General features: G+C 61.2%; 53 protein-coding genes, 1 tRNA gene, 5 pseudogenes and 1 riboswitch (2 of these 60 only partly in view). Of the genes and pseudogenes, 35 read left to right on the plus strand and 24 right to left on the minus strand.

What is annotated here, in order from left to right; all coding sequences use genetic code 11:
- The 6 genes and pseudogenes from N4R57_04860 to N4R57_04885 form a co-directional block, all read right to left on the minus strand.
- A protein-coding gene (locus tag N4R57_04860; protein UYV38412.1) for an ABC transporter permease crosses the window boundary here: on the minus strand, positions 1-800 show its 5' portion. Its footprint begins 121 nt before the window's first position; 800 of the gene's 921 nt are visible here — the first part of the coding sequence; the start codon lies at positions 798-800; its stop codon lies beyond the left edge, outside the window.
- A 76-nt stretch (positions 801-876) separates the two neighbouring features.
- Positions 877-1,962 (minus strand): ABC transporter permease, encoded by a 1,086-nt coding sequence (locus tag N4R57_04865; protein UYV38413.1) that lies wholly within the window; start codon positions 1,960-1,962, stop codon positions 877-879.
- A gap of 54 nt (positions 1,963-2,016) precedes the next feature.
- A complete protein-coding gene (locus N4R57_04870) occupies positions 2,017-3,534 on the minus strand; it encodes an ABC transporter ATP-binding protein (GenBank protein UYV38414.1) in 1,518 nt (505 codons plus the stop codon).
- Positions 3,535-3,922: 388 nt separating this feature from the next.
- A pseudogene (locus N4R57_04875) lies at positions 3,923-4,054 on the minus strand (polyketide cyclase).
- A 127-nt stretch (positions 4,055-4,181) separates the two neighbouring features.
- Complete coding sequence (locus tag N4R57_04880) at positions 4,182-4,625, minus strand: SRPBCC domain-containing protein (GenBank protein ID UYV38415.1); 444 nt, start codon at positions 4,623-4,625, stop codon at positions 4,182-4,184.
- 23 nt (positions 4,626-4,648) lie between these two features.
- Positions 4,649-4,984 (minus strand): metalloregulator ArsR/SmtB family transcription factor, encoded by a 336-nt coding sequence (locus N4R57_04885; protein ID UYV38416.1) that lies wholly within the window; start codon positions 4,982-4,984, stop codon positions 4,649-4,651.
- 143 nt (positions 4,985-5,127) lie between these two features.
- Here N4R57_04885 and dnaE point away from each other — a divergent pair, with 143 nt between their 5' ends.
- On the plus strand, positions 5,128-8,643 hold the full coding sequence (gene dnaE / locus N4R57_04890; GenBank protein UYV38417.1) for a DNA polymerase III subunit alpha: 3,516 nt from the start codon (positions 5,128-5,130) through the stop codon (positions 8,641-8,643).
- Positions 8,644-8,654: 11 nt separating this feature from the next.
- Here dnaE and N4R57_04895 read toward each other — a convergent pair whose 3' ends face one another.
- Positions 8,655-9,473: a protein-disulfide reductase DsbD family protein gene (locus N4R57_04895; GenBank protein UYV38418.1), complete on the minus strand. Its 819-nt coding sequence runs from the start codon at positions 9,471-9,473 to the stop codon at positions 8,655-8,657.
- A 126-nt stretch (positions 9,474-9,599) separates the two neighbouring features.
- Here N4R57_04895 and N4R57_04900 point away from each other — a divergent pair, with 126 nt between their 5' ends.
- Complete coding sequence (locus tag N4R57_04900) at positions 9,600-10,196, plus strand: YqgE/AlgH family protein (GenBank protein ID UYV38419.1); 597 nt, start codon at positions 9,600-9,602, stop codon at positions 10,194-10,196.
- A 108-nt stretch (positions 10,197-10,304) separates the two neighbouring features.
- Here the strand turns inward: N4R57_04900 and N4R57_04905 are convergent, their stop codons facing one another.
- Positions 10,305-11,243: an L-threonylcarbamoyladenylate synthase gene (locus N4R57_04905; protein UYV38420.1), complete on the minus strand. Its 939-nt coding sequence runs from the start codon at positions 11,241-11,243 to the stop codon at positions 10,305-10,307.
- A gap of 128 nt (positions 11,244-11,371) precedes the next feature.
- Between N4R57_04905 and N4R57_04910 the strand changes: the two genes are divergently transcribed.
- Complete coding sequence (locus tag N4R57_04910; GenBank protein UYV38421.1) at positions 11,372-13,090, plus strand: acyl-CoA dehydrogenase; 1,719 nt, start codon at positions 11,372-11,374, stop codon at positions 13,088-13,090.
- A pseudogene (locus N4R57_04915) lies at positions 13,090-14,126 on the plus strand (MBL fold metallo-hydrolase). The gene N4R57_04910 and the pseudogene N4R57_04915 overlap by 1 nt, the downstream one beginning before the upstream one ends.
- 18 nt (positions 14,127-14,144) lie before the next feature.
- Here the strand turns inward: N4R57_04915 and N4R57_04920 are convergent.
- Positions 14,145-14,399 (minus strand): DUF6356 family protein, encoded by a 255-nt coding sequence (locus N4R57_04920; protein UYV38422.1) that lies wholly within the window; start codon positions 14,397-14,399, stop codon positions 14,145-14,147.
- Positions 14,400-14,515: 116 nt separating this feature from the next.
- Here N4R57_04920 and N4R57_04925 point away from each other — a divergent pair, with 116 nt between their 5' ends.
- The 4 genes from N4R57_04925 (at position 14,516) to N4R57_04940 (ending at position 16,392) form a co-directional block, all read left to right on the plus strand.
- On the plus strand, positions 14,516-14,977 hold the full coding sequence (locus N4R57_04925) for an Lrp/AsnC family transcriptional regulator (protein UYV38423.1): 462 nt from the start codon (positions 14,516-14,518) through the stop codon (positions 14,975-14,977).
- 27 nt (positions 14,978-15,004) lie between these two features.
- Positions 15,005-15,460 (plus strand): DUF6173 family protein, encoded by a 456-nt coding sequence (locus N4R57_04930; GenBank protein ID UYV38424.1) that lies wholly within the window; start codon positions 15,005-15,007, stop codon positions 15,458-15,460.
- A gap of 112 nt (positions 15,461-15,572) precedes the next feature.
- The gene (locus N4R57_04935; protein ID UYV38425.1) at positions 15,573-15,707 is read left to right on the plus strand and encodes an aa3-type cytochrome c oxidase subunit IV; all 135 of its coding nucleotides are present in this window, start codon (positions 15,573-15,575) and stop codon (positions 15,705-15,707) included.
- Between the two features lie 46 nt (positions 15,708-15,753).
- A complete protein-coding gene (locus tag N4R57_04940) occupies positions 15,754-16,392 on the plus strand; it encodes a hypothetical protein (GenBank protein ID UYV38426.1) in 639 nt (212 codons plus the stop codon).
- A gap of 130 nt (positions 16,393-16,522) precedes the next feature.
- Here the strand turns inward: N4R57_04940 and N4R57_04945 are convergent, their stop codons facing one another.
- Together N4R57_04945 and N4R57_04950 are read right to left on the minus strand one after the other, a co-directional pair.
- Positions 16,523-16,849 carry an AzlD domain-containing protein gene (locus N4R57_04945; GenBank protein UYV38427.1) on the minus strand — a complete coding sequence of 109 codons (327 nt, stop codon included), beginning with the start codon at positions 16,847-16,849 and terminating at the stop codon, positions 16,523-16,525.
- A complete protein-coding gene (locus N4R57_04950; GenBank protein UYV38428.1) occupies positions 16,842-17,558 on the minus strand; it encodes an AzlC family ABC transporter permease in 717 nt (238 codons plus the stop codon). Before N4R57_04950 ends, N4R57_04945 begins: the two co-directional genes overlap by 8 nt.
- Before the next feature lie 57 nt (positions 17,559-17,615).
- On the opposite strand from N4R57_04950, the gene N4R57_04955 reads away from it, so the two are divergent.
- The 4 genes from N4R57_04955 to N4R57_04970 are packed head-to-tail and all read left to right on the plus strand — an operon-like array spanning position 17,616 to position 21,718.
- Positions 17,616-18,497 carry a formate dehydrogenase accessory sulfurtransferase FdhD gene (locus N4R57_04955; GenBank protein ID UYV38429.1) on the plus strand — a complete coding sequence of 294 codons (882 nt, stop codon included), beginning with the start codon at positions 17,616-17,618 and terminating at the stop codon, positions 18,495-18,497.
- Positions 18,494-19,111 carry a molybdenum cofactor guanylyltransferase MobA gene (mobA, locus tag N4R57_04960; GenBank protein ID UYV38430.1) on the plus strand — a complete coding sequence of 206 codons (618 nt, stop codon included), beginning with the start codon at positions 18,494-18,496 and terminating at the stop codon, positions 19,109-19,111. Before N4R57_04955 ends, mobA begins: the two co-directional genes overlap by 4 nt.
- Complete coding sequence (gene mobB / locus N4R57_04965; GenBank protein UYV38431.1) at positions 19,108-19,617, plus strand: molybdopterin-guanine dinucleotide biosynthesis protein B; 510 nt, start codon at positions 19,108-19,110, stop codon at positions 19,615-19,617. Before mobA ends, mobB begins: the two co-directional genes overlap by 4 nt.
- Positions 19,610-21,718 carry a molybdopterin-binding protein gene (locus tag N4R57_04970; GenBank protein ID UYV38432.1) on the plus strand — a complete coding sequence of 703 codons (2,109 nt, stop codon included), beginning with the start codon at positions 19,610-19,612 and terminating at the stop codon, positions 21,716-21,718. The genes mobB and N4R57_04970 overlap by 8 nt, the downstream gene beginning before the upstream one ends.
- Before the next feature lie 46 nt (positions 21,719-21,764).
- Here the strand turns inward: N4R57_04970 and N4R57_04975 are convergent, their stop codons facing one another.
- Entirely contained in the window at positions 21,765-22,790 is a 1,026-nt protein-coding gene (locus N4R57_04975; GenBank protein UYV38433.1) for a hypothetical protein, read from the minus strand.
- A gap of 21 nt (positions 22,791-22,811) precedes the next feature.
- Positions 22,812-23,280 (minus strand): annotated as a pseudogene (greA, locus tag N4R57_04980) (transcription elongation factor GreA).
- Positions 23,281-23,482: 202 nt separating this feature from the next.
- Here greA and N4R57_04985 point away from each other — a divergent pair.
- The 6 genes from N4R57_04985 to N4R57_05010 all read left to right on the plus strand — a co-directional run bounded on the left by N4R57_04985 (position 23,483) and on the right by N4R57_05010 (position 31,070).
- Positions 23,483-25,111: an arylsulfatase gene (locus N4R57_04985; protein UYV38434.1), complete on the plus strand. Its 1,629-nt coding sequence runs from the start codon at positions 23,483-23,485 to the stop codon at positions 25,109-25,111.
- Positions 25,112-25,319: 208 nt separating this feature from the next.
- The gene (locus N4R57_04990) at positions 25,320-26,969 is read left to right on the plus strand and encodes an electron transfer flavoprotein-ubiquinone oxidoreductase (GenBank protein ID UYV38435.1); all 1,650 of its coding nucleotides are present in this window, start codon (positions 25,320-25,322) and stop codon (positions 26,967-26,969) included.
- Between the two features lie 205 nt (positions 26,970-27,174).
- Positions 27,175-28,887, plus strand: a complete 1,713-nt coding sequence (locus tag N4R57_04995; protein UYV38436.1) for a tetratricopeptide repeat protein — start codon at positions 27,175-27,177, stop codon at positions 28,885-28,887.
- Entirely contained in the window at positions 28,880-29,704 is an 825-nt protein-coding gene (locus N4R57_05000; GenBank protein ID UYV38437.1) for a 4-(cytidine 5'-diphospho)-2-C-methyl-D-erythritol kinase, read from the plus strand. Before N4R57_04995 ends, N4R57_05000 begins: the two co-directional genes overlap by 8 nt.
- Before the next feature lie 107 nt (positions 29,705-29,811).
- Positions 29,812-30,147: a hypothetical protein gene (locus tag N4R57_05005; GenBank protein UYV38438.1), complete on the plus strand. Its 336-nt coding sequence runs from the start codon at positions 29,812-29,814 to the stop codon at positions 30,145-30,147.
- A 461-nt stretch (positions 30,148-30,608) separates the two neighbouring features.
- Positions 30,609-31,070 (plus strand): MmcB family DNA repair protein, encoded by a 462-nt coding sequence (locus N4R57_05010; protein ID UYV38439.1) that lies wholly within the window; start codon positions 30,609-30,611, stop codon positions 31,068-31,070.
- Between the two features lie 72 nt (positions 31,071-31,142).
- Here N4R57_05010 and N4R57_05015 read toward each other — a convergent pair whose 3' ends face one another.
- Together N4R57_05015 and N4R57_05020 are read right to left on the minus strand one after the other, a co-directional pair.
- Positions 31,143-31,748: a glutathione S-transferase family protein gene (locus tag N4R57_05015; GenBank protein UYV38440.1), complete on the minus strand. Its 606-nt coding sequence runs from the start codon at positions 31,746-31,748 to the stop codon at positions 31,143-31,145.
- A gap of 128 nt (positions 31,749-31,876) precedes the next feature.
- Positions 31,877-32,062, minus strand: a complete 186-nt coding sequence (locus tag N4R57_05020) for a DUF6324 family protein (GenBank protein UYV38441.1) — start codon at positions 32,060-32,062, stop codon at positions 31,877-31,879.
- Positions 32,063-32,159: 97 nt separating this feature from the next.
- Here N4R57_05020 and N4R57_05025 point away from each other — a divergent pair, with 97 nt between their 5' ends.
- From N4R57_05025 to N4R57_05035, 3 genes are all read left to right on the plus strand, one after another.
- Entirely contained in the window at positions 32,160-32,642 is a 483-nt protein-coding gene (locus tag N4R57_05025) for a GNAT family N-acetyltransferase (protein ID UYV39508.1), read from the plus strand.
- Positions 32,643-32,697: 55 nt separating this feature from the next.
- Positions 32,698-32,774, plus strand: a tRNA-His gene (locus tag N4R57_05030).
- Positions 32,775-32,920: 146 nt separating this feature from the next.
- Positions 32,921-33,328, plus strand: coding sequence for a hypothetical protein (locus N4R57_05035; protein UYV38442.1), 408 nt, complete (start codon positions 32,921-32,923; stop codon positions 33,326-33,328).
- Here N4R57_05035 and N4R57_05040 read toward each other — a convergent pair.
- Complete coding sequence (locus N4R57_05040) at positions 33,325-33,639, minus strand: DUF6476 family protein (GenBank protein UYV38443.1); 315 nt, start codon at positions 33,637-33,639, stop codon at positions 33,325-33,327. The genes N4R57_05035 and N4R57_05040 overlap by 4 nt on opposite strands.
- Between N4R57_05040 and N4R57_05045 the strand changes: the two genes are divergently transcribed.
- From N4R57_05045 to N4R57_05065, 5 genes and pseudogenes are all read left to right on the plus strand, one after another.
- On the plus strand, positions 33,639-34,667 hold the full coding sequence (locus N4R57_05045) for an RluA family pseudouridine synthase (protein ID UYV38444.1): 1,029 nt from the start codon (positions 33,639-33,641) through the stop codon (positions 34,665-34,667). The two genes, N4R57_05040 and N4R57_05045, sit on opposite strands and share 1 nt — an antisense overlap.
- A 255-nt stretch (positions 34,668-34,922) precedes the next feature.
- The gene (gene rpoH / locus N4R57_05050) at positions 34,923-35,819 is read left to right on the plus strand and encodes an RNA polymerase sigma factor RpoH (protein UYV38445.1); all 897 of its coding nucleotides are present in this window, start codon (positions 34,923-34,925) and stop codon (positions 35,817-35,819) included.
- Positions 35,820-36,041: 222 nt separating this feature from the next.
- Positions 36,042-36,734 (plus strand): phosphatidylserine decarboxylase, encoded by a 693-nt coding sequence (locus N4R57_05055; GenBank protein ID UYV38446.1) that lies wholly within the window; start codon positions 36,042-36,044, stop codon positions 36,732-36,734.
- Positions 36,727-37,488, plus strand: a complete 762-nt coding sequence (locus N4R57_05060) for a CDP-alcohol phosphatidyltransferase family protein (protein ID UYV38447.1) — start codon at positions 36,727-36,729, stop codon at positions 37,486-37,488. Before N4R57_05055 ends, N4R57_05060 begins: the two co-directional genes overlap by 8 nt.
- A pseudogene (locus N4R57_05065) lies at positions 37,489-38,105 on the plus strand (class I SAM-dependent methyltransferase).
- Between the two features lie 36 nt (positions 38,106-38,141).
- Here the strand turns inward: N4R57_05065 and N4R57_05070 are convergent.
- Both N4R57_05070 and purD read right to left on the minus strand, forming a co-directional pair.
- Positions 38,142-39,318 (minus strand): annotated as a pseudogene (locus N4R57_05070) (membrane dipeptidase).
- Between the two features lie 290 nt (positions 39,319-39,608).
- Positions 39,609-40,871 carry a phosphoribosylamine--glycine ligase gene (purD, locus tag N4R57_05075; GenBank protein UYV38448.1) on the minus strand — a complete coding sequence of 421 codons (1,263 nt, stop codon included), beginning with the start codon at positions 40,869-40,871 and terminating at the stop codon, positions 39,609-39,611.
- 80 nt (positions 40,872-40,951) lie between these two features.
- Between purD and N4R57_05080 the strand changes: the two genes are divergently transcribed.
- Entirely contained in the window at positions 40,952-41,677 is a 726-nt protein-coding gene (locus N4R57_05080; protein ID UYV38449.1) for an HAD-IA family hydrolase, read from the plus strand.
- 62 nt (positions 41,678-41,739) lie between these two features.
- A complete protein-coding gene (xseA, locus tag N4R57_05085; GenBank protein ID UYV38450.1) occupies positions 41,740-43,266 on the plus strand; it encodes an exodeoxyribonuclease VII large subunit in 1,527 nt (508 codons plus the stop codon).
- Here the strand turns inward: xseA and N4R57_05090 are convergent.
- Positions 43,263-43,658: a hypothetical protein gene (locus N4R57_05090; protein UYV38451.1), complete on the minus strand. Its 396-nt coding sequence runs from the start codon at positions 43,656-43,658 to the stop codon at positions 43,263-43,265. The genes xseA and N4R57_05090 overlap by 4 nt on opposite strands.
- Positions 43,659-43,667: 9 nt before the next feature.
- On the minus strand, positions 43,668-44,699 hold the full coding sequence (locus N4R57_05095) for an alkane 1-monooxygenase (GenBank protein ID UYV39509.1): 1,032 nt from the start codon (positions 44,697-44,699) through the stop codon (positions 43,668-43,670).
- A gap of 190 nt (positions 44,700-44,889) precedes the next feature.
- On the opposite strand from N4R57_05095, the gene N4R57_05100 reads away from it, so the two are divergent.
- A complete protein-coding gene (locus N4R57_05100; protein ID UYV38452.1) occupies positions 44,890-46,575 on the plus strand; it encodes an NAD(P)H-dependent oxidoreductase subunit E in 1,686 nt (561 codons plus the stop codon).
- A gap of 29 nt (positions 46,576-46,604) precedes the next feature.
- On the opposite strand, the gene N4R57_05105 is transcribed toward N4R57_05100, so the two are convergent.
- A complete protein-coding gene (locus tag N4R57_05105; GenBank protein ID UYV38453.1) occupies positions 46,605-46,844 on the minus strand; it encodes a hypothetical protein in 240 nt (79 codons plus the stop codon).
- A 180-nt stretch (positions 46,845-47,024) separates the two neighbouring features.
- On the opposite strand from N4R57_05105, the gene N4R57_05110 reads away from it, so the two are divergent.
- Positions 47,025-47,711, plus strand: coding sequence for a lysoplasmalogenase (locus tag N4R57_05110; GenBank protein ID UYV38454.1), 687 nt, complete (start codon positions 47,025-47,027; stop codon positions 47,709-47,711).
- A gap of 7 nt (positions 47,712-47,718) precedes the next feature.
- On the opposite strand, the gene N4R57_05115 is transcribed toward N4R57_05110, so the two are convergent.
- Positions 47,719-48,606, minus strand: a complete 888-nt coding sequence (locus tag N4R57_05115) for a lytic transglycosylase domain-containing protein (GenBank protein ID UYV38455.1) — start codon at positions 48,604-48,606, stop codon at positions 47,719-47,721.
- A 96-nt stretch (positions 48,607-48,702) separates the two neighbouring features.
- Between N4R57_05115 and ftsY the strand changes: the two genes are divergently transcribed.
- From ftsY to N4R57_05135, 4 genes are read left to right on the plus strand one after another with little or no spacing between them, the layout of a single operon-like run.
- Positions 48,703-50,241, plus strand: a complete 1,539-nt coding sequence (gene ftsY / locus N4R57_05120) for a signal recognition particle-docking protein FtsY (protein ID UYV38456.1) — start codon at positions 48,703-48,705, stop codon at positions 50,239-50,241.
- Positions 50,238-51,122: a hypothetical protein gene (locus N4R57_05125; GenBank protein ID UYV38457.1), complete on the plus strand. Its 885-nt coding sequence runs from the start codon at positions 50,238-50,240 to the stop codon at positions 51,120-51,122. The genes ftsY and N4R57_05125 overlap by 4 nt, the downstream gene beginning before the upstream one ends.
- 6 nt (positions 51,123-51,128) lie before the next feature.
- Positions 51,129-52,031: a DMT family transporter gene (locus tag N4R57_05130; protein ID UYV38458.1), complete on the plus strand. Its 903-nt coding sequence runs from the start codon at positions 51,129-51,131 to the stop codon at positions 52,029-52,031.
- Between the two features lie 8 nt (positions 52,032-52,039).
- Entirely contained in the window at positions 52,040-52,669 is a 630-nt protein-coding gene (locus N4R57_05135) for a septation protein IspZ (GenBank protein UYV38459.1), read from the plus strand.
- Between the two features lie 161 nt (positions 52,670-52,830).
- On the opposite strand, the gene N4R57_05140 is transcribed toward N4R57_05135, so the two are convergent.
- Together N4R57_05140 and N4R57_05145 are read right to left on the minus strand one after the other, a co-directional pair.
- On the minus strand, positions 52,831-53,571 hold the full coding sequence (locus tag N4R57_05140) for a glutathione S-transferase N-terminal domain-containing protein (GenBank protein ID UYV38460.1): 741 nt from the start codon (positions 53,569-53,571) through the stop codon (positions 52,831-52,833).
- Between the two features lie 29 nt (positions 53,572-53,600).
- Positions 53,601-54,512 carry a DUF726 domain-containing protein gene (locus N4R57_05145; protein ID UYV38461.1) on the minus strand — a complete coding sequence of 304 codons (912 nt, stop codon included), beginning with the start codon at positions 54,510-54,512 and terminating at the stop codon, positions 53,601-53,603.
- Positions 54,513-54,651: 139 nt separating this feature from the next.
- Positions 54,652-54,730: riboswitch (SAM riboswitch) on the plus strand.
- Between the two features lie 69 nt (positions 54,731-54,799).
- Here N4R57_05145 and metZ point away from each other — a divergent pair.
- On the plus strand, positions 54,800-55,980 hold the 5' portion of the coding sequence (gene metZ, locus N4R57_05150) for an O-succinylhomoserine sulfhydrylase (protein UYV38462.1). It continues 1 nt past the right edge of the window; the window shows 1,181 of its 1,182 coding nt (coding positions 1-1,181); its start codon is at positions 54,800-54,802; the stop codon is cut by the window's right edge — 2 of its three bases fall inside, at positions 55,979-55,980.

Below are 55,980 nucleotides of genomic sequence, written 5' to 3' on the forward strand. Positions count from 1 at the left end.
ATGGCAAGCCCCGCCGCCTGTAAATTCAGCTGTAGCACGGTGACACCGCCAAAAAGATAGGCACCAAGCAGCACACGCCAAGGCTTCCAGCTGGCAAACACCACCAGCGCCAGCGCGATCCAACCGGCACCTGTTGTCATCCCTTCGGTCCATTGCGGTACGCGGATCAGGCTGATGTAAGCCCCGCCCAACCCGGCACAGGCACCACCAAACATGATCGCCGCCACCCGGATGCGCACCACTTTGTAGCCAAGCGCATGCGCTGCATCGTGGTTCTCGCCCACGGCTCTCAGAACCAGCCCAACGCGGCTGTATTTAAGCACCGCCCAAACCGCCGCCACCAGTGCGATGCCGAAATAAACCATGAGGTCATGGCTAAAGAATACGGTCCCGAAAAAGGGAATGTCGCTCAGGAGCGGGATGTCCAATGCCTCCGTCTGGGGCGGTCTGATCCCGACATAGCCTTGGCCCATCAAAGCACTTAACCCCAAACCAAACAGCGTAAGCGCGAGCCCGCTTGCCACCTGATTGGCCAGCGCAAACTGCGTGAGCAGCGCAAACAAAAGCGACAAAAGCGCGCCGCCTGCTGCCGCCGCAACAAAGCCAACAGCAGGCGATCCGCTCTCAACAGTTACGGCAAAGCCACAGATCGCGCCGGTGATCATCATCCCCTCAACCCCAAGGTTCAAAACCCCGGCGCGCTCTACCACCAACTCTCCCACCGCCGCCAACAGGATCGGCGTCGCCGCCACCATGAGAGAGGCAAGCAAAAGGGCAGGGCTAATTGCTGAAAGGTCCATTATGCGCCTCCTGTGGTGCGGCCAAATCCGAAAACCTCTGCGGATACCGATAAAATCACCAAACGCTCTACCCACTTCATGACGCCACCTCGCGCGATATCCACCGAATGCGGTAATTCGTCAGCAAATCTACGGCCAGCAAGAAGAACAACAGCATCCCTTGGAACAGTTGGATCGCCGCCGCCGGCAAGCCAAGGGTGCCTTGCGCGATCTCGCCCCCGATATAGGTCAGCGCCATGAGCAAGCCAGCCAGCAGAATGCCCACCGGATGCAACCGCCCGAGAAAGGCCACGATAATGGCGGTGAAGCCATAGCCAGTGTTGAAATCAATGCTGATCTGGCCCGACGGGCCCGACACTTCAAACATTCCTGCCAAGCCGGCAAGAAGCCCCGACATCCCAAGACAGAACAGGATCAACCGGTTCGGCTTCACCCCGGCAAACCGCGCCGCACGTGGCGCTTCGCCGGTCAGGCGAATGGAAAACCCCAACATGTGCCGATTGAGCAGGATATAGGCGAAAATGACGGCGATGAAGGCGCTCAGCACACCCCAATGCATGCCGGTTCCCGTGATAATGTCATCGTTAAACGCCGCCGGATAATCTTTGAGATTGCGCGAGCCGGGAAACCCATGCCCTTCGGGGTTCTTCAGCAATCCCAACGACATCGAGGCCAAAAGCTGCTCGGCGACATAAACCAACATGAGCGAAACAAGAATTTCGTTGGTGCCGAATTTTACTTTCAAAAGCGCCGGTATCATCGCCCAAAGCCAGCCACCAAACGCGCCGCCAATGATCATCAGCGGAAAGACATACCACGCCTCAAGCGGATAAAACGCCAGCCCGACACCTGCTCCGAAAATCGCCCCCAGAATGTACTGCCCTTCGGCGCCGATATTCCAGATCCCGGCGCGAAAGCCCAAAGACAAGCCGATCGCAATCAGGATCAGCGGTCCACCTTTGACCAGCAACTGAGGTCGATAATAGAACGCATGTTCCCCAAACAACGAATTCCCAGAAAATCGTGCGTATCGCTTCAACCGGCCCTTGCCCAGCGCGGCAAACAGCAAACCGCCCGCGATCATTGTTGCCACCACCGCCAATAGGGGCGTCAAATAGGCGAATACCTTGGACGGCTGCGGTCGCTTTTCTAGCTTCATCATAGGCGCCATTCCCCGCGGTTTTCATCTTGCCCTAAATACTCAAATTCCAACGGGTTATACATGCGCCACCTCCATGCCATGCGCCCCACCCATCATCAGCCCGATCTCTTCAACATCAAGCTCGGAGGTAAGCCGCTTGCCGGTTAGCCGCCCTTCGTTAAGTGCCGCGAAATGGTCTGACACTTCCATCAATTCATCCAGATCCTGACTGATCACAATCACCCCGGCCCCCCCGGCAGCCAGATCAAGCAATGCCTGTCGGATCGCAGCGGCGGCACTGGCGTCAACGCCCCATGTCGGCTGGTTCACCACCAGAACATAAGGCTTTTGCAGCACCTCCCGTCCGATCACGAATTTCTGCAAATTCCCACCGGAGAGCGAGCGCGCCGCATTCTCTGGTCCCGGTGTGCGGACATCAAATTTCTCGATGATCTCCTCGGCAAAGGTCTTGGCCTGTCGCCATTTCAAAAACCCGCGTTCGGCCAGATCGCGACGCACCGCCCCGGTTAAAAGCGCATTCTCGGTCAGGCTCATATCCGGGGCCGCCGCGTGCCCCATGCGTTCTTCTGGAGCGCACAGCAACCCGGCCTCGCGCCGCTTGTTCGGCCCCAACATCCCCACCGGACGACCGCCCAGTTTGATCGCATCACTTACCACCGACATTTCGCCTGACAAAGCCAGCAACAATTCGTCCTGCCCATTGCCCGCCACGCCGCCAATCCCAAGGATCTCACCGCGCCGCAGGTCGAAATGAATGTTCTTAAGCGCGGTGCCGAATTGCCCCGGCGATGGCATCGACAGGCCGGTCACCTCAAGCGCCACATCGCCCATCTTGGCCCCGGCCGATTTTGGCGTTTGCAATTCGCTGCCCACCATCATTTCGGCCATTTCCCGCGCCGTGGTGTCACGCGGCACACAGGAGCCCACGTTCTTGCCCAATCGCAGGATCGTCGCCGCATCGCAAAGGGCGCGAATTTCTTCCAGCTTGTGCGAGATATAAAGGATCGACGTTCCTTCGGATCGCAGTTTGCGCAGGGTTTCAAACAGAATTTCAACTTCTTGCGGTGTCAGGACGCTGGTGGGTTCATCCATAATCAACAGCTTGGGATCCTGCAGCAAACAGCGGATGATCTCGACCCGCTGACGTTCGCCTGCGGACAAATCCCCAACGGTGCGAAACGGGTCAAGTGGCAAGCCGTATTCTTCACTCACCGCGCGGATGCGTGCAGCAAGGTCGCGCAGCGGCGGCGGGTTCTCCATCCCAAGCGCGATGTTCTCGGCCACGTTCAGCGCATCAAACAGCGAGAAATGCTGAAACACCATCGCCACCCCCGCCAACCGCGCCGCGCGCGGTTCGGGCGGGGCGAAAGCTGCGTCGTTCATCGTCATCGCGCCGCTGTCAGGCTTAACCAAGCCATAGATCATCTTGACCAGCGTGGATTTACCCGCACCGTTTTCGCCCAAAAGCGCGTGGATTTCGCCGACGCCAATATCAAACGAGACCGTGTCATTGGCCACAACACCCGGATAGGCCTTGGTCAGCCCCTCGATCTTAAGAAGTGTCCCCGTCACGCAGTTTTCCTTTCCGGTGCCTTTGACACCGCAGGTCGTGTTTTTTTGTCGTTATGGGCGGATGCCCCAGCCGCAAGCGGATCCCCGTTATTATTCGCGCAACTGTCTGGTCTATGAAAGCGGGGAAGGCCCCGCTCTGGCAAGAGTGGAATCTTTGCCCAGTGCAGAAAGTCTTTCAATGAAAAAACGATAATCAAGCAAATATTCATGAATCTCCATACAACGCCCGTGGATTGCCGGTTTCACAGGCGGCTCTGCGCCGTGTGGGCTAGAATATTAATCCAATTGGAAAAAGGGCGGATGATGTGGCGTCTTGCGGGGGAAAGCGGAGCATTGGCGCGGCCGGACCACATGCTTTTGGCTTGAGTAACTCTAAGGCAAGAGGAGCCTAGAGCGTTCGCGCAAGGTCTTCCAACTGCTGCGCAGCGGTGGCCCAGCCATCATGAGAACCCATCTCTTCGTGACGTTTGCGCGCCTCAGGCGAAAGATGTTTGGCCGGCGCGGTATACCACGTGCCGCCTTCCTTTCAGTCCAGCAACGCCAGACGGTGGCGGGGGAGGCCGCGATCTGGCGCTCTAGCAAAAGGTCGAGGTCGGGGTTCATAGTGGTGTCCTTTCCATTTCGATCAATGTCGACGCAAAGACCAATCAGGGCCTGACCGTTTGCTCTTGAGCATAATGCGCAAGGTTCTCAAGGGCCGCGCGCCAACCCGTTCGGTAACCCTCAAACATCTCGCCACCGGTTAGGCTGCAGATCTGAAGCGTCACGACCAGCGTTACCCGCCCGTCGGTTGGCACGATCTCTTGAGTGACCAGCGCACAGGACAACACCTGCCCATCCGCCGAAAGTGTCTCGCTAAAAACCAGCCGCTCAGGCGCGCAAACCTCGTGGAAATTGGTCGTCGTGGTAAACTTCGGGTGGCTTTTGGGGCCGCACTTCGCAATTTCCAAGCCGCCGGGCCGAAGATCAAACCTGTCGATCTTCAACACCTCTGTTTCGCTGGGTGCCCCCCAGATTTCGCGCGCGTCTGGACTTGTCATGACCGCAAACAGCGTCTCTGGCGTGCAGGCAATCTCGCGCTCGAAAGACATGGTTTTAAAAACGCATCCTTCCCTCATCGCTCTTGACCTTCCATCTCTTCGGCCAGCGCGGCAAGGCGGTCAATCCGCCCTTCCCACAACTGGCGTTGTTGAGCGAGCCAATCTTCAGCCTGTTGCAGCGGGATCGCTTCGATATGGCAGGTGCGCACGCGGCCTCTTTTTACGGATCGCACGAGGCCGGATTTCTCCAGCACCTTCAAGTGTTTGAGGAATGTCGGCAGGGCGATTTCATGTGGCTCAGCCAGCTCGCTCACCGTCGCGGGGCCTTGGGTTAGCCGGGCCACCACGGCGCGGCGCGTGCTGTCGGCCATGGCGTGGTAGATCGAATCGAGAGCTGTTTGGTTATCCATATGGCTAAGTTATTGAGGGCGCCTGAAGCCGTCAAGATAGTTTTCCATGTGGCTAATTATTTATGGATGGTTTTTGGGAAATTTATACGCCCCGGACCGCTTGCCGCTTTCCTGCCGCGGCACCCCGCGATAGGGTCACCTTCATGAGCAGCCCAGCCCGATTCATTCACCTTCGCACCCATACCGAATATTCCCTTCTCGAAGGCGCAATCCGTCTCAAGAAGCTGCCTTCGCTTTGCGAAAAACTGGCCATGCCCGCCGTGGCTGTGACCGACACCAACAACATGTTTGCCGCGCTCGAATTTTCGGTCAGCGCGCAGGGGGCAGGGGTGCAGCCCATCGTCGGCTGTCAGGTCGATCTCAGCTATATTGCCGCCGGCCCCGGTGAAAACCCGCCGCCGCCTGCGCCAATCGTCCTGCTGGCCCAGACCGAGGCGGGCTACGGCAATCTGATGAAGCTCAACTCGTGTCTTTATCTGCGTAGCGACGGCCAATTGCCGCATGTCACGCTCGAGGATCTGGGCAAGCATCACGAGGGGCTGATCTGTTTAACTGGCGGGCCGGATGGCCCCATCGGGCGGTTGTTGCAAAACGCTCAACGCCCCGCCGCGCAGGCTCTTATGGACCGTTTCGCCGCGATCTTTGGAGATCGCCTTTATGTCGAACTTCAACGCCACCCGCGCGAAGACGGCACCCCGACCGATGCCGAACGCCTGACAGAACGGGGCCATGTCGAAATGGCCTATGCGATGGGCCTTCCTTTGGTGGCAACCAACGATGTCTATTTCCCCGGCGAAGAGATGTATGAGGCGCATGATGCGCTGATCTGTATCTCCGAAGGGGCCTATGTCGACCAACAGGACAACCGCCGCCGCCTGACGCCGCAGCATTATTTCAAAAGCCCACAGGAAATGGCGGTGCTTTTTGCTGACCTGCCGGAAGCGATTGAAAACACGGTTGAAATCGCTCGCCGCTGTGCCTTCGCCACCTACAGACGCGATCCCATCCTGCCGAAATTCGCCGACAATGAAGTTGCTGAACTGCGTCGTCAGGCCGAAGAAGGGCTCGCCGCGCGCCTCGCTGTGATCCCGCACGCAGTCAGCGTCGAGGACTATAAGGCGCGGCTCGAATTTGAGCTGGGAATCATCGAAGGCATGGGCTTTCCCGGCTACTTCTTAATCGTTGCGGACTTTATCCATTGGGCCAAGGAAAATGACATTCCCGTTGGTCCGGGCCGTGGGTCGGGCGCGGGCTCGCTCGTGGCCTATGCGCTTACGATCACCGACCTTGATCCGCTGCGATATTCGCTGCTGTTTGAGCGGTTCCTAAACCCCGAACGGGTCTCAATGCCCGACTTCGACATCGACTTCTGCATGGACCGCCGCGAAGAGGTGATCCGCTATGTTCAGGAGAAATACGGCGACGACAAAGTGGGGCAGATCATCACCTTTGGTGCGCTGCTTTCCAAGGCGGCGGTGCGCGACGTCGGGCGCGTCTTGCAAATGCCCTACGGGCAGGTCGACCGCCTGTCGAAAATGATCCCGGTCGAGGGGGTCAAACCCGTCTCGATCGAACAGGCACTGGCGCAGGAAGACCGCCTGCGCGAAGAAGCCCGCGCCGAAGAGGTGGTGGACCGCTTGCTGAAATACGGCATGCAGGTCGAAGGCCTGCTGCGTAACGCATCAACCCACGCCGCCGGTGTGGTGATCGGTGACCGCCCGTTGGATGAGCTGGTGCCGCTCTACCGCGACCCGCGCTCTGACATGCCCGCGACCCAGTTCAACATGAAATGGGTCGAACAAGCGGGGCTTGTGAAATTCGACTTTCTCGGCCTCAAAACGTTGACCGTGATCCAAAACGCCGTTGACCTGATCCTTGGCGAAGGCCGCCCGATCCACATCGCCGCCGACGGGACCGAACTTTACACCCCCGCCGAAGGCACCGAAAACGAAATCAACGCGATCCCGCTGGATGACGAGCGGTCCTACAAGCTCTACGCCGCCGCCAAAACCGTGGCCGTGTTTCAGGTTGAAAGCTCGGGCATGATGGATGCGCTCAAGCGCATGAAGCCGACCTGCATCGAGGATATCGTGGCCCTTGTCGCGCTCTATCGGCCCGGCCCGATGGAGAACATCCCGACCTATTGCGAGGTCAAGAACGGCCTCAAGGAACGCGAAAGCGTTCACCCGCTAATCGACGATATTCTTGAGGAAACTCAAGGTATTATCGTTTACCAAGAACAGGTGATGCAGATCGCACAGGTCATGGCGGGCTACAGCCTCGGCGGCGCCGACCTGTTGCGCCGTGCCATGGGTAAGAAGATCGCCGAGGAGATGGCCAAAGAGCGGCCCAAATTCGAAAAAGGCGCTATGGAGAATGGCGTCGATAAGAAGAAAGCCTCCGAAGTTTTCGACCTTCTTGAGAAGTTCGCCAACTACGGCTTCAACAAATCCCACGCCGCCGCTTATGCGGTGGTCAGCTATCAAACCGCGTGGCTCAAGGCCAATCACGCGGTCGAATTCATGGCCGGTGTGATGAATTGCGACATCCACCTCACGGACAAGCTCGGGGTCTATTTCGAAGAGGTTCGCAAAGGGCTTGATCTGAATTGGCTGCCGCCTTGCGTGAACCGCTCCGAAGCCACCTTCACCGTGCGCGATCAGGTGCTGCACTATGCGCTGGGTGCGCTCAAAAACGTCGGGGTCGAGGCGATGCGCCTTGTCACCGAAGGGCGCAAGGTTGACGGCATCGATAAACCTTTTGCCACACTCTATGACCTCGCCCGCCGGGTCGATCTGAAACGGGTGGGCAAGCGCCCGCTCGAAATGCTGGCCCGCGCCGGGGCGTTTGATCAGCTGGACAGCAACCGGCGCCGGGTGTTTGACTCGCTCGAAGGGCTGATGAACTACTCCGCTGCCGTGCATGAACAGCGCGCCTCAAATCAGGTGTCGCTGTTTGGCGAAGCCGGTGACGATCTGCCCGAGCCGCGCCTCTCGCCGGTGGCCGACTGGCTCCCCGCCGAACGTCTGGGCGAAGAGTTCAAGGCGGTCGGCTTCTATCTATCCGGCCATCCGCTTGATGACTATATGCTGCCGCTCAAGCGCAAGGATGTTTCTACGCTGGACGAGGTCACAGCCAAGGCCGAGTCCGGCCCGATGATCGCCAAGCTGGCCGGGGTCGTGGCGGGGCGGCAAGAACGCAAATCCGCACGCGGCAACCGCTTTGCCTTTGTGCAGCTGTCGGACACGACGGGCGCTTACGAAGTGACGCTCTTTTCCGAAACGCTTGAGAAATCACGCGAATTTTTGGAAACCGGCGCCAAGGTCGTGGTCACCGTCGAGGCCACGCTTGAAAGCGATCAGCTCAAACTGTTGGGCCGTTCGGTGGCCCCGATTGATAGCGTGGTGGCCGATGTCGGCGGCGTCGGCCTCAAGATTTTCCTTGAGGATGCCGAGGCGGTGACATCCGTGGCCCATGTGCTGGCGGATGCGCAGGAAAAGGTGAAAACCGGCGGGCGCGGCCCGATCCTGTTCTGCCTGATGGATCACGAGCTTCCCGGCGAGGTTGAGATCGACGCAGGCGCGGAGTTTCCGGTTACTCCGCAAATCAAAGGGGCAATCAAAAGCCTCCCCGGAGTGCTCGAAGTCAAAGAGATCTAGGTCGCAGACGGCTAGCCGCTGCACCCTTGGATATCGACTGCATGATTGCGGCCAAGAATGGTAAAGCGCAGGGCCGAACGATTGAGCGCGAAAGCCCCGCCTGACGCATGAACAAGCGCAAAGGAAAGCGCAAGGCGTCCGCCGCTGCGCGCCACATCCGGCTCAGATGCCCAGACCATCGGGTCACCGGTTTCCACCACCGCGACCTCACGCCCGCCCGCTGCGGGCAAAGTAAACTCAGCCGTAACAGCAAGCCCGTCTTTTGTTGGCGACACAACGCAGGTGCTGGCTTTCAACCCGGCTTCCTTGCCGGAAAAGGGGCGATCGGCCAAAGCAGCAGCGATCACCGGGTCGGGCTTAGATGCGCCGCTCTTAAGAACCTCGTTCAGGGAGACATGCACAGGCACGCAGACATCGCGACACACCCCAAGATCAATCGTGCCGCTCAGGCGCACGGGCTTGCCATCGCGCCTAGGGGTGATCGTGATTGGCAAAACGACGGTGTTTTTATAGCCGACCGACCGCGCGCCGCTTTGGTGAAATACCCCCGGCGTGGGCCAGTTCACGGTCACGTTGCGCAAGTTGGCAGAGCCGCTCCAGTCAAACAGCGGCGGTATCCCGGCATCGCCCGGCGCGCGCCAATAGGTCTTCCAGCCTTGCGCCAGCTTGATCTCGATCCCGGCCATGTGACGCCCATCCGCCATTTGCCAACCGGGAAGGATACGCGTCTGCACCATCTCGCTATAAGGGTCGCCGCCGCTCTGCGCCGTGGCGGCAAAGGGCAGGGCAGTGAGCAGTGCCGCAAGGGCAAGGGAAAATCGGTTTCGCATAGCGCAAGAGATGCCCGCTCGCGCGTGAAATGCCAACTCACTTTCCGGCGAGGTTCCGCCACTCCGCGCCGAAAGTCGCATGCGCACCACCTTGAAACCACGCCCGGCACAGCGCATGCTCATAGTATGAATGATGCCACCCTGCCTGACACGATCCCAACTGACGCGATCGACCTGACCGGCAAAATGCTGATCGCTATGCCGGGCATGGGGGATCCCCGATTCGAAAAAAGCGTGGTCTTCATTTGCGCCCACTCGCCTGATGGTGCGATGGGCATTATTATCAACAAACCCACTGGTGATCTGCGGCTTAAAGATCTTGTCGAACAACTCGACATCGGCGACGGCACTTGCCTGCGCGACCATCCTGTCCACTTCGGCGGCCCGGTCGAACCGGGGCGCGGTTTTGTTCTTCATTCGGGGGAGTATGTCTCCAACATCTCGACTCTGCGCGTTTCCGATGAATTCGGTATGACGGCAACGCTTGATGTGCTCGAAGAACTGGCCGCTGGCGCTGGCCCGGCCTTCGCAATCATGGCGCTGGGCTATTCGGGATGGGGGCCGGGACAATTGGAAGATGAAATTCTCTCCAATGGCTGGCTCACCTGCGAGGCAGAGCAATCATTGGTTTTCGAAGAAGCCGACCTGCGCAAATGGGAGGCGGCGCTGAAAACGCTTGGCGTTGACCCTTTGACCCTGTCGGCAGCAGCCGGTCACGCCTGAACCGGAGTCCGTCACTCTAAAAGTCAGTGTCGGAGTTTGGGCATTTGGCGAAAGTTGAAAGTGCTGGGGCAGAGGCTGGCAATGTCTCACCAAGGCTGCTGTCGCAAACTAACTCTCGCGTGGGGCGGCGGCGCGGCGCAACCGATCATTGATGGCGCGCCCCAAGCCGGTGTCAGGCACGGGCGAAACGGCGATTGGGGTTTTGCCGTCATCCATCGCGTGTAGCATCGCAAAGAGGTTGGCTGCCGCTTCAATCAAATTCCCGGTTTTGGAGAGGTTACATGTCGCGCCCGTAACAGGGCCGAAGCCAAGCAGCGATTCTCCGGGCCGTATATCTTTCGCCTCAAGGCGAACTGCGGCTCCCGGCGCATAATGCGAGGCCAATTGTCCGGGCGCGGCGATACCACCCTGATGATCGGCAAGCGGATGGCCAAGAACCCTCTCGATTTCTTCTGCCGCCACGCCGCCCGGGCGCAGCAAAGTGGGCGCGCCGGTTAGCCCGACAATGGTGCTTTCCAATCCAACGCCACAGGCCCCGCCATCGACAATGGCATCAATCCGTCCTGAAAGACCGGCTGCCACATGCTCCGCCGTTGTCGGGCTGATCCGTCCCGACGGGTTGGCCGAGGGCGCCGCCACCGGCCCGCCAAAAGCGCGCAACAGGGCGTGTGCCACCGGGTGGGTCGGCACGCGAATGGCAAGGCTTGGCAACCCCGCTGTCACCAGCGGCGACACTGAGCTGGCGTCCTTGATCGGCAACACCAGCGTCAATGCGCCGGGCCAGAAATGCCGCGACAACGTCTCGGCAACTTCATTCCAGACGACAAACTCTTGCGCCGCCGCCGCGTCCGCCACATGCACAATGAGCGGATTGAAACTCGGCCGGCCCTTGGCGTCATAAATCCGCGCCACGGCTTTCCCATTCCGCGCATCCGCCCCAAGGCCATAGACAGTTTCCGTTGGAAAAGCGACGAGCCCGCCTGCAGCCAGACTTGCTGCGGCGGCATTGATCCCTTCTGGTGTGGTGGACAAGGTTTTGGTTTGCATCGTTGAACTGGCTCGATTGACGCGGCGTTTAGATAGATCAGACAGGAAATCTTGCTTTACGCTGGGATGCGGACCTGCATACAAGCGGACCCAACCAAAGCCAAGCGGTCAATCCTCGGGAGGAACCTATGCCATATCGTGCGCCAATAGCGGATTTTGCCTATCTCATGGATCATGTCGTGGGATATTCTCAGGTCACTGCAACCGAGCGTTTCGCCGAGGCGGGCGAAGACGTCGCTCAGGCCATCCTGAGCGAGGCCGGGCGGCTGTCTGACGAGGTTCTCGCCCCGTTGCAGCGGAACGGCGATCTCCACCCCGCGCGGCTGGAAAACGGTGTCGTGCGCACCAGCCCCGGCTTTGCCGATGGCTACGCTGCCATAACCGAAGGCGGTTGGGTGTCGATCTCGGGTGATCCCGAATATGGCGGCATGGGCCTGCCGATGACCCTGACCACCGCCGTTAACGACATGATGAGCGGCGCCTGCCTGTCGCTGCAACTCAACCCGCTGATGACCCAAGGCCAGATCGAGGCGCTGGAACATCACGCCTCGGACGCGCTCAAGGCGACCTACCTGCCCAAGCTCATGTCCGGCCAGTGGAGCAGCACCATGAACCTGACCGAGCCGCAGGCCGGTTCGGATGTGGGCGCCCTGCGGTCCAAGGCGGAACCCAACGGCGATGGCACCTATGCGGTGTCGGGACAAAAGATCTATATCACTTGGGGCGATAACGACTTTACCGAGAATGTCTGCCACCTCGTGCTCGCGCGTCTGCCCGATGGCGTGCCGGGCACCAAGGGGATCAGCCTGTTTCTTGTGCCCAAGTTCATTCCTGATGCCGATGGCAACCCGGGCAAGGCCAATTCCCTGCGCGTGGTGAGCCTTGAGCACAAGCTCGGCATTCACGGCAGCCCGACCGCCGTGATGGAATTTGACGGCGCAACGGGCTGGCTCGTCGGGCCAGAGCACGGCGGCATGGCGGCGATGTTTACCATGATGAACAACGCGCGGCTGGGCGTCGGCGTCCAAGGCGTTGGCGTCGCCGAGGGCGCGTTTCAGCACGCATTGGCCTATGCACAAGAACGCAAACAGGGCCGCACCCCGGTTGAAGGTGGAAGCGGCACAATTATCGACCACGCCGATGTGCGCCGGATGCTGGCCACGATGAAGGCCGAAACCTTTGCCGCGCGCGCGATTGCGCTCTCTTGTGCGGTGGCGATCGACATGACCAACGCCACCGGCGACAAGGACTGGAAGGCGCGCGCCGCATTCCTGACCCCGATTGCCAAGGCATTCGGCACCGAAACCGGCATGCGCGTTGCCGAAACGGGGGTGCAGGTGCATGGCGGCATGGGCTTCATCGAAGAAACCGGCGCGGCACAATATTCGCGCGACGTGCGCGTAACGGCGATCTATGAGGGCACCAACGGCATTCAGTCGATGGACCTTGTTGGCCGCAAGCTGATGGACAGAGGCGAGGCCGCAGCCGCACTTCTGGATGAGCTGGAAACCCATGCCGAATCCGTGCGGGTGAAACAACCGCGCATGGCCGAGTCGGTGTGGAACGCCACTGAAACTCTGCGCGAAGCTACCGAATGGATGGTGGCGCAAAAGGACATGAACGAACGCTTTGCCGGATCGGTCCCGTTCCTTATGGCATTTGGTCGCGTTCTGGGCGCACATTTCCACCTCAAAGCCGCCTGCGCCGAAGAAGGCGACGGCCCGCGCACCCGTCTGGCGCGGTTTTACATCCAGCGGCTCTTGCCCGAGCACGCCGCCAGCCTTGCCCATGCAACGGCAGGGGCGGGTGATCTCTATGCCGTAACGCCTGACGATCTGGTCGCGTGATGGATGGACAAGCCGGCACTCTGAGCTACCCTTGGGAGGCACCACCACCCGAGGGCGAAGCGATTGAGGTTGCACCGCGCGTGCTGTGGATCCGTCTGCCTCTGCCTATGACGCTTGACCACGTGAACATCTACGCGCTGGACGACGGGGATCACTGGACCATCGTGGACACGGGCGTCTATTCGCGCCGCGCCGTCGACCTGTGGCAACGCCTTCAGAACGGACCGCTCAAGGGCAAACCGATTGGCCGCGTGCTGCTGACACATCACCACCCGGATCATATTGGCATGGCCGGCGCGCTGGTCGAGCAGGGCGCCGAGCTTGTGATGTCGCGCACCGCTTATCTTATGGCGCGGATGCTTATTCTGGACGTTGAGGAGCGCCCGAGCAAAGCCGCAGAAATCTATTGGCGCAGCTCGGGGATGAGCGCCGAACACCTGCAAAAACGCCTGAGCGAGCGGCCCTATAACTTTGCCGATATGTGCGCCCCCTTCCGGTGGGCTTTACCCGCCTGCAGCAGGGCGATGTGTTTCACGCCGCCGGGCGCGACTGGGATGTTCACATCGGTAACGGCCACGCACCCGAACACCTGACGTTCTGGAGCAAGGACGACAATCTCGTTATCGCCGGGGATCAGATCATATCGTCGATCAGCCCAAACATCGGCGTCTATCCGACCGAGCCCGAAGCCGACCCACTGGGAGAGTGGCTTGAAAGCTGCGCCCGCCTAGCGCCGCTGGCGCGCGCTGACCACTTGGTGCTGTCCGGGCACAAGCTGCCCTTTACCGGCCTGCCGCACCGGATGCATCAATTGGCTGAAAATCACCACTCCGCGCTTGATCGGCTGGTGAAACATCTCGCCACGCCACGCGTGGCGGCTGATTGCTTTGCGCCGCTTTTCAAGCGCAAGGTGGATGATGCGATTTTCGGACTGGCGCTGGTCGAAACCATTGCGCATCTCAATCACCTGCTGACAACCGGCCGCGCCACGCGCAGCAAGCACGCCGATGGGGCGTGGCTCTGGCAGGCGGCTTAACGACGGGCTTCGTGCGGCTTACGTCTCAGGCCCACGATGCTCGATCCGGGCATAAAGCCGTCGGGTGATCCGGCTTGCCGTGGTCTCACAAGCAAACGGCAGGATCGCGTGGACCATCGCCGCAAGTGCCGCCAGCCCAAGCCAGAACGCAAACCCAAGGGCAAAACGCATATGCCCGAAATAGCTCTCGTTCACTGAATGCGGATGATCGAGGAAAAGCCGTGCCAAAGGCGGGTTGCTGGGCGTGCGGGTGTTGCTCTGTGCGTCGGCCATGTGGGGGCTCCTGTTCGTGTTCAAGGTCGGGTTGGTAGCAGGCTATCAATGAACACCTGCGAAAATGTCTCAATTTGCACTGTAGTGCCGGGAATTTTTGGGATACCATCCCAAGTATGAGTGATAAACTTGACGAAATAGACCGCCGCATTCTGTCGCACCTGCAACGCGATGCTTCGCTGAGCGTGGATGACATCTCAGAGCGTGTCGGCCTGTCGCGCAATGCGTGTTGGCGGCGTATCCGTGTGATGGAGCAAGCCGGGGTGATCCGGGGGCGGGTGGTGCTGGCTGATCCGGTCGCGCTTGGTTGCCCGCTTGAGGTCATGGTGCTGGTGCGCACCTCGTCGCATGATGCGGGGTGGATGGAGCGGTTTCAGAAAACAGTGCGCGCCATGCCCGAGGTCGTCGGCGCTTATCGCATGACCGGTGACCTTGATTACCTGTTGCGGGTGCGGGTCGCCGACGTCCCCGCTTATGATGCGTTTTACAAACGCGTGATTGCGCAAATTCCGCTCTCGGATATCTCGGCCAGTTTCGTTATGGAAGAGATCAAGGAAACCACGGCGCTGCCTCTGTGATCGGCCCGTCAGAATTGGAAACCGCGCATGGATGACAAGATCGAAACCACCGCCGAAGCCCACGAAGACAGCGTGCTCCCCCGCCGTCACGAAGTTCACGCCGACCCCAATGTCACCCCCTGCACCGATGTGCCGCGCGAAGTGACACAAAAGCCGGTGGAGCAAAAAAGCCCGGCCGAATGGGCCTATGAGCGGCTGATCCTCTATATCCAGAATTTCGAGGAACAACTCGACAACGAACACGAGGTTGCTATGGGCTTCGCCGGCGGCAATGCCGGGGTGATCAGAATCGAGGGCATGGGGTTTTTCGACCCCGACATCGTCACCTTCTATGGCTCGGACGACAGCGGGATCAAAACCCAGCTGATCGAGCACGTCAGCCAGCTTTCGGTGATTCTGCGTGCCCTGCCGAAACAGGTCGAAACCGCCGCGCCAAACCGGATCGGGTTTCGCTTGGCGCAAGATCTCGATCAAGGAAGTTGAACCGCAACAACCGCCGTCCGAAATGTCGCTATGCAAATCGACAAGGGCAGGGTGACAGCCCGAAACAAATACAGTAATAACTGGTCGAAATCTAAGATTCTGGAGCACAGCAATGGCTGATCACAAACACGGCGAAATGGACATCCGGGTTCAAAAAGAAACCTTTGACGGGTTTGTAACCTTTGCCACCCGGTCAACAATCGCGATTATCGTTGCATTGATTGTCCTTGCGTTGATCGGGGCCTGAACCGGCCCTTTTCTGCGAAACTTCGGTGATTTCCTTGGGGACGGTTATGAGTAAGCTTTTAGGTGCCATTCTGGCCGTTCTAACCCTTGCCGGCTGCGCTGCTGATCCGGTTTGGGCCCCCGAAGAAGCGATCCGCGCGGTGCGTTATCACCACTCTGGCCCGCCCCGCCTGACGCTCTTCACCATGATCAGCAATACCTCCGGCGCCGGTGGGCATACATCGTTGATGATCAACGGCTCTGAGCGGGTCATTTTTGACCCGTCAGGCAGCTTCCATCACGACTCGATCCCCGAACGCAACGATGTGCTGTTTGGCGTCACGCCGCAGGTGGCCGATGTGTACACCCGCTATCATGCGCGTGAAACTTGGCATGTTGTGGTTCAGGAAATCGACGTCACCCCAGAGGTCGCTGAGCTGGCGTTGAAACTAGCCAAGGCCAACGGCCCGGTGATGAACGCCTATTGCGCACATTCAACCTCGGGCATTCTGCGGCAATTGCCGGGGTTCACGCAGATCAAACAGGGCATGTATCCGCTTAAACTGGCCGAACAGTTCCGCCAGATCGCGGGCGTGCGCGAACGTGTGCTGCATGAATATGACAGCGACGACAATTCCAAAGTTCTTGAGAATTGGGACCCTGAGCGTTTTGCCAAGGCGCAGGCCGCCAAGAAAAAAACGCAGTAAGTCAAAGCCGTAAGCCAAAGCAGTAAACCACAAAGCGATAGGTCGGATCTGCAACTCTTCCTGAGTGGGTCAGCCGGTTCGGCCGCTAAACCTGCGCCATTCGGCTAGAACGCGTCGCCAAGCCCTCGGGCTATCCCAGCAAGTATATCAACCCGTATAGCACAACCGCGCCCGCGCTGATCGCCCCGATCACGCTGCGTGTCATCACACCAACCACCAGCGTCGCCGCCGCCGCAGCAAGGCGCGCAGGGTCCGGTTCCCCACCTGTCGCGGCTGGCCACAAAATCAGCGGCGTGACCAGCGCCGGAAGCACCGCCACCGCTGTATATCGCAAATGCCGCAGCACAAACGGGGGCAATTCGCGGTTGCCGATCCAGCCAAGGAAGACAAAGCGCAGGGCGAAACTGCCCACGCCCAAGGCGATGATCACCAGCCACAGGTCCGACAGATCAGCCATCACCGCGCCTCCGTTCCATTACCACTTCGACCTGCGCACCGGCCATCATTCCGCCCAGAGCGGCAAAAATCAGACCAAGGTTAAACGGCACCCAAGTCATCGCAAGCGCCAGCAACACAGCCACAACCGCCGCCGCCACATGCGCCACCGTGCGCAACATCGGCGTGATCAAAGCCAGAAACGTGATCGGCACCGCAAAATCCAATGCAAATTCCGGCGGGATCGACTTGCCGACCCAGGCGCCCAAAACCGATGCCGCCATCCACAGCGGAATCACCGGCGAGCAGGCCCCAAAGAAATACGACAGCTTATGTGCCAATCGCCAATCCGGGTGCCTCTCATAGGCAGCAACCGAACAGGCATAGCTTTGATCGACAGTCAGATAGGCGACCAAGGCCCGCTTCCACAACGGCGCCGCGCCCAGATGCGGGGTCAGGGCAGCAGAGTACATCGCCATACGCAGGTTCACCGTCAACGCAGACAGGATCACGATAAAGGTCGGCGCATGCTCCTGCATCAGCTGCAGGGCGGTGAACTGCGCCGCGCCGGCGATCACCACAATCGAAAACGCAGTGGTTTCCAGCACGCTCAGGCCCGCCTCGCTCGCCACAACGCCGAACAGCAGGGCGAATGGAACCACCACCATCATAAAAGGCGCCCCGTCGCGGACCCCTTCCCAATAGGCGAATTTTTCGGTGGTGGCGCGCATGTCTTGGTCCTAGATTGTTCGCAAGACCGGCCTATCGCCGCCATGGGGAAGTTGCAATTGGCAAAGCTTGAAATCACGTCGCAATATCTCATCGCGCCCGATCCCGCGAACCGTCGGCTGACGCGCGGGGTCACGGGAACCGACCATCTCGGCCAACCCATCGAGGCCCGGGTAATCGAAGAACGCCCCTTGACGATTTTCCTCAACCGGCAGGAAATTGTCACCGCCATGACGATAGGTGACTACCCCGAATACCTCGCCCTAGGGTTCTTGCGCAATCAAGGGATGCTGGCGGCGGATGAGGAGGTGACCTCGGTCGATTATGATGACGAGCTTGAAACCGTCGTCGTTCGCACCGCCTCTGAAACCACCTACGAAGACAAGCTCCAGCGCAAGACCCGCACGTCGGGGTGTGCCGTTGGCACCGTGTTTGGCGACATGATGGAGGGGCTGGACAAGGTGACCCTGCCGCCCACGCCGCTCAAAACCTCCGACCTCTATGCGCTTTCGTCGGCGATCAATCGCACCCCGTCGCTCTACCTCGAAGCGGGGGCGATCCATGGCACCGTGCTCTGTCAGGGCGCGCGCCCCTTGGTTTATATGGAGGACGTGGGCCGCCACAACGCGGTCGACAAAATCGCCGGGTGGCTGTTTTCCGAAGGGCAGGGGGCCGGTGACAAGCTGCTTTACACCACCGGGCGGCTGACCTCGGAAATGGTGATCAAAACGGCGCTCATGGGCATTCCCATCCTCGCCTCACGCTCTGGGTTTACCGCTTGGGGCGTGGAAATCGCTCGCCAGGTCGGCCTCACCCTGATCGGGCGACTGCGCGGCCAGCGGTTTGTCTGTCTCAGCGGAGAAGAACGCTTGCTGCGCGATGCCGACCTTTCGAAGGTGCCGGATGAGCCGAAAAAAGCCCGCCGCAAGGGCGCATCATGAGCGCGCCTATCGGCATAATCCTCGCCGGTGGGTTGGCCCGCCGCATGGGCGGTGGTGACAAAGCACTTTTGCCCCTGACCTCGCAACAGGGGCAGGGGACGTTGCTGTCGCATGTGATCGCACGCCTTGCGCCGCAAACCACCTCGCTTGCGCTCAATGCCAATGGTGATCCTTCTCGCTTTGACAGCCTCGGGTTGCCCGTCTTGCCCGACACGATTAATGGCTTCCCCGGCCCTCTCGCGGGCGTGCTGGCGGGCATGGATTGGGCCGCAGAACAAGGCGCCGACGCAATCGTCACCGCCGCCGCTGACACACCGTTCTTCCCGCACGATCTGGTGGACAGGCTGACACAGGCCGCCGCTGGAATGACCAACCCTCTTACCCTCGCCAAGACGGATAATGGCCGCCACCCCACCTTCGGCCTCTGGCCCGTGGCCCTGCGCCATGATCTGCGGGATGCCTTGAATGGTGGCTTGCGCAAGGTGGTGCAATGGACCGACGGGCATGGCGCCGCCTCTGCCCATTTTCCCGGCACCGATCCCGATCCGTTCTTTAACATCAACACGCCCGAAGACCTCGCCATGGCGCAATCCATAGCCAAGGCCGCGCCATGAAAATCTATGGCGTTACCGGCTGGAAAAACTCCGGCAAAACCGGCCTGATGGAGCGTTTGGTGAGCGAATTCACCGCCCGCGGCCTGACCGTTTCGACCCTCAAACACGCCCACCATGCGTTCGACGTTGACCAAGCCGGCACCGACAGCTTCCGCCACCGTGCCGCCGGGGCCGGACAAGTGCTGCTCGCCTCCGGTCGCCGCTGGGCCTTGATGAGCGAGCTTGGCGACGCGCCAGAGCCGCCCCTGACAGAGTTACTGGCCAAGCTGAACCCCTGCGATCTGGTCCTGATCGAAGGCTATAAACGCGCCGACCACCCCAAGATCGAAGCACACCGCGCCGCGACCAAACAGCCCCTCATCGCGCCCGATGACCCCACGATCCGCGCCGTGGCCAGCGATAGCGACCTGACCCTTGATCGCCCGGTGTTTGATCTGAACAATACCAAGGTGATTGCCGATTTCATCTGGGCTGAGGTGGCAAACAAGGTTGCGCAAAATGGCTAAGTTCGACACCTTTATCATGGTCGATTGGTCCGGCGGAAATGACCGTGGCCCCACGCCTAAGAAAGACGCAATCTGGAGCTGTGTCGCCGGCGAAGCGCCGCTCTATCATCGCAATCGGCAGACCGCCGAAGATTGGCTAACCACCCGTATCGGCGAAGAAATAGACGCCAATCGCCGCGTCCTCGCCGGGTTTGATTTCCCGTTTGGCTATCCCACTGGCCTCACTCGGTCCCTAACCGCCACCGACGACCCGCTTGCCCTTTGGGCGTGGTTCGCGGATCAGATCACGGATGCGCCAAAGTCCAACAACCGCTTTGATATCGCAGGCCGCATAAACCGCCTGTTCGACGGCATTGGCCCCTTTTGGGGCAATGGTCTCAAGCGCGACATCCCCGATCTGCCCCGCAAGGGGCGGGCACGCAATTGTTTGGCCTTGCCCGAATGGCGCGAGGCCGAACGCCGCGCCAAGGGCGCGTTTTCTTGCTGGCAGATGTCTGGCGCCGGGTCGGTTGGCGGGCAGGTGATGATGGGCCTGCCCGTGCTCCACCGCCTGCGCGCCCGCTTCAACGGTGCCGCATGGCCGTTTGAACCGCTCGGCAATGCCCCTCTGGCGCTTGTCGAAATCTGGCCCTCCCTGATTGGCGACGCAGTCAAAGTCGCGCAACGCGCTGACGAAATCACGGATGCGGCACAGGTGCGCCTGCTCGCCGGGGCGGTCGCGGCTCTGCCGCACGACACTCTGGCACAGATGCTCGCCGACACCCCTCCCGAGGCTGCGCAGGAGGGCTGGATTTTTGGCCTCGGTCACGAGGATACGCTGCGCCGCGCGGCGCGAACCATTTCTGATCTTGCCCCGCCGCCGCTTCGTGACGATTGCTTTGCCTTGCCCGCTGGCGTGAATTGGACGCCGGTCGACGATGCGCTCGCCTTGCTGCGTGACCGGCTTACCCCTGTCACCGGGTTCGAAACTCTGCCGCTCAGCGAAGCACTCGGGCGCACGCTCGCCGAGCCTGTCACCGCCCGTCGCTCCAATCCGCCGCTGCCCAACACCGCCGTTGATGGCTATGGCTTTGCTCATGAAAGCCTGCCGCCCGGTGATCCGGTTTTGCCGCTGGTCGCCGGTCGCGCCGCTGCGGGCCTGCGCTTCAATGGCTCCGTCCCGCCCGGCCATGCGATCCGCATCCTGACCGGCGCGGCCTTGCCCGATGGTGTTGACACCGTTGTCTTGCAAGAAGACGTGCAACTCGGCGCCGGAGAGGTGGCCTTTCGCGGCGGCGTCAAACCCGGCGCGAACACCCGCCGCGCCGGGGAAGATGTCGAAAAAGGCGCGGTGATCCTGCCTGCTGGACGTCGCCTTACGCCTGCTGATCTCGCTCTTGCCGCTGCTGTTGGCCACGCGGCGCTGCCCATCCGCAAACCGCTTAGAGTTGCGGTGATTTCGACCGGAGACGAACTGGCCGAGCCGGGCGACTCCGTCAGCGCCGGTCAGATTTTCGACGCCAATCGCCCGATGCTGCTCGCCTTGCTGCAACGCGCGGGCCATGTCGCGATTGATATGGGGCGTGTCCAAGACAGCCGCAGCGCCATGCGCGCACGCTTTGACGCCGCCGCGGCTGGGGCCGACGCGATCCTCACCTCTGGTGGCGCATCGGCGGGGGATGAAGACCACGTTTCGGCCTTGTTAACCGAAGCCGGTGCCATGGCGCTCTGGCGGATCGCGGTCAAACCGGGCCGCCCGTTGGGGCTTGGCCTCTGGCAGGGGGCGCCGGTGTTCTGCCTGCCCGGTAACCCGGTGGCAGCAATGGTCTGCACCTGTGTTTTCGGGCTGCCTGCGCTGGGTCTGCTTGCAGGACGCGGCTGGCAGGCCCCGCGCGGCTATAGCGTTCCGGCGGCCTTTACCAAACGCAAGAAACCGGGGCGGCGCGAATACCTGCGCGCCCGGATGCGCGATGGCCGCGCCGAGGTGTTCAAATCCGAAGGGTCGGGCCGGATCAGCGGCCTAAGCTGGGCCGAAGGGCTTGTAGAACTGCCCGATCACGCGCTCGATGTCGCGGAAGGCGACCCCGTCACCTTCATCCCTTGGGATGGTTTTATAAGCTAACAGGGGCGCTCTTTCCCAAGGTCGACCCTCCGAAACTTATGCGAAATCAGTCAAACGTGCCCGCGACCCGCCCCAACAGCATAAAGGCGCGCGCCGTGCGGGTGTTGGCAAGATCGGTGATTTCCTCGTCGCTCGCGCCTTCTTCGAACTCCGTGAATATCTGGTCAAACTTGCGCAGAAAATGATGCGCCGCATCGCGGAAAATCGAATCCTGCCGCATCCGTCCCGCCGCCAGCGCCAAAGACGACCGGTCGCGCACCCCTCCGAGCGAAGCCACAGGGCGCCCACGCTCTCCGGCGGCGAATTTGCGCCAGATTTCGGGGCGTGCCATGTCGGGGCGCAGATCGTCCATGTATATGCCGTCCTGACTGAGCAGAGTCAGCACGTCCTGACTGGCGCGCACCAGTTGGCTCGCCTGATGATCTTTGAGCGCCTTGCGCAAGGCGCTGAACCCTTCGGCGTCTTCTGCGGTTTCGGGAAAGTTCATCGCCCGAACGAAATCGCCCCGCGACAGGGGCGGCGTCATGTCTTCGGCCCGCGTGCCAAGGGGCAGGGCGGTTTGCTCGTCGGCGACGGCCGCAGGGGGCTCGGTGGCCGCGGCCCGCACCGCACCGCTATCGCGCGTCGAATGGAACATGGCCAAGGCGGTTTCGGTTTTCTTTTGCGCCGCAGCGATCTCGTCCAGCTTCTTGGCGACCGACGTGTCGACCACCGCACCGCGCCCTTGGCTTTGTGCAACATAGGCCTGCCGGATCGCGTCGATGGCCCCCTGCAAGCGGCGGCTTTCCTCGCGCATGACCTTGGATGCCCGCGCTGCCGTTGCCGCGACCCAGATCATCGCCACTGGCAGGAACACCGCCAGCATCGTCATGATAAAGCGCAACGTATCAGGGCCGCTGCCGCCGCTTTCGGGCGTGACCTCAGGCGTGAGAGCGACAAAGAACATCGCCGAGCCGACCAGCCATAATCCCGACAAGGCAATCGCGATAATCTCGATGGCCGAAATCATCGGCTGGCTTGGCCGGTCATAAATGCCCAGAGGGGTCGGGCGGCTGTCCTGTTGGTCACTCATCGCCGGTCTCGTTTCACCGTCTCAGACGTATTTGATCGTAAGCACTTCATAGCTGCGCACACCGCCGGGGGTGCGCACTTCGACGCTGTCGCCTTCATCTTTGCCGATCAACGCACGCGCAATCGGGGATTTGATGTTCAGCAATCCCTTTTCGACATTGGCTTCATGCTCTCCGACAATCTGCCATGTCTTTTCTTCATCGGTGTCCTCATCCGCCAACGTCACGGTCGCGCCGAATTTGATCGGGCCCTTCAACTTGGTCGGATCAATCACTTCGGTCAGCCCAACAATGGCCTCAAGCTCTTGAATGCGCCCCTCGATGAACCCCTGCTTTTCGCGCGCCGAATGGTATTCGGCGTTTTCCTTGGTCCCCCAACTCGCGCGCCTCGGCAATCGCCTGAATAACGGCGGGGCGCTCAACGGACTTGAGCTTCTTCAATTCGGTTTCAAGCGCGGAATGCCCCGCGCGGGTCATCAATATCTTTTCCATGTCACTGCTTTCGTCGTGTCTTGTCAGCCGCTTGGCGTTTTACATATGGGCCGCGGCGGTTGAATTCACCATGTCCACAAGGCGCGGTGCATTGCAATAGAGTAAAGACCATACGCCTTCAATGGGCGGAATTCTCTCACACCGATGCTCGCCTAACAATCCGGGGGCTGGCCTTCTCTGATTCTGCTGGTAGCATCACAACATGCCCAATACGCCGAACGCAAAGCGCCCGAATGCCATCCTTATCCTCGCCGACGATATGGGGTTTTCCGATATCGGCTGCATGGGGTCCGAGATCAACACCCCCAATATCGACGCTATGGCGCGGGGCGGGCAAACCTATACGTCGATGTACAATTGCGCACGCTGTTGCCCGACCCGCGCCAGCCTGCTGACCGGGCTTTATCCGCACAAGGCGGGCATCGGGCACATGACGGCGGATTACGGCTCGGCGGCGTATCAGGGGTATCTGCGCAACGATGCGGTCACCATTGCCGAGGTGCTGCGCCTTGCGGGCTATCGCACCTTGATGAGCGGCAAATGGCACGTCGGCGGCCCCTATGACCCGCGCGAGGCAGATGTCTGGACACCGGGCGACGTCGGACAGCCAACACCGCGCCAGCGTGGGTTTGACCGTTTCTTTGGTACAATCGACGGCGCAGGAAGCTATTTCTTCCCCCATTACATCGGCGAGGATGACAGCCGCATTGATGTCACAAGCGACGATTTCTACATGACCGATGCGATCTCGGACAAAGCCGTTGATATGGTGGGCGAGGCGGTGGGCGAGGGGAAACCCTTCTTCCTCTATCTCGCCTATACCGCGCCGCATTGGCCGCTTCAGGCCCACGCCGAAGACATCGCCCGCTATCAAGGAACATACCTCAAAGGGTGGGACGCGCTGCGCATCTCCCGCCACGAAGCCATGCTCGGGCGCGGTATGCTGCAAGGTAATTGGGAGATTTCGCCCCGCGACCCTGATGCTCGCCCATGGGAGCATACCGAAAACAAGGATTGGGAAGACGCCCGCATGGCGACCTATGCGGCGATGGTTGAAAGCATGGACCGCGGCATCGGTCGCGTCATGACCAAGCTCCGCGCGCTCGGGGTCGAAAAAGACACGCTGGTTCTGTTCCTCTCCGACAACGGCGGGTGCGCGGAATTCATGGAGGAAGACGGCTGGGCCGCAAGCTATCCCGACCGCGGGTTTGACGGCGAAAGCATCACTGCGGGCAATATCGCGGGGCTTGAACCCGGTCCCGGCACCACATTCCAAAGCTATGATGTCGCTTGGTCGAACGTCTCGAATGCGCCCTTCAGGATGCACAAGACTTGGGTGCACGAGGGCGGCATATCTACGCCGCTTTTTGCCCATTGGCCCAACGGCATCAAAGCTGGCGGCATCGTGCATCAGGCGCGACATGTGGTCGACATCATGCCAACGATTCTCGATGCAACAGGCGCCAGCTATCCGCAGGATTTCGACGGCCACGGCATTCAGAAGCTCGACGGGGAAAGCCTTGGGCCGTTGTTCCGCAATCATGACGCCGAACGCGAAGCGCCGATTTTCTGGGAGCACGAAGGCAATTGCGCCGCCCGCATTGGCGATTGGAAGCTGGTGCGCGAATTTGGTCAGGACTGGGAACTCTACAACATGCGCGATGACCGCACCGAGCTTCACGACCTTCGCTTGAAAAACGCGCCCAAGGCCGCGGAACTGCTCAAGGAATACGAAAATTGGGCCGATAAGGTGGGCGTTGTCGATTGGGGCGTGATCCGTGACCACCCCGACATGGATTGGGTCAAACCCGAACGCCCCGAGCTTGACTGATCCCCGCACAGCGCCATCCTGTCTGATGTGCGAACCGGGTGAAAACGGGCCGAAACAACAGGACGCGGCCCAAAAAACCGGATTTTACCTGCTGCCAGATGCCGCGTTTTACGTGATTAACGTGGTGTTGCGATTGACCTAGGCAAGCGGGGCCATGTAATCAGGCGCGAAATAAAGTTACGCCACGCCGTTAGATAGGGAAAAACACATGTCTGAGACCGCGCGCGAAGCCATGGAATACGATGTTGTGATTGTCGGAGCGGGGCCTGCTGGCCTCTCCGCGGCAATCCGGCTCAAACAGCTTGACGCAGATTTGCAGGTTGTTGTGCTGGAAAAAGGCTCGGAAGTGGGCGCTCATATCCTGTCCGGCGCGGTGCTTGACCCTTGCGGTCTCGACGCGCTGATCCCCGACTGGAAGGAAAAAGGCGCGCCGCTCAATACCCCGGTCGAGCACGACAATTTCTATATGCTGGGCGAGGCGGGCGAAATCCGCGTGCCGAACTGGCCGATGCCGCCGCTGATGAACAACCACGGCAATTACATCGTCTCGATGGGCAATGTTTGCCGCTGGATGGCCGAACAGGCCGAAGAGCTGGGCGTCGAGATTTTCCCCGGCATGGCTTGCTCCGAACTGGTCTATGATGACAACGGCGGCGTCAAAGGCGTGGTTGCGGGGGTATTTGGCCTTGAACCCGACGGCTCGATCGGTCCCAACACCGAGCCGGGCATGGAATTGCACGGCAAATACGTCTTCCTCTCCGAAGGTGTGCGTGGCTCGCTCTCCAAGGAAGTGATCGCCAAATACGACCTCTCCGCCGGAAAAGAGCCGCAGAAATACGGCCTTGGCATGAAAGAGATCTGGGAAGTCGACCCCGCCAAGCACAAGGAAGGCACCGTCACCCATACGATGGGCTGGCCTCTCGGCAACCGCGCAGGCGGCGGGAGCTTTGTCTATCACCTTGAAAACAATCAGGTCTACGTCGGGTTTGTGGTCCATTTGAACTACAAGAACCCCTATCTGTTCCCCTACATGGAATTCCAGCGGTTCAAGCACCACCCGATGATTGCGGACCTGCTCGAAGGCGGCAAACGCGTGGCTTACGGCGCGCGCGCCATCACCGAGGGCGGTTATCAGTCGATGCCCAAACTGGTCGCACCGGGTGTTGCGCTGCTGGGCTGTTCGGCGGGTATGGTCAACGTGCCACGGATCAAGGGCAACCATAACGCGATGCTCTCGGGCAAAGCCGCAGCCGAAGCTGCGCACGCCGCCATCAGCGCCGGCCGCTCTGGGGATGAACTGAGCGATTATGCAACCGAAGTGCATGATGGGGCGATCGGCAAAGACCTTAAAAAGGTCCGAAACGTCAAGCCGATGTGGTCGAAATGGGGCCTCCTGCCCAGCCTCGCGCTCGGCGGTCTTGATATGTGGACAAACACCTTCGGCTTCTCGCTTTTCGGCACGCTAAAACACGGCAAGAACGACGCAAACGCGACCGAAAAGGCAGACAAGCACAAGCCCATCGATTATCCCAAACCCGATGGCAAGATCAGCTTTGACCGCCTGACCAACGTATCCTTTGCCATGACCAATCACGAGGAAAGCCAGCCTTGCCACTTGCGTCTCGGCGATGAAAGCATCCCGATCGAGGTGAACCTGCCGAAATTCGCCGAACCGGCTCAGCGTTATTGCCCGGCAGGGGTTTACGAAGTGGTCGAGGAAGAAGGCAAAGACCCGCGTTTCGTGATCAACTTCCAGAACTGCGTGCATTGCAAAACCTGTGACATCAAAGACCCCAGCCAGAACATCACCTGGGTCACCCCACAGGGCGGTGACGGGCCGAATTACCCGAACATGTAATATCGTCGGGGGCGACCACATAGCGTGCGTCGCCCCCGCCCTCGGCTAGCGGACCAATTTTCTTCGCAAGAAAATTAGGCGAAATCTTTGAAAGATTTCGCTCCGCCCCGCTCACATCTTTGCGCGTTTCGTCTTGTTGCATTGCGTTTGCGGGCGGTTGCGCTACTCTGCCCTTCCAGATCGGCAACAAAGGGCACCCTCGCATATGAAAGCCATTAAACTCGCCGCCGTCGCCGCCTTGGCGATGCAGCTCAGCATCCCTCCGGCCATGGCCGATGGGCTTTCAGGGGCTTACCTTGCCGGGCGACAGGCGCGATACAGCGGCGATTTCGCTGCCGCCGCGCAATATTACACCCTTGCGCTGGCACGTGATCCGTCCAACCCATCGCTGATGGAAGCCGCTGTGCTGTCCTTCCTATCGCTGGGCCGCTTCGATCGCGCTTTGCCGATTGCCACGTTGATGGAGAAAGAGGGCCACGCAAGCCAATTGTCGCATATGGTGCTTTTGTCCAACGAAGCCTGGAATGGCCGCCATGACGATCTGCTCAAACGGATCGAAGACAAGCGCGGTATCGGCGCTCTGGTTGATGGCTTGGTTGGCGCATGGGCGCATCTTGGCAAGGGGGCCATGTCCGACGCAATTGACGCCTTTGACTCCATGGCCAAAGAGCCGGGACAGCAAGGCTTCGCACTCTATCACAAATCACTGGCGCTCGCGATGGTCGGCAATTTCGAAGGCGCCGAAGAGATCCTCGGCGCAACCGGCCCCGGCGCCGCCGTGCAAACCCGGCGCGGGGTAATCACCCGGCTCGAAGTGCTCAGCCAGTTGGAACAAAACGACAAGGCGCTCGAAGTCTTGGAATCCAGCTTTGGGAAAACGCTCGACCCGGAACTCGCCCTGTTGCGGACCAAGCTCAAGGCCGGTGAAACGCTGCCCTTCACCATGGTAACCTCGGTGCGCGATGGCATGGCCGAGGTGCTCTATACCGTCGCCGGTGCCATTCGCGGCGAAGCGCGCGATGTCGACACAATTCTCTTTGCCCGCATGGCGGAATACCTGCGCCCCGGCCATATCGACGCGATCCTGCTCACTGCGGAAATCCTCGAAGACATGGAGCGATATGATCTCGCGACCGAAACCTTCAACAAAGTGCCCAGCGATGATGCGGCGTTTCATGCCGCCGAATTGGGCCGTGCCGATGCGCTGCGCAAGGCCGGTAAACCGGATGCAGCGGTTGAGGTATTGCAACAGCTCGCCAAGACCCACGGCGACCTGCCGGTGGTTCACAATACACTCGGCGACATGCTGCGCACGATGGAGCGTTACAAAGAGGCGATCACTGCCTATGACCGTGGCATCGCCCAATACGATAGCGCCGAGGCCGGCCAGTGGTTCGTCTATTACGCCCGTGGGATCTGTTACGAGCGCACGGACAACTGGACCCAGGCCGAAGCCGATTTCCGCAAGGCGCTGGACCTTGACCCCGACCGCCCCGAGGCCCTGAACTACCTCGGTTATTCGCTGGTTGAAAAAAGCGAGAAGCTGGACGAAGCCCTCGCCATGATTGAACGCGCCGTCGCCGCGCGGCCCAAATCGGGCTATATCATCGACAGCCTCGGCTGGGCGCTCTACCGCCTTGGTCGCTACGAAGAGGCGGTCGGCCATATGGAACGCGCAACCGAACTCATGTCGGTCGATCCGGTGGTGAATGACCACCTTGGCGATGTCTATTGGGCGGTGGGGCGCACCCGCGAAGCCGAGTTTCAGTGGAAGCGCGCGCTCTCCTTTGTCGAGTACGGTGAAACCTCCGAAGACGCCGACCCCGACCGCATTCGTCGCAAAATCGAAATCGGCCTCGATAAAGTCTTGGCCGAAGAGGGGGCCAAGCCTTTGAAAGTGGCGGGCGAGGATGGCTGACGCGCGGGGCTTCGCGCCCGCCAAGGTCAATCTTTCGCTGCATGTGACCGGCCAACGCGACGACGGGCTGCACCTGCTCGACAGCCTCGTGGCCTTTGCCGATGTGGGGGATCACCTCACCATCTCTCCCGCGACCGCTTCAACGCTCTGCGTTGATGGCCCGATGGCTGCGGGCGTGCCGCAGGATGCGCGCAACCTTGTCCTCAAGGCCGCCGCATGGATGGGCGAAACCGCCGCGTTCACGCTTGAAAAACACCTGCCTGCTGCCGCCGGGATAGGGGGCGGCTCCTCTGATGCCGCCGCTGCGCTGCGCTTGCTGGCTGACCTGACCGGGCGGCCCATTCCCCACGGCAGCGAGGCGCTCGGCGCGGATGTTCCGGTCTGCCTTGCGCCCAAGGCGACCCGCATGCGTGGCATCGGCGAGGCGCTCGCGCCTGTTGCCCTGCCGCCCTTGCCCGCTGTCCTCGTCAATCCCGGTGTCGAGGTGCCCACCGGCGCGGTGTTCTCTGCTCTGCCGACCAAGGAAAACCCACCCATGCCCGCCGACCTGCCGCGCCTGTCCAACCCGGTGCAGGCCGCCGATTGGCTGGCCTCTCAACGCAATGACCTTGAAGCACCGGCCATCGCTTTCGCGCCGGTGATCGGCACGCTTCTCGACGTGCTCAAGGCGCAGCCGAAACTGTGCCTCGCCCGTATGTCCGGCTCTGGCGCGACCTGTTTTGGCCTGTTCGAAACCCAGTCCGCCGCTGAAAATGCTGCAAACAAGATTCGCGCCGCATTCCCCGCTTGGTGGGTGGTGGCAACCAAGCTCGGTTAAGCCGGCGCTGACATTTTTTGTGCGAATTGTTGCTGTGCCACAACATGCCCCCTTGCGGCGTGACTCGGAAAGGGCCATGTTAGGGACAAGCACAAGGGAGTTTCGCAATGCCCAAGCTGATCCGCATGTATATCATCAACGTCGCCATTGGATTTGGCGTCGCCGCCGCTTTTGTAGGCATGTTGCTGTGGTTCAATGTCGCGAATCTCTGGCATCTGGTGTCCCATTCCGATCAAGGCTGGCTTGCGGTCCTGATCCTGTGGTTCGCCAACGGGATTGTATTTGCCGGCGTGCAATTCGCGATCGCCGTGATGCGCATGAAGGACGATGATGACGACGGCCCCGGCGGGGGCTTGCGCGAACGGGTCGCACCACGGACACAGCAGCCCGTACCGGTGCGTGTCGCCGCGCAGAACAAGCGCAAACCATACGACCTCCGATAGACCAGTTTAAAAAGACCAGATAACAACGACCCAAGACTCCAGTCACTAAAACGCGCTCCTCCCTCGGGGCGCGTTTTTTTTGGCAATAATTGCTCTCGCTTGGCGAGGCGGGCGTTGGTCAGGGAAGGATCGGGAAGGCAGCGCGCCTGAGCAGCGCCCCAGAAGGGCTGCACCGTGCGCCAATGCTCATGCAGATAAGCGGCGGAACCACCCGGACCGTTGGGTTATCTCATTCCCGAGGACCTGTATATACAGGTGGGCGCCAGGTAACCGGACCAGAGCCCGGACAGAGCCAGCTCCCTCGGAATTGCTTAAGGCCACCGGAATGCAACCGTAAAACGAGAGGGGCAGAACCGCCACTCACCGACATAGGCACGGGCTGGGCCGCTGACAAGCCTCATTCGCTCAAGAATTGCAATTCCCGCTTGAAAGATGTTCATCTTTTGTTCATCTTGAGGGGTATGACCGATCAATCGCTTTCCGACCTTTCTCCAGTCCTGCAAATGCAGCCGGGACAGCTTTTGGCCCGTGGGGTTTGTCGTCACTTGGCCAGCCATGATTTCGTAACGATCGAGGAATTCGTGCCTGAACGGGGCAAGCGGGTCGATGTTATGGCGCTCGGCCCCAAGGGCGAAATCTGGGTGATCGAATGCAAATCGAGCCGTGTGGATTTCACCTCAGACAGCAAATGGGACGGCTATCTTGAATGGTGCGACCGTTACTTCTGGGCGGTGGATACCGACTTTCCGACCGATCTGTTGCCGCCCGAAACCGGGTTGATCATTGCCGACGCTTATAGCGCCGAGATCATTCGCATGGCGCCGCATGACAAGCTGGCGGGCGCACGCCGTAACGCGCTCACCCGCCGTTTCGCCCGTCATGCCGCGCGCCGCTTACAAGCCTTTCGCGACCCGCGCGTCTAATCCAACGCATCCGCGGGCCGGATCGGGCTGCTTGGGGCGGGATCAAGATGGAGAGGGCAGGCTAGGGGAGACCTAGCCCAACAGCTTTGCATCAAACTCGGCCGCAAACTGCGCTGACGGGCGCGCCTGACACCGCTCCGCCCAAGCCTTGACGCCGGGATGATCAGGCAGCAACGATGGCATCCAGACAAAAGGCGACGCCATCAACAGGTCCGCTGCGCTAAACGTCTCACCCACCAGCCAGTCATCCGCCTCAAGCGCCCCGGCCAAACGTGCGCCCATCTCCTCGAGCCCGCGAAATGCGGTTGTGATTGCGGGGTGCGAAATCTCTGCGAAACTATGGACCAGCACCGGCTCGACAATATTGCCATACCACGCCAGCCAGCTCAAAAAACGCCCGCGAAGCGCCTCTCCCGGCGCCACGCCAAGGCCCGCCTCGGGGAACAGCTCGGTCAGATAGAGCATGATCGCGTTTGATTCCCAAATCTCGACGCCATCATGCACCAACAGCGGCACCTTGCCCTCGGGGTGCGGATTGTCAGCATCGCGCCCGCCCGAACCATCATTGCGTAGAACTGAAACGGGTTTGACCTCGACCGCGTCGAGCGCGGAAAGCTCATGCAAAAGCTGCACGATCCGCGACGAGCGCGACATCGGGGCGTGATAAAGTGTCAACATAACTTGGGGTCTCCAGTGCGTGCGATTTGTGGCTTGCTACCAAATCGCCGCACGCCTGAAAGCCCCGTCGCGCATTGCCTCCTGACACCTTGTGTCAGGGGCGTTGACCATGCTGTCAGTCGCCCCGCTCAGCCCCTGAGCCGCGCCGCCTTGGCCGCCGCGCGGATTTCCTCGGCGATTTCCTCGGCTTCTTCCGGCTCGAAATCCATCGGGATCTCCATGTCGCCGGCTTCGATATAAAGCCGCACCATGCCCTTGTCGGTCGGCCCGATTTGCAGATTGGCCTCGATGTTGGTTTCTTTGTTGATGCCCATGGTTCCGCCTCCAGATTACCTCCCTGAGCTATCCCAGATTGGCCTTGTGATGCAAGCGCCGCCCGCGCATCCTTGGGCCATGACAGACACGGCTGAGATGACACAAGTGACCCTGCGCGACCTTGAAATCGGCGACGCCGGGTGGCTGATCGAACAGCACGGCGTGCTTTATGCCCGCGACGATGGCTTTGACAAAACGTTCGAGGCGCTGGTGGCCGAAATTCTGGCCGATTACATCCGCAATCACGACCCGACCTGTGAACGCGCCTGGATCGCCGAGCAGGGGGGCGTGCGCCTTGGCTCGATCTTTTGCGTGCGCCTTGACGATCAAACGGCCAAACTGCGGCTGTTCTTGCTGACACCCGATGCGCGCGGCAAGGGGTTGGGCAAACACCTGCTCAGCACCTGCCTCGATTATGCCCGCGCCCATGGCTACACGCGCCTGCACCTCTGGACCCACGAAAGCCACTCTGCGGCCTGCGCGCTCTACGCCGCATTCGGCTTCTCGCTGGTGTCGTGCAAACCTGTCCGATCCTTTGGCGTCGATCTGGTTGAACAAAGCTGGGAAATCGCCCTCTGACAGGCCGAATTCAGACTTGCATTCGTCGCGCCACAAAGTTACATCGCCCTTCAGTGCCGCCTTAGCTCAGTTGGTTAGAGCGCTGGATTGTGGATCCAGAGGTCGCTAGTTCGAACCTAGCAGGCGGTACCATCTCACCCTTTCGTTGCTGAAACGGCCCCGGATCCCCGGGTCGAAGCGGTGCCGCGTCCCGATTTTTGCCACAAAAGCGCCGCACGCTCGGCAGAGTCGCGCGCCATGCTGTTGTCCTGACCAAGGCAATCTTCAGAGGCTCCGCCATGAAACCGGCATTTGCAATTGTCACTTCTTTGTTCGTTCTGGGCGCTTGCTCTAATCCGCAGGGCGTCGGCTTCTCCGACTATGACGTGCCCGCCAAATCGAACACGAACGGTCAATCTATGGTCATCGAATGGGACACGCTGCGCCCCGTGCCACGCGTGCAATTCGAACTGGTCGGCAATGCCGCGGCCGCCGCCGCCGCGCCCGGCGCGGGAATCGCCGCCGTTTCGGCACCCGACACCAACCTCTTGCTGGTCGAAGACGGCACCCGCCATTGGCTTGTCGCCAAGGCGCTCAAGGCACCGGACCTGTCGCTCAAATCCGAAGCGGAGCAACGCAGCGGCTGTCTCGTGGGCGACTCGGCCTATGTCGGTGCCACGCTGGTCTTTGCGCTGAACTGCAGCTAGTCGCCGTTCACCACGTCGATCTCTTGCATCAAGGCGCCGTTTGAGCGGGAATAGATCAATATCCGGTCATCCCCCGTCACAATCGCATACCACCTGTCTCCTTGGGTAAACGCCTGCGCCGTGGTTCCGGCGGGCAGGGCGATCTCTTCGGGCAGAACCGGCGTCGCTGACTCTCTCGCCCCCGAGAACCTGATGACAAACAGTGTAATGATCACTAGAAGGCCCAAGATCATGGTGGTCGTCAGCACGGTCACCAACAAACGCAGGTAGCGTAGCGTTTTCGCATCTACCGGCTGAGGAGTGTCGTTCATTGGCTCAAACCCTTGTCGCTTTCGCGGTTCAACCCGACCCGCCCGCACGTCTTGATAAGGCGCTTTCTCGCGATGTGCCAGAGGCGGCAGCCCTGTCGCGCACCCGTCTCGCGCGGCTGATCGCCGATGGGGCGGTGCGGGTGAATGGCGCGACCGTTGACAACCCCAAGGCCCGCGTGGCCGAAGGGGACGCCGTTGAAATCACCCTCGAACAAGCCGCAGAAAGCCATATCGGTCCAGAGGACATCGCCCTTGATGTGGTGTTCGAGGATGACGACCTGATCGTTGTCAACAAACCTGCGGGCATGGTTGTCCACCCCGCGCCCGGCACCCCTTCGGGAACGCTGGTCAACGCGCTCCTGCACCACTGCGGCGAAAGCCTCTCTGGCGTTGGCGGCGTCGCCCGCCCCGGCATCGTGCATCGCATCGACAAGGACACCAGCGGTCTACTGGTGGTTGCCAAATCCGACCGCGCCCACCATGGCCTCGCGGCCCAGTTCGAGGCTCATAGCGTCGAGCGTTATTACCTCGCCCTTGCCCACGGTGTGCCTGATGGCAATGATCCGCGCCTGCGCGGCGTCAAAGGGGTCAGCTTCGAACCCGGCAACATCATGAAAATCACCACCCGTCTGGCCCGCCATAAACATGACCGCCAGCGTCAGGCGGTGCTGTTTGACTCGGGCCGCCATGCCATCACCCGCGCCCGCGTGGTCGAACGCTTCGGGATGCCGCCAACGCTGGCGCTGCTGGAATGTTGGCTCGAAACCGGTCGCACCCACCAGATCCGTGTGCATATGGCCCACGCCGGTCACGGGCTGATCGGTGATCCAACCTATGGCGGGCGTCGCAAGCTCTCGGAAAAGGCGCTCCCCGCTGCCGCCATCGCCGCCTCGCGTGCATTCCCGCGTCAGGCCCTGCATGCCGCCGTGCTGGGCTTTGAACACCCGGTCACCCAAGAGATGCTGCGCTTTGAGGCCCCTCTGCCCGCCGATATGACCACGCTGATCGATACCCTGCGCGGCAGCTGACCCCGACGCCGCCGCATGCGCGTCCGATCGGCAAACCTTTGCCGCTCTCGCCCCGCGATTAACCGGACTTAACGCTTCTTTCACCGCTTCGTCATAAAGATGAATTGCGCGTGAACGTAGTGTCACAAACCTTCTCTTCCTGCGTTACAAGGCGCAAATAGGATTAAACAGGCGCGGAGTAAGGGCCTTGAAACCTCACCCCCGCGTTCCTATCTGGATGTTAAGACAATAAACATTAAGGGACGAGCGAAGAACATGGCCAATTATGCAAATCTGCCGGCACCGACGCCCGAAGGTGGGCTGAACCGCTATATGCAAGAAATTCGGAAGTTCCCTCTGCTGGAACCCGAAGAAGAATACATGCTCGCCAAAGCTTGGGTCGAGCAGGAAGACACCGAAGCGGCCCACAGGATGGTCACCAGCCACCTGCGACTCGCGGCGAAAATCGCCATGGGCTACCGCGGCTATGGTCTGCCCCAGGCCGAGGTGATCTCCGAGGCGAATGTCGGCCTGATGCAGGCCGTCAAACGGTTCGACCCGGAAAAAGGCTTCCGCCTTGCGACCTATGCAATGTGGTGGATTCGCGCCTCGATTCAGGAATATATCCTGCGCTCGTGGAGCCTTGTGAAACTCGGCACCACCTCGGCGCAAAAGAAACTCTTCTTTAACCTGCGCAAGGCCAAAGCCCGCATCGGCGCGCTGGAAGAGGGCGACCTGCGGCCCGAAAACGTCCAGCGTATCGCGACCGATCTCGGCGTCACCGAGAAGGAAGTTATCTCGATGAACCGGCGCCTTTCGGGCGGCGATGCCTCGCTCAATGCCACCGTCGGCTCCGAAGGCGAAGGCACGATGCAATGGCAGGACTGGCTCGAAGACGAAGACGCCGACACCGCTGGCGATTATGAGGCCAAGGACGAGCTTGACGCCCGCCGTGAAATGCTGGCCGAAGCGATGGGTGTGCTGAATGATCGTGAGAAAGACATCCTGACCCAACGCCGCCTCAGCGAGGAAACCATCACCCTCGAAGACCTGTCGTCGCAATATAATGTCAGCCGCGAGCGTATTCGGCAGATCGAAGTGCGCGCCTTTGAAAAGCTGCAAGAGCGCATGCGCGAGTTGGCCGCTGAAAAAGGCATGATGCCCGCGCATTAAGCCCTGCACGACCTGTTAAAGATCGCCCGCCCTTCTGCACAAGAAAGGCGGGCGATTTGCGTTTGAACCGGGCTCAAACCGGACTCACGCCCCGCTGACAGAACCGGCAGCGGCTTGCCGTAGGTCCATTGCCGCCGCTTATTGCGTTGAATCCGACATGGGCAACGGCTATCCCAAAGCCAACCGCCCTTGTTGGGCATCAGCACAAGGCCCGCGCCCCCAATGAAAATGCACGAAACTTTTATCAAGCCCATGCACCCCGAAGGGCGCAAATTCGTGGCGATCTTTGCGGCAATCACGCTGTTGCTGTTCTTCCTCTGGGAGCCGCTGGGATGGATCGGGGTCGGCCTCACGGTCTGGTGCTATTATTTCTTCCGCGACCCGGTGCGCTCTGTTCCCGATGCGCCGGGGCTGATCCTCTCGCCTGCCGATGGTGTCGTGTCGCTGATCGAACCTGCCGCGCCGCCGCCCGAACTCGGCCTCGGCTCTGCGCCGCTCACGCGGGTGAGCGTGTTCATGTCGGTGTTCAACTGCCACGTAAACCGCGCCCCCATCGCTGGTAAAATTGCCAAGATGGTCTATCGCCCCGGCAAATTCCTTAACGCCTCGCTGGACAAAGCGAGCGAGGACAACGAGCGCAACTCCCTTGCCCTCACGCTCGAAGACGGCCGCTCCATCGCCGTGGTTCAGATCGCCGGGCTGGTCGCGCGCCGCATCGTGCCGTTTGTGCGCGAGGGGCACAGCCTCATGGCGGGTGAACGCTTCGGCCTGATCCGCTTTGGCTCGCGCCTTGATGTTTACCTACCTGACGGCGTCGAACCACAGGTCGCTCTTGGCCAAACCATGATTGCCGGGGAAAGCGTTATCGCAGATCTCAACCGCTCTGCGCCTGCCATGGCCGCACGGCGTGTCTGATCCCGACACCCCTCCCGGCAAACGCGCGCCCCTGCGCGCGGTGCAGCTGTTGCCAAACCTGCTCACCCTTGGCGCGCTCTGTGCCGGGCTTTCGGCGATCCGTTTTGCCGTGCATGGCAACCTCACTCTTGCGGTGGCCCTCATCGCTCTGGCGGCTCTGCTTGACGGGCTCGACGGCGCCATGGCGCGCCTCCTCAAGAGCGAAAGCGCCATGGGCGCCGAACTCGACAGCCTCGCGGATTTCCTCAATTTCGGCGTCGCCCCCGCGCTCATGCTCTATCTCTGGGCCTTGCCCGACAGCCGCAGCGGCGGTTGGATTGCGGCGCTGATCTATGCTATCTGCTGCGCTTTGCGCCTTGCGCGCTACAATGTCGGGGACAAGGCCGCAGCTGGCAAGAAATCCGCGTGGTTCCAAGGGGTTCCCGCACCGGGCGCGGCCCTTCTGGCGTTGCTCCCTCTGGTCATGTTCCAAGTCATGCCGGGCGTTGTCACCCCCATCCTGCCGTTCTTTACCGGCCTCTGGCTGGTGATCGTGGGCCTGCTGATGATCGCGCGCAATCCGACACCCTCCTTCAAACTCCTTCGTATTTCCCGTGACAAGGCACCGTTCTTTATGGTCGCCCTCATGGGCATCGCCGCGACAGCCTTCACTTGGCCTTGGCCGGTGCTTCTGGTCGCTCAAATTGCCTATCTTTTCATTCTGGCCCGCTTCGCGCTGAAGCCGCCGCAATTAATTGCCAAGGACAATGACTAAATGAAACCCGAAGCCGTTACCTCATCCTATCGCCGCTGGGCGCCTGTCTATGACCGCACATTCGGTGCCGTTACCGGCGCTGGCCGCCGCCGCGCCGGTGCTTATTTGACCGGGCGAGGGGGGCGGTTCTCGAAGTGGGCGTTGGCACCGGGCTGGCCCTTCCCAGCTACGGCGAAGGGGTTGCGGTCACCGGCATCGACTTCTCTCACGAGATGCTGACCAAGGCCAAAGCCCGCGTCGCCGAAGAGCGGCTCACCCATGTGCATGACCTGCGCCAGATGGACGCGCGCGAACTCGACTTCCCCGATGCCAGCTTTGATAGCGTCGCCGCCATGCATGTTCTCTCCGTCGTGCCCGAACCCGAACGCGTCATGCGTGAAATCTCCCGCGTCCTCAAACCGGGCGGCAAGGTTGTCGTGGTCAACCACTTCGCGCGCCCCAAAGGGCCGCTCGCCGCGCTGGAGAAAATCACCGCACCGCTTGAGAATATCCTCGGCTGGCAGTCCGATTTCCCGATCGAGCGTATCCTCGGCGCGCCCGGCCTTTCCCTCACCGAACGCGACAGCCTGCCACCCGCAGGCCTTATGACCTGGCTGGTGCTGACCAAAAGCGGCTAACACCAATCCTCTGAAAAGCGCGGCGAAGGCGGGCGCTTACTCCAACCGCGCCCTCAGAACCCGCATCATATTGCCGCCCATCACCTTGGCAATCTGCGTCTCGCTCACCCCGGCACGCAACAGCGCATCGGTCAAGGCGGCCAACTCGCTGGCATCAAATGCGGTGGCCACTGATCCGTCAAAATCCGACCCGAGCGAGATGTGATCCTCGCCAATCGCCGCGATCCCCGCCTTGATCATCGCGGCAATCCCGTCCGGGTCGATCTTGTTGCACGCAACCTCGGCCCAATACCCCATGCCGATAACCCCGCCCCGCGCGGCAATCGCCTGCATCAGATCATCGGGCAGGTTGCGTTTCACTTCACAATGCGAATGAACCCCGCTGTGCGACAGAACAATCGGCACATCGGTCATGTCCAACACATCGCGCACCACCTGCGGACTGGAATGCGCCACGTCAATCACCACCGGCATAGTCACCAGCTTGCTCACCACCTCGCGACCAAATACGCTCAGCCCATGGCTCCCTTCACCATGCAGCGATCCGCCCAAGGCGTTGTCAAAGAAATGGTGTAGGCCGTAAACCCGGTGGCCGGCCTTGAACAAGCCGTCAAGCTTGGCAATCTCGCCCTCAAGCGGATGCAACCCCTCAACGCCCAAAATCCCGCCGACCACGGCTTTCCCTTCGGCACGCGCGCTCAAAACCGCCTCAAGATCGGCCTTGTTGCGAATGACCTTCAACTTGCCACCCGATGCCGCCTCAAACCCGTGCAACTTCTCGGCCTGATAAATCGCCCGCTCATAGATCGACCCCCAAGTGCGCAGCGGCCAAAGCTGCCCAAAAGCCAAAAGCGTAATATTGTCAAAAGCTTCGGCAGAGTTGTGGTCGTAGTTCTGCCCTGACGGGCTTTTGGTCACGGCGGTAAATACCTGCACCGCAACACCGCCCTCCAAAAGACGCGGCACATCCACTTGCCCGCGGCTGCCCCGTTCCAAAAGATCGCGCTTCCACAACAGCGAGATCTGCGTGCCAATCGCCGACGATCAAACGATCATGCAACGCTCTGGCGTCTGCCGACACCGGATAGGGCGCGTGTTCGGCCACCGCATTGCGCTCGTTTTCAACATACGACGGACCCAGCGTCCAAAACCCGATCAGCCCCAATATTGCCAGGCCAACAACCGTCAAAAACCCACGTTTGATCCAACGCATGCCGCGTCCTCCTCCTCATAGCTGCCCAAGGCTACGCCCCGCTTCGGGCGCACGACAAGCCTGCCCTTACGGCACGCCGCGTCTTCATCTGACTGAAAATATCCCGGGGGGTGCGGGGGGCTGGCCCCCCGCTTTTTAATGTGGTGTGGGGGGCTGGCCCCCCACTTTTAGCTGCGGTGTAGGGAACTGCCTCCCCACCTTTGCCTGCGGTGCGGGGACTCGGCCCTACCACTAAACCCTGCGCCTCGAGCGAAGCTCTCTTCACTCAGCCCGCCAAACCCGGCCTTCCCCTAAAGCGCGCGCCAGCCGATATCGCGGCGGCAAAACCCTTCGGGCCAATCAATCCGGTCGACCATGTCATAGGCCCGGTCGCGCGCTTCCTGCAAAGTTGCACCGCGCGCTGTGATGTTCAAAACCCGTCCGCCATTGGCCACGAACTGGCCGTCCTTCTGGGCCGTGCCTGCATGAAACACCATATGCGCGCTGTCCGCGGGGCAGGCGTCCAGACCTTTGATCACACTGCCTTTGTCATAGCTTCCGGGATAGCCCTCGGCGGCCATAACCACCGTCATTGCATGATCATCGGCCCAGTTCACGGCGCATTCATCCAGCCGTCCCTCGGCGGCGGCCTGAATCAAATCAAACGCCTGCGCGCCCAGCCGCATCATCAGAACCTGACACTCCGGGTCTCCGAAACGCACGTTATATTCCACCAGCCGGGGCTGTCCGTCCTCGATCATCAATCCAACAAACAGCACGCCCTGATAGGGCGTCCCGCGCTTGACCATTTCGCGCAGCGTCGGGCGTACGATCTCGTCCATCGTCTTTTGCACAACGGCATCGCTCATCACCGGCGCAGGCGAATAGGCCCCCATCCCGCCGGTGTTCGGCCCGGTGTCGCCTTCGCCAACGCGCTTGTGGTCCTGCGCCGTGCCGATGGGCAGCGCATCCTCGCCGTCGCACAACACAAAGAACGACGCCTCCTCGCCGGTCATGAAATCCTCGATGACGATCTCCGCACCGGCCTCTCCAAAGGCCCCGGCAAACATCTCGTCCACGGCGTCCTTGGCGGTTTGTTCGTCCATCGCGACGACAACACCCTTGCCAGCGGCCAGCCCGTCAGCCTTCACCACGATCGGTGCGCCCACGGCCTCGATATAGGCATGCGCGCCCGATGCCCCGATGAATGACACCCACCCGGCCTGCGGCACATCCGCCGCGTCGCATATTTCCTTGGTGAATTTCTTTGACGCTTCCAATTGCGCCGCCTCGGCAGAGGGCCCGAACACCTTGATCCCGGCCTCGCGCAGACGGTCCGCAACCCCTTCGGCCAATGGCGCCTCCGGCCCGACGATCACGAAATCAATCGCGTTTTCCTCGGCGAACGCCGCCACGGCGCCGCCCTTCATTATATCGACGCTGGCGCATTCCGCGATCCCGGCAATCCCGGCATTGCCCGGTGCCACGAACAGCTTGTCGCATTTCGGGTTCTGCATCACTGCCCAGGCCAACGCATGTTCGCGCCCGCCGCTGCCGAGGATAAGAATGTTCATGGCGCTTGTCTCCGCTTGGCCTTGCTTGCCCGGCGTTCTAAGCTGTGCCTGAACGAGACACAAGCGAACGGGGCGCCCACATGCAGTCAATCAAGGCACTTACATTTGATACCGGCGGAACGCTGCTTGACTGGCACAGCGGGTTTCGTGACGCTTTCGGTGCCGCGGGTGCGCGGCACGGCGTTACGCGTGACTGGCCGCAGCTTGCCAATGAACTGCGCCATCGTGCGCTCGGCGCGATGATCAACCTCGGCGAAAACGGGCCGCCCGCCTATAATTTCGACCAAGCCCATAGGTTTACACTCGACACGCTCCTGACCGAACATGACCTCGACATGTTCGACGAGGCCGACCGCCACGCCATCGCTTGGGACGCGCCGCATGCCTTCAAATGCTGGCCCGATTGCGCCGAGGGCCTCTCTGCGATCCGGCAGCGGTATATCGTCGCCTCGTTTACGATCCTCAGCTATCGGCTGATCATTGATACCGCTCGCGCCAACGGGCTGACGTGGGATGCGGTGCTGTCTTGCGAAGGCTTCGGCGTTTATAAAATCCTGCCCGAGGCTTACGCAAAAGCCGCCAAAGCCCTCCAGCTTGAGCCACATGAATGCCTCATGGTCGCCTGTCACGCGCATGACCTTGACGCGGCCCGCGCGGTTGGGTTTCGAACGGCTCTGGTGCGACGCCCAGAGGAATGGGGCCCCGAAGCCTATCGCCCTGAGCCGGTCCGCTCGGCGCTTGAGACCACATATGACTATGATATCACCGTTGATGATTTCATCGAACTGTCCAAGGCGCTGCAATAACCCTCACCTCCAAACCCAACCCGCGCTCCCCCTCTCAAGCCATGTGAAAAGACCCGCCAGCCATGTCCGACCTGATCGACGATCCCACCCCCGGTAACAACGACCCGGAATTCACCGTTTCCGAAATTTCCGGCGCGATCAAACGCGTGATCGAGGGGGAGTTCGCGCATGTCCGCATCCGGGGTGAGGTCGGGCGCGTGTCGCGGCCCCGTTCTGGCCACCTCTACCTCGATCTCAAGGATGATAAATCGGTCATCAACGGGGTCATCTGGAAAGGCGTCGCCACCCGGCTCGCTGTTCAGCCAGAAGAAGGCATGGAGGTGGTCGCCACGGGCCGTCTCACCACCTTCGGCGGGCAATCGCGCTATCAGATTGTGATCGAAGACATCAAACCCGCCGGTGTCGGCGCGCTTATGGCGATGCTCGAAAAACGCAAGGCGGCACTTGCGGCAGAGGGGCTGTTTGCGCCTGAGCGGAAACAGAAGATCCCCTATCTTCCGGGCATCATCGGCGTCGTCACCTCGCCGTCCGGGGCGGTGATCCGTGACATTCTGCACCGCTTGCGGGATCGGTTCCCGCGCAAGGTGCTGCTCTGGCCCGTCGCGGTTCAGGGCGACAAATGCGCGCCCGAAGTGGCCCGCGCCATCGCCGGGTTCAACGCGCTGGAACCGGGCGGGCGCATTCCGCGCCCCGATCTGCTGATCGTCGCGCGTGGCGGTGGCTCACTCGAAGACCTCTGGGGGTTTAACGAGGAAATCGTCGCCCGCGCCGTTGCCGCCTCGCATATCCCGCTGATCTCTGCGGTCGGGCATGAAACGGACACGACCCTGATCGACTATGTGTCGGACCGGCGCGCACCGACGCCCACCGCCGCTGCCGAAATGGCGGTGCCGGTGCGCCTCGATCTGCTCACATGGGTCGAAGCACAGGGCGCGCGCATGGCCCAGGCCTTGGGGCAGGGGGTCGCCGCCCGCGCGCAACGCCTGCGTGATCTCGCACGTGCCTTGCCGCGCGCCGATACCTTGCTCGACACGCCGCGCCAACGGCTTGACCGTGCCTCCGACCGGCTGCCCTCGGCGCTCATTGCTGGCGTGCGCACCCGCGAGGTGTCTCTGCACAAGGCCTCCGGTTCGCTCAAGAAAGAGATGCTCCACCGCCTTGTCGAGCGCGACACCCGGCGCCTGCAAAACGCGGTTTCGCGGCTGAACCTCAAGACCCTGAAACGCGAAAATGCACAGCGGCAGCAAAACCTTGCCGCCATGTCCCGCCGCCTGTCCCGCGCCGGAGAGCATCAAATCGCTGATTGGCGTAGCAAGCTCGACACGCTCTCGCGTCTGCGCGACACCTTGGGCTACGAAGAAACGCTCAAACGTGGCTACGCCGTGGTGCGCTCAGGCGACACAGTCGTGACCTCCAAAAAAGCCGCCGAAAAATCCGCCCCAACCGAGATTCAATTCGCCGATGGCCGCCTGACACTCGGCGCGTCCCCGGCTCCGGCTCAAAAACCAGCTGCCAAGCCCGCCAAACCCACCAAGCCAACGCCGCAAAAGGGGCCGGCCAAGGGATCGGATCAAGGGTCTTTGTTCTAAACCCCAACCTTCGGGCCAAGGCACATCATCGGCTTCTGGCTTTGCTGCACCTCGTAAAGCTCACGCGCTTCCGGGTTGTTCTCAAACAGCGCCGTAAGCCCCGATCCGTTTTTCTGAAACGTCCAGCAATGCGGCGAAGGGTCATTTTCGTAAGAGAAACAGATCATCTCACCCTGTTGCCACCAACGCCCCTCAATGCACTCACCATCCAGAAACGACCACCGCACGCGCCGCCCATCAAGGTATTCCTCGGCCCCATAGGGCGCACCTTCTGAGCTGAAGTAAAACGTCTTGCCCTTGGTCGCCGCGTCAAATTCCTCCGCCGACAGGAACTCTCCGCCAAAGGCGATGCCCGGACAGGCACACATCAAAAAGATCACAATCCGCCACATGTCTTATACCTACGCCGAACCACCCCCAACGGGCAAGCGGCGCAACTCACGTGCCATCATCTTGCGCCAGATCGGTGGAAAAAGCGCTAAAACGGCCATCACCGGCAATGAATACGGCATCATCGGCATCGCCTCGCGCAGGCGCAACCCCGGATAGGGCCGCGTCGGGTGCAAATGATGGTCCGAATGGCGCGGCGCATTGACCATCAAAGCCGAGGAAAACCAATGAGGCGAGTTCCAGCTATGCGCGTCCGTCACCGGTTCGGGTTTGCCGTTCTCGCGCATCGCCCGGCGCAATCCGTAATGCTGCACATAATCGGCCAGAAGGATCTGCATCTGCGCATAAAGGCACAGCGCAAGGTAGCCACCAACGCCCCACGCCCCGGCCACACTCGCGGCCATGATCACCACCAAAACCGGCGTCGCGATATAGCCCACGTAGGGGTTCTGCCACACGCTCCGTTTTCTCTGCGCCCGCGCGGCGCGCGCATTTTCCGCCTTCAACCCGGCTATAAAAGACGCTTTCCAAGCCTTTGTAGCAAAACGATAAAACCCTGTACCCTTGGCGGCTGAATTGGGGTCCGCATCCGTGCCCACATGCACATGATGCACCAATAAATGCGCCGAGGCATGATGCCCGAACCCGATCGTGCTATAGGCCAGACGCCCCAAGGCGCGCGCGTATCTTTCGCTGCGGTGGATCAACTCATGCGCATTCGGATGCGAAACCTGCCCAAACCAAAGCCCCGCCGCCAGCACCGTCACAACCTTGCCCGTGGCCGCCATCTCGCCGTTCATGGCTGCAATCACCACGGCCAGCAGGCCGAAATGCCCAAGACCAAGCAGGGTTGAAAACCCTTTGCCCGTCGGAAACTCCGCCCCCTCCGGCATCTCCGGCAGAAGGCGCGGCACGAACCGGTCCAGAACGGCGGTGAACACGGTCATATACAGCAACCCGGCCAGCGGCCAAAATCCGCCCACAATCACGCCCCCGGCAATCAGCACCACAGGCAGCACCGTGGCCAGCGCAAAAAGGCTCATCTGCATCGTGCAACCGCTTCTCGTTTATCTGGCCCGCAAGGCTAATCGCGGCGCGGATCGGGCACAATCGGATAATATCGGCGCACCGCGCATGCGCCAGCAACGCAAATGGTGCCGCGCATGTCGTTTTTGCCCTCGCAGCCGCGTCTGCAATGCCGCTAAGTTCGGGGCGAACCAAGGAGGGGCCACCATGGCGCTGGACGCGAAAAAAGGCATCTGGAAATCTGGCAAAGGCAAAGGCCGCCACACCCCCAAGGGGCGGCAGGTCGATGACACCGCCTTGTCCGAGGTTCAGTCCCTGCTGGGCGACACGCCGCTGCGCCGTGACCTTTTGATCGAATATCTGCATTTGGTGCAGGATCACTACGGCCACCTCTCTGCCGCCCATATCCGCGCTCTGGCCGAGATCATGCGCCTGTCCCAGGCCGAAATCTACGAAGTGGCCAGCTTCTACGCCCATTTCGATATCGTTAAAGAGGGCGAAACCCCGCCGCCCGCGCTCACCATTCGTGTCTGTGACAGCCTCTCGTGCGAACTCGCCGGGTCCGAGGCGCTGATGCAGGCCCTCAAAGACGGGTTTGACCCCGCCGAGGTCCGCGTTCTGCGCGCGCCCTGCATGGGGCGCTGTGATACGGCACCGGTGCTGGAACTCGGCCACAACCACATCGACCACGCCACGCCTGACCTCGTCAAGGCCGCCGTTTCGGCGCGCGACACCCATCCGAAAATACCGGAATATCAAGGGTTTGAGGACTATTCTTCGGGTGGTGGCTATGACGTGCTCCGCCGCCTGCGTGCCTCTGGCGATTGGGAGGACGTGCAGGAGCAATTGCACGCTTCCGGCGTGCGCGGTCTTGGCGGCGCGGGCTTCCCCTCAGGCAAAAAATGGGGCTTCGTGCGCGCCAATCCCGGCCCCCGCTACCTTGCCGTGAACGGTGATGAGGGCGAGCCGGGAACCTTCAAGGACCGCTATTATCTCGAACGTGAACCCCATCCCTTCCTCGAAGGGATGCTGATCGCCGCATGGGCGGTCGAGGCCGAGCGGTGCTTTATCTATATGCGCGACGAATATCCCGCCGTGCTCAAAATTTTGCGTCGTGAAATCAAAGCACTGGAAGACGCAGCTCTTGTGGATAAAGGCTACATCGAGCTGCGCCGCGGCGCTGGCGCCTATATCTGCGGCGAAGAAAGCGCGATGATCGAAAGCATCGAGGGCAAGCGCGGCGAACCGCGCCACCGTCCGCCTTTCGTGGCACAGGTCGGCATCTTCAACCGCCCCACGCTCGTGCATAACGTCGAAACCCTCTATTGGGTCGCCCGCGTGATGAGAGACGGACCAGAAGTCTTTAATTCGGTTGAGAAAAACAACCGCAAAGGCCTGCGTAGCTATTCCGTGTCCGGCCGCGTTAAGGCGCCCGGCGTGTATCTTCTGCCTGCCGGTTCAACCATCCTCGACGTGATCGAAGCGGCGGGCGGCATGCGCGACGGCCACACCTTCAAAGCCTATCAGCCGGGCGGCCCGTCCTCTGGCCTTCTGCCCGCCTCGATGGACGACATCCCGCTTGATTTCGACACGCTGCAACCGCATGGCACCTTCATCGGCTCAGCCGCCGTTGTCGTTCTCTCCGACCAAGACAGCGCCCGCGCAGCCGCCCTCAACATGCTCAGGTTTTTTGAGGATGAAAGCTGCGGTCAATGCACGCCCTGTCGGGTCGGCTGCGAAAAAGCGGTCAAGCTGATGCAGGCCGACACCTGGGATCAGGGGCTGCTTGAAGAGGTCTGCCAAACCATGGCCGACGCCTCGATCTGTGGCTTGGGGCAGGCGGCCCCAAACCCGATTCGCATGACCATGAAGCATTTCGCCGACGAAATCTGACGTCCGGTTTAACGCCGATCAAGACGCGCTCAAACCGCGCCCAAGATCCTCTGCCAAAGCCGCCCGCCAACGCGCGGCATCAGCACCATATAGGCGATGATCAACGCGAACACGACAAGCGCGGGCAAGCCATTCAACTGGAACCCGCCTTCGGTGGTGTCGCCAGTGACCAGCGCGACCAGATAGCCGAACAGGAAAAAGCTGGTGAAAAGATCGAGGATAAAGGCAACGACAACTTTCCAAGTCGCCGGGGGGGATGTCTCTGACATTTTACAAAGTCCTGACTATTATGAAGGGCCAATTCTTAAGGTCCCGTTTACGTGCATCAAATCAACTTGAAACAAATCGCTCTGAATGGGCGGCGATGATGACGCCACAGCCGCCCATTTGGCAAGGCTTTCCCCGACGGGAGCATTCCCGCGCCGCCCGCGCTGCGCTAGGATCACAGCATGTTTGACCTGCTTCCCTTGCCGGGCGTTCTGCCCGCGACGCTCATCGCGACCCTGCTTGCCCTGATCTATTTGCTGGCGTTTTGTTACCGCTTGCCCAGTTGGCCGAAAACGCTTGTCAAAACCGGCGCTGTGCTGGCGCTTGCTCTGGCCGCGTGGTTGGCCAACGGGCCCGGCATGCTGCTTGTCGCGCTGTTGCTCTGCGCGCTGGGCGACTACCTGCTCTCGCGTCCGTCCGAAGGGGCGTTTATGGCCGGGGTTGGGGCTTTCGCGGCGGGGCATATCGCCTATGTGGTGCTGTTCCTTGGCCACCCGTTGGCTGACCTGCGGTCCCTGTTAAACACGCCTGAAACCCTGCTTATCGCCGCGCTCATTGGGGTCGGCATCGTCATGGCGCGCCTGCTTTGGCCGCGCACGGGTGATCTGCGCTGGCCGGTGATGGTGTATATCCCGGTGATCCTCTCGATGGGCGGCGCGGTGATGACCCTGCCACAGGGCCACCCGCTGATACTCGCCCACCTCGCGGCGCTGCTCTTTATTGTCTCTGACGTGACCCTGTCGGTCGAGATGTTCGTGCTGCCCGTGCTCCACCCGCTGCGTCGGGTGCTGCATTTCGTAATCTGGAGCACCTATTGGTCGGCGCAAGCGCTGTTTTTCCTCGCCTTCGCGGGCCTCTCGGCCACCTAAAGCGGCGTCACCCCTTGTTGCGATAGACCGCGCAAATGCACCCCGCCGCGCGCAGTTTGCGGCACAGCTGATGCGCCGCGCGCGCCTTGCTGCGCCCCAGCCGCGCCATGAAATACCCACCCTTTTTGCTGGCGCGGCTCTTTTGCCAGATCAACTCAGGCGTCTCGCCTTTGATAATCCGCCGACAAGCCCGCGTTTTCGCGCTAAACCGTTCCCGCGCCTGTGTTTTGCTGGTGCCAAAAGCCAGCTGCACGCCCCATGGCTGCACCCTCGGCTCCGGGCGCGGCATGGGTGACAGGCGCCGCTTGCGGGCCAAATCATAGCACGCCTCGGCAAAGCCTTTGACCTTGGACAGCCGCAAATCGGGCATCGCTACATCCGGCGCCAGCCAATCGTCATGGCTCAACCCGGTGATAATCGCCACGTAATTCACGGTCTCGCGCGCCAAACCGCCGGTGCCTGCGATGATCCCCTCGGCGCGCCGCTCACCGCCGTTATAGCCCACCGCCGCCAGCCCGGGATTGCCATATCGCGCTGTCATCTCGGCCAGATATTGCGCCGAATGCTCCAGCGCCTCTGCCGGGTTGAACGCATCCCGCAGCCCGCGCCGCTTGGCCGTGTGGGGCATGAACTGGGCAATGCCCTGCGCACCTGCGGGGCTTATGGCGAAGGGGTCAAACCGGCTCTCCTGCCAGATCAGGCGCGCGAAAAACCCCGGATCAAGGTTGTGATCGGCGCTGAAACGGGCAATCGCCTGACAGGTGTCATGCACAAAATGCGCCTGCCGGATGCATTGCACATGCCCCCATTCGCCGCTCGAACAGGCCCGGTCGGGCGGCTCTGCCCGCGCCGCCCCCGCCATCACCATCAAAACCGCTAAACCCACCCACTTCATGGTGCGCATCCTGCCGCGCATGGCCACAACCTGCAATGGCACCTTTTCATGCCTCGCAAGGGGGATTAAGTGAAAGGAAAGCGAAAGGGCCGTTGCATGTCATTTTTCAAGAAGCTCAAGTCAAAGCTCTTCAAATCCTCCTCCAAGCTGGAAGAGGGGCTTGATGCGATCATCGAAGACGGCGGCGTCGAAGAAGAAGTCGAGGTCACGCAAACCGCGCCCGAACCTGATCCTGTGCCTGAACCTACGCCCGAACCGGAGCTTGCGCCCGAACCTGAGCCGACGCCCGAACCGACCCCGGAGCCCGCACCCGAGCCGCAGCCGGAACCAACCCCCGCGCCCGCACCCGAGCCAGAACCAGAGCCGACACCGGCCCCTCAGCCAGAGCCCGAGCCTCAACCTGAACCGGCCCCACCCGAAGTCCCTGAGCCGGCACCCGAACCGGAGCCAGTGCCCGAAACGGAGCCAGTGCCTGAACCCGCTCCAACGCCCGACCCCGAACCGGAACCCGCCCCCAACCCGGAGCCCATCCCCACACCAGAGCCCAAGCCCGCCCCACCCCCGGTTGAGGCGCCGCAACCGGTCGATCCGATGCCCGCGCCGTCGCCTGCCGAAGTGCCCGACGTTGCCCCCGTCGAAGCGCCCCTGCCGGGCGATCCGGCCAAAGCCCCGACGCCCATCGAAATCCCCGATACCATTGCCAGTGACTTAACAAGCGCCGCTGCTGACACATCCGCATCAGAAGCCGCCAAACCCGGCCTCTTGGGGCGCCTCTTCAAGCGCGAAAAGAAAACCGTCACCCGCCGGGTGCTCGACGATGACATGCTCGAACAACTCGAAGAGCTGCTCATCGCTTCGGACATGGGCGTCGACACCGCCCTACGCGTCACCGCCAACATGGCCGAAGGCCGCTTTGGCACCAAGCTCTCGACCGACGAAATCAAACGCTTGCTTGCCGATGAAATCACCCGCGTGATGGAGGAAGTCGCCCGCCCCATGCCGCTCTTTCCCAAAAAGCCGCAGGTGGTGCTGGTGGTTGGCGTCAACGGCTCGGGCAAGACGACAACCATCGGCAAACTCGCCTCGCAATTCAAAGCCGCAGGCAAACAGGTGGTCATCGCCGCCGGAGACACGTTCCGCGCGGCTGCGGTCGAACAATTGCAAGTCTGGGGCGACCGCGCCGGCGTGCCCGTGCTCACCGCACCCGAAGGCACTGACCCCGCCAGCCTCGCTTTTGACGCGCTGACCAAGGCCACAGCCGACGGTGCCGACCTGTTGATGATCGACACGGCGGGCCGCTTGCAAAACCGCAAGGACCTGATGGAGGAGCTGGCCAAGATCGTTCGCGTCATCCGCAAGATTGATGACAGCGCACCGCACAACACGCTTCTCGTGCTTGACGCGACCACCGGGCAGAACGCCCTCTCGCAGGTCAAGACGTTTCAGGAACTCGCCGATGTCACCGGCCTCGTGATGACCAAACTAGACGGCACTGCCAAGGGCGGCGTTCTGGTGGCGCTTGCTGATAAATTCGGCCTGCCGATCCATGCCATCGGCGTGGGCGAACAAATCGACGACCTCGCGCCTTTCGATCCGGCGGAATTTGCCGAAGCGCTGACCGGAGTCGCTCAATGATCCATCAACTGTTGCCTGCCGCAGCCCTCGCGCTGGCGGCGGTTACTGCACCGGCAATCGCCAACCCGGTGATGACACCCGAAGACTGCGCCGCCGGATGGCGCGCGATCACAGACCCCCTGACCCTGCCGCGTTACCTGCGCGCTGCGGGCCAGATCGTTACCGACGATGGCTGGTGCCGGATGGACAGAACCACGGCTGAGCTGCGCTCCTATGATTTCGCCTCGCTCAGCTGGCGCGCCACCGGGGTTGCTGATGCGGTCGCCAAAAACGTGCCACCGCAAAGCTTTGAGGCCGAGTTTACAGGCATCAACTGGACCGAAGCCTTTCACATGCAATTCCCCAGCGGTCAGCCCGCGGCACACGGCATCATCCGCATCAGCGCGCGACAGGACCCGACAAGCCAGACACTGGTGCTCAACGAGCTGACGTTCGATTTTGACACGCTCGGGCGATTGCAATTCGCCGGGCAGGGGGCAGGTTTCGACTTTTCGTCGCTTACGGTCCTGCAATCCTCGATTGGTGGAATGCGCCTCAACAGGCTTTCGCTTGATGCGACGCTGACCGCGCCGCTGTCCAAGGCGCTCTATACAAGCTTCGCCCCCGTGGGCGGCGCGACGCCAATGCTCACCAATCTCGTCTCGGCGATCCCGGCTGCGGCCCTGCCGACGGATGAGCGCATCGCTCTGGGTGCCTTTATCGACGCGCTCCCCGATGCCACCGGCCACCTCGCGATCACCGCTCAATCCGAAACCGGCCTCGGCGCGCTGCAACTCGGCGCAGGCCAAGCCAGCAAGGCCCGAAATGCGCCCTTGCCCGGCATCCTGAGTATCATGCTGTCAGGCGTTGCGCTGTCTGTCGACTGGGCTGCGGACGACTAAGCCGAGATGAGCGACTGGATCATCTCCCTCGAAGGCACCGATGCAGGCCACACCGCCGCGTTGATCCTCGCGCTGATGGCGGCGCTTCTCCATGCGGTGTTCGGCGCGCTGCAAAAAGGGCGCTTTGATCCTTGGCTCAGCCGGGGCGCGATCGACGGGTTCTATGCCCTGATCGCCGCGCCATTTGCGCTGTTTGTCGTGCCGTGGCCCGAACCGCACATGTGGGCGATCTTTGCCGGGGCGTGGGCCATTCACCTTGTTTATAAAACCCTACAGGCATGGGCCTATTCCAAGGGGGCCTATACCGTGGTCTACCCGGTTGTGCGCGGCACCGGGCCGTTGTTCACGGTGATCGGTGCGTGGCTTTTGTTTGGCGAAACCTTCAATCTGGTGCAATGGCTGGGCGTGTTCACCCTGCTGGCGGGGATCTATGGGCTCGCACTCTATAATCTGCGCACCATCACGCTCGACCGCGAGACAATGCCGCTGGCGCTTGGCCTTGCCGTGCTGACGGGCATATTCGTGGCATTCTACACCACGTTTGACGCCTATGGCATCCGTGCGACGGCTGATCCGTTCACCTTCCTTGCGTGGTTTTTCATGATCGACGGGCTGGTGTTTCCGGTCGTGGCCACGCTGCGGTATCGGTCGATGACGGCCCCGCCGCCGCTTGTGCCGCTGTTGCGCATGGGGCTGGCGGGCGCGTTCATCGCCTTCGCCTCCTTTGGGGCGATCATGCTGGCCACGCGTCTCGACAAAGTCGGCGAAGCGGCGGTCTTGCGCGAAACATCAACCGTTTTTGCGGCACTTATCGGTTGGCTGATGCTCAAAGAAAGCACAGGCCCCCGCCGAATTGCCCTCATGGCCTTGATTGCGGCCGGAGCGGTCTTAGTTGAAATGGGCGGATAGGAGCCAAAATGACAGACCTCGACACCGATCAGAACAAGCCCAAACCCATCAACCCGATCCTGAAAATGGGTCTGGAACTCGGGCCGGTGATCCTGTTCTTCATCGCTTATATCAAGCTCAAGGACGAGGTGTTCACCATTGCTGGCACCGATTATGACGGGTTCATTATCGTCACCGCCATGTTCGTGCCCCTGATGGTGGTTTCAACCGGGATCCTGTGGTGGCTGACCGGGCACCTGTCGAAAATGCAGATCATGACCGTGGTTCTGGTGGTGGTGTTTGGCGGCTTGTCTGTCTGGCTCAACGATCCGCGGTTTATCAAGATGAAGCCGACGATCCTCTACCTCATGTTCACCGGCATCCTCGGCTTCGGGCTGTTGCAGGGCAAAAGCTATCTGCGCGACCTGATGGATGGCGTTATGCCGCTCACGCATGAAGGCTGGATGCTGCTGACCAAACGGCTCACCGCGTTCTTCTTCGGGCTGGCCGTGGCCAATGAGCTGGTCTGGCGCTTCATGTCAGAAGAGGCATGGGTCAACTTCAAAACCTTCGGCCTGACGGCGGCGATTTTCGTGTTTTTCATGACCCAAGGGCGGCTGTTCAAGGAGTATAACTCCGAAGAAGAAAGCAAAGACTAGCACTCAATGCCCGGCGCGTCAGCGCCATGCCCGACCTCCCCCCGGGGGAGGGCATTCATGAATATGACCCGCTCCGCCCGCAACCCCTGTGGCGTTTAGCAACCCTCTGTTCCGCTCGATTGCACCAGCCCTCCCGAGGTCGGGCATGCCGCCGCCGCGCCTCACTTCTTCCCGAATAGCACCCCGTGGCTGTCTTTCTGCTTGTCGGGACTCTTGCGCAAATCCGCATGAAGTGCGCGCCCGCGCTGCACACCGGGGCGCGTGCCCACCACGTCCAGCCACCGCGCCAGATGCGGCTTATCGCCCAAATCCTGCTGCTGTCCCTCCCAAAGAGAGGCCCAAGGCCAAATCGCCATATCCGCGATGGAATAGAAATCCCCGGCCACAAACTCATGCTCCGCCAACCGCCGATCGAGCACGCCATAAAGTCGCGCAACCTCGTTCCGATAGCGGTCCTGCGCATAGGGCAAGACCTGCGGCGGCTCCATCACCGGCGCGTATTTCAGGAAATGATGCGCTTGGCCCGCCATCGGACCAACGCCGCCCATCTGCCACATCAGCCATTCTTCCACGGCAATCCGGTCACGCTCGCTCGCGCCATAAAACTGGCCCGTCTTGCGGGCGAGGTATTGCAATATGGCACCGCTCTCAAACACCGACACCGGCGCTCCCCCCGGTCCATCCGGGTCGACAATCGCTGGCATCCGGTTGTTCGGCGCAATCTCAAGGAACGCGGGCGCAAACTGATCTCCCTTGCCGATGTTAATCAGCTTCGCCTGATAGGGCAGGCCCATCTCCTCAAGCGCGATAGAGGCTTTCCAACCGTTCGGCGTCGGCCAAAAGTAAAGCTCGATTGCCTGCGCCCCGTCTTGTGTCCCGTCCTGCACCCCATCCTGCACCATGTCGCGTCCTTCCCTTCAAAAGCAAAGGCTCATGATGGCGCATTTGATCCCATTGGCAAGGGCAGGGAAGGCATCGCCACGCGATCACCGTCAGGTTCCGCTATCCGCAACGCCTCAAGCGGGAGCCTGTCGGGCTGGCGCATCAACGCGGCATAAAGCGCCATGGTCCCCTCGCGAAGATAGGGCGACCAGTGGCAAAACAACCGCCGGTGCGGCGCCAGCGGAAAGCCGAGCCGCGCCAGATGCGCACTTACCCCGGCCCGATCCAGCCTGAGCATGACCCGTCCCGGCGCCTCGGCCAAGCCCCAGCCCATGGCCCGGTCACCCCGTTGTGCGGGCGCAACCAACCTCTCAAACAGCAGATCGACACCGGCATTCTCGCGCGCTGTCACCGCAATCAACTCCGCCGTGCGCCCGGCGGGCGCGCCAAGCGCCTCCTGCGCCGCGCCGCGAAATTCCGCCCCGTTGAGCGAGATCACCCGCGTCACATCGCCCGGCTCAAGATGGCGCAGCGCCTGCAACACCACCCGCGCCCCAAGGCTGTGGGCGATGGCGTGAACCGGCCTGTGCGGCGCGGCGCGGCGCAGCTCTCTGATGGTGCGCGCCAACCCCGCACCCGCCTCGGCCGCCTGAGCGTATGCAGTCCAGATCATGCCCTTGGCGTTCCACCCATACGCCACGCCCAGCGTGTCCTGCTCGGCGCCAATCCCCAACCCCTTGGGCCAGCTTTTGGCCTTGCGACACGGGTGGCCGCCAAAGGAAAAGATATGCTCATGCGGGCAATCCAACCCGTCACCGGGGCGAAACTTGAACCCGTGCACCATCACGATCACCGGCCCATCCCCCCGCATCGCCGCGCGCCGTAACGCGGGCAAAGCCGGAGCCGGGCTGTCGTGCAGCGCAAGACCCGTGTCTTGCAGGTTCACCCGTATCAGGGGCATGGATCGCTCCCACCACATGTTGCGCTTTGGCTATCGCAGCAACATATGACAACAGGGTGAAGCCCCGGTTAAGCAACCGTGACGATGCAATTCCCACCGCCGCGCTTTTGCGTTGACGCATTTGCGCCGCCTTGCTATCGAATGACCCAGTGGCGATTTGTTACCGGATTGCGGGCCACTTTAAATAATCCCGCTAAAGAGGTCATCGGATGGGCTCCCCCGTCGCGTGACCGCGACCGGGGGTTTTTTATTTGGGGCGGCCAAGTCCCCCCTGACAGGAGCGACCGATGAGCAACGACTGGAACAAACGCACCCACGCCGTGCATGGCGGCACCCGCCGCTCGCAATATAACGAGGTGAGCGAGGCGATCTTCCTCACCCAGGGCTTTGTCTATGACAGCGCCGAACAGGCCGAGGCCCGGTTTATCGAAACCGGCCCGGATGAGTTTATCTATGCCCGCTATGGCAACCCCACCGTTGCCATGTTCGAAGAGCGGATCGCCACCCTCGAAGGGGCCGAAGCCGCCTTTGCCACCGCCTCGGGCATGGCGGCGGTCAACGCCGCTCTGATGGCCCCGCTCAAGGCGGGCGATCACGTGGTCGCCGCCCGTGCGTTGTTCGGCTCCTGCCTCTATATTCTCGAAGAAATCCTGCCGCGCTTCGGGGTCGAGGTCACGCTGGTCGACGGCACCGACCTTGATCAATGGCGCGCCGCCCTGCGCCCCGACACGGCGCTGGTGTTCTTTGAATCGGTCTCCAACCCGACCCTCGAAATCGTCGACATCGCAGCGGTTAGCGGTTTGGCCCATGCGGTCGGTGCGCTGGTGGTGATCGACAATGTCTTTGCCACGCCGGTCTTTTCCAACGCTATTGCCCAAGGCGCTGATGTGGTGGTCTATTCCGCCACCAAACACATTGACGGACAGGGGCGCGCGCTGGGCGGCGTGGTGCTGGGGAGCACCCAATTCATCCGCAAAACGCTCGAACCTTACATGAAGCACACCGGTGGCGCGATGTCGCCTTTCACGGCTTGGATCATGCTCAAAGGGCTCGAAACGATGGAGCTGCGCGTGCGCGCCCAAGCCGCCTCGGCGCTGGCCTTGGCCGAGGCGCTGCAAAATCACCCCAAACTCGCCCGCGTCCTTTACCCCGGCCACCCATCTCATGCGCAACACGACTTGATGAAACGGCAAACGGGCAAGGGCGGCACGGTGATCTCGCTCGACCTCGCCGGCGGGCAGGGGGCGGCGTTCCGCTTCCTCAATGCGCTGCAAATCGCGGTGATTTCGAACAATTTGGGCGATGCCAAATCTATCGCCACACACCCGGCGACAACCACGCATCAACGCCTGCCCGACGATCAGAAACAGGCGCTCGGCATCACGCCCGGTCTTGTCCGCTTCTCGGTCGGGATCGAGGACACAGACGATCTTGTCGCCGATGTGCTTCAGGCGCTCGAGCAGGCCTG

It is taken from the genome of Rhodobacteraceae bacterium D3-12, from assembly GCA_025916135.1.
GTDB lineage: Bacteria > Pseudomonadota > Alphaproteobacteria > Rhodobacterales > Rhodobacteraceae > JAKGBX01.

What these genes read in the sequence shown, in the direction of transcription:
- N4R57_04865 (UYV38413.1), bottom strand. Translation starts at nt 1,962, where the DNA reads ATGATGAAGCTAGAAAAGCGACCGCAGCCGTCCAAGGTATTCGCCTAT.
- N4R57_04880 (UYV38415.1), bottom strand. Translation starts at nt 4,625, where the DNA reads ATGTCTTTCGAGCGCGAGATTGCCTGCACGCCAGAGACGCTGTTTGCG.
- N4R57_04885 (UYV38416.1), bottom strand. Translation starts at nt 4,984, where the DNA reads ATGGATAACCAAACAGCTCTCGATTCGATCTACCACGCCATGGCCGAC.
- dnaE (UYV38417.1), top strand. Translation starts at nt 5,128, where the DNA reads ATGAGCAGCCCAGCCCGATTCATTCACCTTCGCACCCATACCGAATAT.
- N4R57_04895 (UYV38418.1), bottom strand. Translation starts at nt 9,473, where the DNA reads ATGCGAAACCGATTTTCCCTTGCCCTTGCGGCACTGCTCACTGCCCTG.
- N4R57_04900 (UYV38419.1), top strand. Translation starts at nt 9,600, where the DNA reads ATGAATGATGCCACCCTGCCTGACACGATCCCAACTGACGCGATCGAC.
- N4R57_04905 (UYV38420.1), bottom strand. Translation starts at nt 11,243, where the DNA reads ATGCAAACCAAAACCTTGTCCACCACACCAGAAGGGATCAATGCCGCC.
- N4R57_04910 (UYV38421.1), top strand. Translation starts at nt 11,372, where the DNA reads ATGCCATATCGTGCGCCAATAGCGGATTTTGCCTATCTCATGGATCAT.
- N4R57_04920 (UYV38422.1), bottom strand. Translation starts at nt 14,399, where the DNA reads ATGGCCGACGCACAGAGCAACACCCGCACGCCCAGCAACCCGCCTTTG.
- N4R57_04925 (UYV38423.1), top strand. Translation starts at nt 14,516, where the DNA reads ATGAGTGATAAACTTGACGAAATAGACCGCCGCATTCTGTCGCACCTG.
- N4R57_04930 (UYV38424.1), top strand. Translation starts at nt 15,005, where the DNA reads ATGGATGACAAGATCGAAACCACCGCCGAAGCCCACGAAGACAGCGTG.
- N4R57_04935 (UYV38425.1), top strand. Translation starts at nt 15,573, where the DNA reads ATGGCTGATCACAAACACGGCGAAATGGACATCCGGGTTCAAAAAGAA.
- N4R57_04940 (UYV38426.1), top strand. Translation starts at nt 15,754, where the DNA reads ATGAGTAAGCTTTTAGGTGCCATTCTGGCCGTTCTAACCCTTGCCGGC.
- N4R57_04945 (UYV38427.1), bottom strand. Translation starts at nt 16,849, where the DNA reads ATGGCTGATCTGTCGGACCTGTGGCTGGTGATCATCGCCTTGGGCGTG.
- N4R57_04950 (UYV38428.1), bottom strand. Translation starts at nt 17,558, where the DNA reads ATGCGCGCCACCACCGAAAAATTCGCCTATTGGGAAGGGGTCCGCGAC.
- mobA (UYV38430.1), top strand. Translation starts at nt 18,494, where the DNA reads ATGAGCGCGCCTATCGGCATAATCCTCGCCGGTGGGTTGGCCCGCCGC.
- mobB (UYV38431.1), top strand. Translation starts at nt 19,108, where the DNA reads ATGAAAATCTATGGCGTTACCGGCTGGAAAAACTCCGGCAAAACCGGC.
- N4R57_04970 (UYV38432.1), top strand. Translation starts at nt 19,610, where the DNA reads ATGGCTAAGTTCGACACCTTTATCATGGTCGATTGGTCCGGCGGAAAT.
- N4R57_04975 (UYV38433.1), bottom strand. Translation starts at nt 22,790, where the DNA reads ATGAGTGACCAACAGGACAGCCGCCCGACCCCTCTGGGCATTTATGAC.
- N4R57_04985 (UYV38434.1), top strand. Translation starts at nt 23,483, where the DNA reads ATGCCCAATACGCCGAACGCAAAGCGCCCGAATGCCATCCTTATCCTC.
- N4R57_04990 (UYV38435.1), top strand. Translation starts at nt 25,320, where the DNA reads ATGTCTGAGACCGCGCGCGAAGCCATGGAATACGATGTTGTGATTGTC.
- N4R57_04995 (UYV38436.1), top strand. Translation starts at nt 27,175, where the DNA reads ATGAAAGCCATTAAACTCGCCGCCGTCGCCGCCTTGGCGATGCAGCTC.
- N4R57_05000 (UYV38437.1), top strand. Translation starts at nt 28,880, where the DNA reads ATGGCTGACGCGCGGGGCTTCGCGCCCGCCAAGGTCAATCTTTCGCTG.
- N4R57_05005 (UYV38438.1), top strand. Translation starts at nt 29,812, where the DNA reads ATGCCCAAGCTGATCCGCATGTATATCATCAACGTCGCCATTGGATTT.
- N4R57_05010 (UYV38439.1), top strand. Translation starts at nt 30,609, where the DNA reads ATGACCGATCAATCGCTTTCCGACCTTTCTCCAGTCCTGCAAATGCAG.
- N4R57_05015 (UYV38440.1), bottom strand. Translation starts at nt 31,748, where the DNA reads ATGTTGACACTTTATCACGCCCCGATGTCGCGCTCGTCGCGGATCGTG.
- N4R57_05020 (UYV38441.1), bottom strand. Translation starts at nt 32,062, where the DNA reads ATGGGCATCAACAAAGAAACCAACATCGAGGCCAATCTGCAAATCGGG.
- N4R57_05025 (UYV39508.1), top strand. Translation starts at nt 32,160, where the DNA reads ATGACACAAGTGACCCTGCGCGACCTTGAAATCGGCGACGCCGGGTGG.
- N4R57_05035 (UYV38442.1), top strand. Translation starts at nt 32,921, where the DNA reads ATGAAACCGGCATTTGCAATTGTCACTTCTTTGTTCGTTCTGGGCGCT.
- N4R57_05040 (UYV38443.1), bottom strand. Translation starts at nt 33,639, where the DNA reads ATGAACGACACTCCTCAGCCGGTAGATGCGAAAACGCTACGCTACCTG.
- rpoH (UYV38445.1), top strand. Translation starts at nt 34,923, where the DNA reads ATGGCCAATTATGCAAATCTGCCGGCACCGACGCCCGAAGGTGGGCTG.
- N4R57_05055 (UYV38446.1), top strand. Translation starts at nt 36,042, where the DNA reads ATGAAAATGCACGAAACTTTTATCAAGCCCATGCACCCCGAAGGGCGC.
- purD (UYV38448.1), bottom strand. Translation starts at nt 40,871, where the DNA reads ATGAACATTCTTATCCTCGGCAGCGGCGGGCGCGAACATGCGTTGGCC.
- N4R57_05080 (UYV38449.1), top strand. Translation starts at nt 40,952, where the DNA reads ATGCAGTCAATCAAGGCACTTACATTTGATACCGGCGGAACGCTGCTT.
- xseA (UYV38450.1), top strand. Translation starts at nt 41,740, where the DNA reads ATGTCCGACCTGATCGACGATCCCACCCCCGGTAACAACGACCCGGAA.
- N4R57_05090 (UYV38451.1), bottom strand. Translation starts at nt 43,658, where the DNA reads ATGTGGCGGATTGTGATCTTTTTGATGTGTGCCTGTCCGGGCATCGCC.
- N4R57_05095 (UYV39509.1), bottom strand. Translation starts at nt 44,699, where the DNA reads ATGAGCCTTTTTGCGCTGGCCACGGTGCTGCCTGTGGTGCTGATTGCC.
- N4R57_05100 (UYV38452.1), top strand. Translation starts at nt 44,890, where the DNA reads ATGGCGCTGGACGCGAAAAAAGGCATCTGGAAATCTGGCAAAGGCAAA.
- N4R57_05105 (UYV38453.1), bottom strand. Translation starts at nt 46,844, where the DNA reads ATGTCAGAGACATCCCCCCCGGCGACTTGGAAAGTTGTCGTTGCCTTT.
- N4R57_05110 (UYV38454.1), top strand. Translation starts at nt 47,025, where the DNA reads ATGTTTGACCTGCTTCCCTTGCCGGGCGTTCTGCCCGCGACGCTCATC.
- N4R57_05115 (UYV38455.1), bottom strand. Translation starts at nt 48,606, where the DNA reads ATGAAGTGGGTGGGTTTAGCGGTTTTGATGGTGATGGCGGGGGCGGCG.
- ftsY (UYV38456.1), top strand. Translation starts at nt 48,703, where the DNA reads ATGTCATTTTTCAAGAAGCTCAAGTCAAAGCTCTTCAAATCCTCCTCC.
- N4R57_05125 (UYV38457.1), top strand. Translation starts at nt 50,238, where the DNA reads ATGATCCATCAACTGTTGCCTGCCGCAGCCCTCGCGCTGGCGGCGGTT.
- N4R57_05130 (UYV38458.1), top strand. Translation starts at nt 51,129, where the DNA reads ATGAGCGACTGGATCATCTCCCTCGAAGGCACCGATGCAGGCCACACC.
- N4R57_05135 (UYV38459.1), top strand. Translation starts at nt 52,040, where the DNA reads ATGACAGACCTCGACACCGATCAGAACAAGCCCAAACCCATCAACCCG.
- N4R57_05140 (UYV38460.1), bottom strand. Translation starts at nt 53,571, where the DNA reads ATGGTGCAGGATGGGGTGCAGGACGGGACACAAGACGGGGCGCAGGCA.
- N4R57_05145 (UYV38461.1), bottom strand. Translation starts at nt 54,512, where the DNA reads ATGCCCCTGATACGGGTGAACCTGCAAGACACGGGTCTTGCGCTGCAC.